Origin of the sequence: Erythrobacter litoralis, from assembly GCF_001719165.1 — a bacterium.
In the GTDB taxonomy this organism is placed as follows: domain Bacteria; phylum Pseudomonadota; class Alphaproteobacteria; order Sphingomonadales; family Sphingomonadaceae; genus Erythrobacter; species Erythrobacter litoralis.
In genome coordinates this window covers 507,887-561,703 of the sequence record NZ_CP017057.1, presented here as the reverse complement: position 1 = coordinate 561,703, position 53,817 = coordinate 507,887, and the positions used below count along the sequence as shown (strand labels likewise).

Genomic DNA, 53,817 nt, shown 5'->3' with positions numbered 1-53,817 from the left:
CAGGCCTCGGCGCGTTCGACTATCTCATCCGCAATGAGCCGGTCGAGGAGATCGCGCAGGCGGCGTAGGTCCTTGGGGGCTCCCCCGTCCGGGGGGCTTCCTCGGCGCCGTTCCTCCACTTCGCTGCGGGCGTGCAGACAGTTTTGCTTTGCACGTCTGCGGCCTTCGGCTTCGACTCCACGCCTCTGCGGGCTCCCATGCGGGAGCCCGTTTGCGTTTGTGTCCTTCCCTTTCTGTCATCCCCGCGAACGCGGGGACCAAGACCGCAAAGGCGCAGACAGAGACCGATCGATCACAACAATCGATCAATGGGCGCGAATTAATCGATTGGACAGATCACCCCTCGGTGCATCATCCTCCTGCCATCAAGCTCGGATAAACCGAGTCCCCCGGGGCGAAACCGGGGGAAGTTGAGAGAGGAGAGCATCATGGACGCGAAGACTGGTGAAATGGGCGGATGCCCGGTGCACGGCAATGCGATGCGTTCGCTGCTCGGCCGGACCAACCGCGATTGGTGGCCCGAAGCCCTGCAGCTCGACATCCTGACCGAAGGCGGGCGCAGCGCGAACCCGGCGGGCGAGGATTTCGATTACGCCGAAGCCTTCAACGCGCTCGATTACAAGGCGCTGAAGGAAGACCTCCACGCCCTGATGACCGACAGCCAGGACTGGTGGCCGGCCGATTACGGGCATTACGGCCCCTTCTTCATTCGCATGGCGTGGCATTCGGCGGGCACGTACCGCACCGGCGACGGGCGCGGCGGCGCGGGCTCGGGGCAGCAGCGCTTCGCCCCGCTCAACAGCTGGCCCGACAACGGCAATCTCGACAAGGCGCGCCGCCTGCTCTGGCCGGTGAAGCGCAAATACGGCAAGCATATCAGCTGGGCCGACCTCATGATCCTCGCCGGCAATGTCGCGATCGAGAGCATGGGCGGCCCGGTCTTCGGCTTCGGCGGCGGGCGCAAGGACGTGTTCGAACCCGAAAGCACCTATTGGGGCACCGAAGAGCAATGGGTGAACGAAGGCGTCGCCACCCGCATCCAGCCCAAGGAGGGCATGGCGCTCGAAAACCCGCTGGCGGCGATCCAGATGGGCCTCATCTACGTCAATCCCGAAGGTCCGGGCGGCGATCCGCACGATCCCGAAGGCATGGCGCGCGACATGCGCGAAACCTTCGCCCGGATGGCGATGAACGATGAAGAGACCGTCGCGCTCACCGCAGGCGGCCACGCTTTCGGCAAGTGCCACGGGGCGGAACCCACCGACACGTTCGGCCGCGCGCCCGAGGGCGAGGACCTGCACCTGATGGGCTTCGGCTGGCTCAACGACGAGGACGAGATCGGGAAGGGCCATATCACGACCTCCGGCATCGAAGGGCCGTGGACACCCAATCCGACTCAGTGGGGGGGCGACTATTTCCGGCTGCTGTTCAAATACGAGTACGAGCTGGTGAAATCGCCCGCGGGCGCGTTCCAGTGGACCCCGATCGATCCGGAAGAGGCGGACATGGCGCCCGATGCGCGCGATCCGTCGAAGAAGGTCCCGACGATCATGACCACCGCCGACATGGCGCTGAAGCGCGATCCCGAATACCGCAAGATCTCCGAGCGGTTCCGCGACGATCAGGCGGCACTGGACGATGCCTTCGCCCGCGCCTGGTTCAAGCTGTGCCACCGCGACATGGGGCCGAAGGTCCGCTATCTCGGCCCGGAAGTGCCGGAAGAGGACCTGATCTGGCAGGACCCGGTGCCGGCCGGAAAGGCCCCGTCCGACGGCGACGTGGCCGCCTTCAAGGCCAAGGTGCTCGACAGTGGGCTGTCAGTGAGTGAACTGGTCAAGGCGGCGTGGGCCTCGGCCTCGACCTATCGCCATTCGGACCATCGCGGCGGCGCCAATGGCGCGCGCGTGCGGCTCGCCCCGCAAAAGGACTGGGCCGCGAACGATCCCGATGAACTGGCGAAAGTGCTCGGCAAGCTCGACGAACTGCGCGGGAACATGAGCATGGCCGATGCGATCGTGCTCGCCGGATCGGCGGCGGTCGAGAAGGCGGCGAAGGATGCAGGCGTCGAAATCACCGTCCCCTTCATGGGCGGACGCGGCGATGCTGGAGAGGAACACACCGATGCGGAGAGCTTCGAACCGATGGAGCCGTTCGCCGACGGCTTCCGCAATTACCTCCGCAGCAAGGCCGACGTGAAAACCGAGGACATGATGATCGACAAGGCGCACCTTCTCGGCCTGTCGATCCCCGAAATGACCGTGCTGGTCGGCGGGATGCGGGCGTTGGGCGCAGTAAGCGGCAACGGCAAAGCCGGCGTGCTGACCGACAGGCCCGGCGCGCTGACGCCCGATTTCTTCGTCAACCTGCTCGACATGGGGACCAAGTGGGCGCCCGTGGAGGACAGCGGCGACGAGGAATATGTCGGGACCGACCGCAAGAGCGGCAAGGAACGCTGGCGCGCGACGCGGGCGGACCTCGTCTTCGGTTCGAATTCGCAGCTGCGCGCGCAGGCCGAACATTATGCCGAAATGGGCAACGAAGCCGCTTTCGTGTGCGATTTCGTCTCGGCCTGGACCAAGGTGATGAATGCCGACCGCTTCGACGTGAGCTACGCCAAGAACCACGCCTGATCCGGTCAAGACAGGTGAGAAAGGCCCTCGGGGGATGTCCCCGGGGGCCTTTTTGCAATTCTCAGAACCAGCCCGCGCCGCGCAGTTCGGCGACCTGGGCGCGCGCAACAGGCGCCTCGATCCCGCGCGGCAGGACCAGGCGGACATTGCGGCCCTCGCGCTTCACGTCCTCGACCGCGCCGCGCGCCACCCACCAGCTGCGATGGACCTGCCTGCCGTCGGTTTCGCCCAGATAGGCGACCGCATCGCGCATCCGCATCAGGACGAGATCGGAGCCGAGCGCGGTGTGCACGCGCACGTAATGGTCCTCCATCTCGAGCGCGATCACATCGCTGCCCAGTTCCGCCGGAAGCTGATCGAGCAGCGGATTGTCGCCGGCAGGCGGCGCGGCGATCGCATGGTCGGGATCCTGATCGGCGATCGCCGTATCGAGCCGCTTGCCGGGCGCCGTGCCGGGATCATCGGCAGCGTCCCCGCGAGCGCGAATCACATGGAACAGCGCCACGACGCCGCCGCCGATGACGAAGACGTAGAAATAGTGGAGCAGCCCCTCCTCAAGCCCAGGCAGCGGGATCGGCGGGGGGAGATGACCCGTGATCCACACCAGCGCCGCCATCGGCACGGTCGCGACCAGCGTCGCCGCGAACCACAAGGCCGCGCGCGGCAGCTCGAGCATCGCCTCGGCCCGGTCGACCACGAAACCCATCGGCCGATAGATTGCATAGCCCGCATAGGCGAAGCCGAGCCAACTAACGAGACGCCAAGCGAGCGGCATCTGGATGCTGCCGAACGGTCCGATGATCGCGAGGAACAGCCCCACCGCCGTCATGATCGCAAGGTCGATCGCCACGCGCCGGACAACCGGGGCGCGCAGCGCGCGTTCATGATCGCCGGACGAGACGGAAAATTCCACCATGGCAGTAAAATACGCTGCCCATTCGCGCTTCGTAAAGTGGCGACTCGCGCCTTACCGCGGTTTGCGCGGCACCGCTCACGCATGTCACGAGCCATTCGCGCAGGCGCGATTGCCCGCGAGCGGGCAGCGGGCATCTCCCATGGTCATCGACAACGCCCATTCGACAGGGAGACACGTGATGACCGAGCTTGTTCGCCGCTTCGCCTTTCCGCTGGCCACTTCGGACCGGCCTGCCCCCTCGGGACACGATTTTCCGCCACGCCTGCGCGCATTGGTGGCGCTTGTCGCCGCGGGGATGAGCGTGGCTGCCCTTGTCGCTATCGTGCGGGGCCTTTCCGGGACAGCGCCCTATCATTCCAATATCCGCGAACTTGCGATCCTGATCCATGTCGCGACCGTCCTTCCGGCAATTCCGCTCGGCGGCTGGCTCATCCTCGCGCGCAAGGGCGGCGCGCTGCACAAGGCGATGGGGCGGATATGGGTCGGTCTGATGGTGACGACCGCACTCGCGGCGATGTTCATCGGGCAGGGCGGCGAGGCCCTGCATGTCAGCCCGATCCAGATATTCGTACCGCTGACGCTGATCGCCGCCTGGAAGCTGGTCGCCGCCGCGCGCCGAGGCGACATGAAGACACACCGAAAGGAAGTGCTGATGCTGTTCCTCGGCGCGCTCACCATTCCCGGCCTCGTCGCCTTCCTGATGCCGGGCCGGATGATGCATGTCTGGTTGTTCGGATAAGGAGGTCAGGCGGCGCGCTTACCGACGCGCCGCCCGCCCGTATGCGTCAGCTGAAAAGCTTGCGACACACGCCTCGCGCCTCGGCCTCGTTCTTGTAGGCGAGCAGGACCTCCTGGAACTTGCAACCGAGCCCGTCGCCCCTGGCGCACAGATTCGCCGAAACAATCTGCGCTTCGCCGTAGGAACCCTTGCGGGCAAGGCGGTAGACCCTGTGCTGGTCGGTGCGTGCGTCGCAGTAGTCGCCTGCCGCTGCCTTGAAGCACAATTGCGCATTGAGCCATTCGCGCTCGCCGGCATAGCTGGGGGTGATCTGGCGATCGCCGAATATGTCCGACAGCGTGCGGCACGAATCGATCAGCGCTCCCAAGTAGCATGCCTGTTCGTAATAGGTGCGCGCGGCGTCGTAATCGGGCGTATTCATGCCCGTGCCGCGATAGGCGGCGGTCCCGGCATTGTTGCAGGCCTGGATGTCGGGGTCCTTATCCCGCAGGCAGAGCGGGCCGAGCAGCTCGATCGCCCGCCGCCCGTCGGTGCGACCGGCGCGACCATCGATGAACCACGAACCGAGATTGTAGCAGGCCGCGCCCACCCGCCGCTCGCAGCCGGTTTGGTAGAACCTGCTCACCTCGGGATAGATCGAGGGGTCACTTTTCGAACGGGTCTCCACGAGAGTGGCCGCGGCGTAGAAACAGGAGACGTCATCGCCGCCGTCGCAGCCGAGCCTGTAGAACGGGGGCGCGCCTTCATAACTTTTTGGCACGCCTTCACCGCGCCGCAGCCCGTCGCCGGCATAGCGGCAGGCGATCGGATAATTTCCGACGCATCCCTCGACCCGGAACCGCTGCGCCATTGAAGGCGATTTGCGGATGCCGTTGGTGCCCTGGGCATGGAAATTCGCAACCCTGATACAGATGAAGGCAATGCCCTCGCAGCAGGCCCCCTCGAACATCTGCATCGCACGCGGCACGTCGGCGGCCACGCCTTTGCCGTTGAACAGGTAGAAAGCGAGCGAGACGCAGCCGCGCCGGTCGCCCGTCTCGCACGATTGCCGGGTCAGCCCGTATCCTTTCGCCTTGTCGACTTCGAGTCCGCCGAGCCCGTTCTTGTGGGCATAGGCCAGGAAAACGGCTGCGCACGCATCTCCGCGCTCGGTCGCCTTGCGCAGGTCTTCGACCGTGGCCTGTTCGAGAATGCATGTCGTGAGCCGCTTGGTCGATACCTGCGTGATGTCATCGATCGACAGCGCATTCCACGGCTCCGCCCTGCCCTGCGCCGCGGCCGGACTGCCTGGAACGAATGCGCCGAGGGCGCATAGCAAGGCGGCCGCAAAGGCGGCGATTGGCATGGATTTCGTGGACTTCCCCCATTTTCGTGCCCCCGGATAATGCCAAGCGTGCATTCGCCTGTCCAGAACGGGCAGGCCTGCGCAAGGCTTCTCAGGCGATCTTAACGCACGCGTTTGAGCACGAGATAGAGCGCGCCTTCGCCGCCGTGCCTCACATGCGCGCGGCGCACGGCGGCGACGCAATCGGCATGGCGGCTGGCGGCGAGCCAGTCGAGCAGCTTCGCCCGGATCGCGCCGCGCCGCTCCATCCGGTCGGCGGGATCGACCGGCCGCTCGCGCCCGGCGACGACAAGCACCACTCGCGCCCCCATCGCCCTTGCCTGGTCGAGCCCGTTCATGATTCGCCCATGCGCCGTGTCGAGAGTGTGACCATGCAGGTCCAGCGTCAGGTCCGGCGTCACCCGCCCCGCCTTCAGCCGCCGATTCCAGTGCGAATCGAGCTCGGACGAGAAACGCGGGCGCGGCGCGGGCGGCGGTGCGGGCCGCGGCGGGCTCGCCGCGCCGGGCCGGGTCCGCACAGGAGTAGGTCCGGGCGGAGCAGCCCTGGCCCCCTCCTTTTTCGGCGACACGACGCGGGCCGCTGTTTCGCCCACGCCCGGCACCTTGCGGCCCGCCAGAGGGGTGACGCTTTCGGCAAGGCGCTCCCAGGCGGCACGCTCCTCGCTCGTCAGGCCGCGCGGCGCGCTCATCGGCCTTGCCCAAGGCGTTCGAGCGCAGGTTTGGGCAGCAGGACCAGCGCCTCGCCGCGCCCGCTCATCGTGCCGGCCGTGGCGCGCGCCTCGGGCCCGGCGCCCCAGAACGTGTCGAAGCGGTTCGCGCCCTTGATCGCTCCGCCCGTATCCTGCGCGATCCACAGCCCGTCCGCCTCGTCCCGGTCGAGGTCGAGCCAGACAGGCGCGCCCAGCGGCACGAAGCGCGGATCGGCAGCGAGCGACGCGCGCGGGCGCACCGGCACGCCGAGTGCGCCCAGCGGCCCATCCCCGTTAAGCTCGCGGAAGAAGACCCAGCTTTCGTTCATGCGCATCAGCGCCTGACCCTCCGCCGGGTTTTCGCGCAGATAGGTCATGATGCCCTGCATCGATCCGGGATATTGGCCCGGCCCCTCACCCAGCAGGCCGCGTTCGCGCATGACCGCACCGATGCTGGTGTAACCGCGCCCGTTCTGCCCGGCATAGCCGATGCGGATGACCTCCCCTTCCGGCGTGCGCAGGCGCCCGGAGCCCTGGATCTGGAGGAAGAAGAATTCGATCGGGTCGGCCGCCCAGGCGATGACCGGCGCGCGGCCCATGAGCGCCCCGCCCTCGATCTCGGCCCGGCTGTAATAGGGGATGAAAGCGCCGCTCGCAGTGCGGCGGCCCAGCGGCGGACGGCCCTCACGATCGGCGGGCGGCGCGCTGTCCGGCCAGCCGCGCTCGAGATCGGGCGGCATGCCGTAAACCGGGACTTCGAAGCCCGGACGGCGGGTGCGGCTGCCGAGGATTTCAGGTTCGTAATAGCCGGTGGCGAAGGCGGTGCCCTCTCCGACGCGGACAGTGGCGAAATGGGATGCGAAGAACCGGGACGCGCGCGCGGCCGGCCAGTCTCGCGCCGCTTCGCAGGGGATGCGCCAGTCGGCAGGAGCGGCGAGGCCGCTGGAATCCTCGCGCGCCAGAAGACGGGGGCAGGATTCGCGGAACGAAGCGAGCGCGATGGCGGCATTGGCCTGCGACAGGCCAAGCGCGGCGATCGCGGGTCCGGGCACGATCCCGGCGGCAGCGGCGCTGTTGACGACCGGAGCGGAGGAGACCGTGACAGGCGGGGACACGGGCGCGCCGGCGTCAGGAATTGCCGTGCATCCGGCCAGCACCACCATGAATGCCAGTGCGGCCGAACTGCGCATCAGACGATTGTCCCGTATGCTCGTCCCGGGCCGGCCCGGACGCGTGACCTAGCCCTCGTCGGTTTCGTCGAGCAGCCAGTTCGGATCCTTCGAGCCGACATTGCGGCTGAAGGTCCAGACATCCCGGCTTTCGATCGCATCGTCGAGCGAGCCGGCAACCACATTGCCGTCCCTGTCGCGGGTCACCGCCGCGATATCGGCCACGAACAGCACCGCGATACGCGCCGTGCGGCCCGAACGGCCTCCGTCGAGCGAGGCGGAATGAATGCGCGTTTCCTCGATCCGGATGAGCTTGTTGTCGAGCGTCTCACCCGCTTCCTCGCGCGCTTCGATCGCGGCGACGAAACCTTCGTAGACATCGTCGTCGCACAATTCGCGCAGCGTTTCGCGGTCGCCGTTCCAGAACGCTTCGAGCACCATTTCATAGGCGCCCTTCGCCCCGGCGAGGAATTGCGGGAGGTCGAAGCGGCTGTCCGCCTGCGCGATCTCGCGGATGCCGCGTTCGACCGCGGGCATGACGCCTTCCATCTCGATCACGCGCTGGGGCGCTGCGGGCGCGTATTGCGGCGACTGGGCGGGACGCTGATCGTCGTCCTTGCCCGAATCGAAGCGCTGCGGGACCGACTCCTCTTCATGTTCGGCTCGGCGTCCGAGCACGGAATAGAGCCGCAGGCCGAGAAAAGCGGCGATCATGGCGAGGATGACGATTTCTACGATCACAATGGATACCCGATCTCAATTGGTGGTTGCCCCGCTCCTCCCGCGTTGCAACGCATGAACCCCTGTCGTGCCTGAAATAGGCATCAATTACAATTCGCCAACGCCGAAACGGTTGCAAATTGCCGCATTTTCGCTGCGTCTGGTGCCAGATTCCTCCTTCGGGGCACCGGTCGCGGCGACGCACCATCTCACGTTCATCATGCGCGCGTCAGGTTGCGGCCTTGCTGCGCGGGTGCTACGCGCGCGCCGCAGCCTGCTGGCCGCCCGCGCAGTCAAAACGGGCGATCCGGTTCAATCATATCCTATTCGAAAGACTTTTCCCATGGCCGAAGAAGGCGACGTTCTCACCAATCTCGACAACCAGCAGGGCGCCAATGGCGCGGACAATCAGCCTGCCGCCGCGATCCTGACGCAATACATCAAGGACCTCTCGGTCGAGAACCCGAACGCGCCCGACGTCTATCAGTGGCAGGGTCAGCCCAAGATCGACGTCCAGTTCAACATCGGCGCCGAGCCGGTGGGCCAGGAAGTCCATGAGGTCACGCTCAAGATCAACATCACCGCCTCGGGCGACAAGGGCAATTTCTACCTCGTCGAACTGGACTATTGCGGCCTTGTCGGCATGCGCAACATTCCCGAGGACCAGGGCCATGCCTTTCTCTACGCCGAAGCGCCGCGCCTGCTCTTCCCCTTTGCCCGCCGGGTCGTGGCCGATGCGGTGCGCGATGCGGGCTTTCCGCCGCTGGTGGTCGATCCGATCGATTTCAACGGGCTTTATGTCCAGCAGCTCAATGCGCGCCGCCAGCAGCAGGGCGCGGACGACGCGCCGGCGCCGGGCGGCGACGCCTGACACCCGCCGACCGGGGGGCCTGAGGGCGTGAGCCTGCTCAGGAATGTCGGCACGATCGGCTCGCTCACCTTGCTGAGCCGCATCGCCGGGATGGCGCGCGAGATGATCTTCTCGCGCGTCCTCGGCGCGAATGCGGTGACCGATGCCTGGTTCCAGGCCTTCATCATACCCAACGTCTTTCGCCGCCTGTTCGCCGAGGGCGCGTTCTCGGCCGCCTTCGTGCCGATGTTTTCCAAGCGGCTGCACGGCAAGGACGACGCGCAGGAGGGTCTGGAGGACGCGCGCAGCTTCTCGAACGACGTGCTGAGCGTGTTCCTGCCGGTCCTGATCCTGCTCGTGGCGGTCTTCGAGCTCGCCATGCCGGGGGTGATCTGGATCCTGTCGGAAAAGCCGGTCGATCCCGAGACCTACCCTCTCGCGGTCGATTTCGCGCGGATCATGTTCCCCTACATCATCCTCGTCAGCCTCGTGACGCTGTTCACGGGGATGCTGAACAGCGTCTCCCGATTCGCTCCGGGGGCGAGCTTCCCGATAATCCTCAATCTCGTCCTCATCGCCTCCTTGCTGGGAGGCGAGCGATTCATGAACGCGACCGGCGCGAGCGTTGCCGAGACCGCTTATGGCATCGCCTGGGCGGTAACGGGGGCAGGCGTGATGCAGCTTGCCTGGCTCTATTACTGGGTCCGGGTCGAGGGTTTCCGGCCGAAACTGATGTGGCCGCGGATCACGCCCGAGGTGAAGCGCCTGTCGATCATCGCCCTGCCTGCCGCGATCGGCGGCGGGGCCTACCAGATCAACACGCTGGTCCAGCTCTATTTCCTCAACCAGCTTGAAGACGGTTCGGTGAGCTACATGAATTATGCCGACCGGCTGAACCAGCTCCCACTCGGCATCATCGGCATCGCGCTCTCGACCGCAATCCTGCCGACGCTGTCCAGATTCGTCGGCAGCGAAAACCGGGAAGGCGCAGACCGCATCCAGTCGGACGCGATCGAGCTTGCCATGCTGCTGACCATCCCTGCCGCCGTGGCGCTGGCGATCTGCGCGACACCCTTCGTCACGATGATCTTCCAGGGCGGGCGGTTCGATATCGCCGATGCGGCGGTGACGGGCGAGGTGCTGGCCATGCTGGTTCTCGGCCTGCCTGCCTATGTGCTGGTCAAGGTGCTGGTGCCCAATTTCTACGCCCGGGCCGATACGAAGACCCCGGTAATCGCGGCGTTCATCTCGCTCGGCGTGTTCATCGCCTTCACCTTCACCGTCCTCGATACCCTGGGCGTGGTCGGCGTGGCGCTGGCGAGCGTGTTGGGCGCTTGGATCAATGTCGCCTTCCTGCTCGTCGTGCTCGCGCGGCGCGGACATTATCGCATTCCCGGCGTCCTGTTCTTGCGCATCGGCAAGCAGGTGCTGGCCGCCGCTGCCATGGGGGCCGCCTTGTTCTATGCCCGCGACCTGCTAACCGACTGGTTCGCCGCCGGGATCCTCGCTCGTCTCGCGGCTCTGCTGGCGCTCGTCGGAGCGGCGGCGGTCGTCTATTTCGGCATCGCCTTTGCGGTCGGAGCGATCGACCGGCGGCGCATCGCCACCCTAACCAAGAAAGCGAAATGACAATGCGAGTCGTCTCCGGCATCCAGCCCACCGGAAAGCCCCATCTCGGCAATTATCTCGGCGCGATAGTCAATTACGTGAAGCTGCAGGACGAGGCCGTGGCGGCGGGAGGGGAATGCTTCATCTTCCTCGCCGATCTTCACGCCCTGTCCATGCCGCACGATCCGGCCGAGCTGTCCGAGGCGACCCGCGAGATGGTCGCCACGCTGGTCGCGTGCGGGGTCGATCCGGGCAAGACCGTGCTGTTCAACCAGGCCCAGGTCCCCGCCCATGCCGAACTGCAATGGCTTTTGAACGGCACGGCGCGGATGGGCTGGCTCAACCGGATGACCCAGTGGAAGGACAAGGCCGGCAAGAACCGCGAGGGCCAGTCGGTCGCGCTGTTCACCTATCCCGTCCTCCAGGCCGCCGACGTGCTGTTGTACCAGGCGACGCATGTGCCCGTGGGCGAGGATCAGAAGCAGCATCTCGAACTCGCCCGCGACATCGCGCAGAAGTTCAACAACGATTTCTGTCCCGAGGACGCACCGCTCTTCACCTTGCCCGATCCCTATATCCCGCCCGCTGCGGCGCGGATCATGAGCCTGCGCGACGGGACCGCGAAGATGTCGAAGTCCGACATGTCCGACATGAGCCGGATCAATCTCGTCGACGATGCCGACACGATCATGAAAAAGGTCAAGAAGGCCAAGACCGATCCCGAACCGCTGCCCTCGGAAGAGAAGGGCCTCGAAGACCGCCCCGAGGCGAGGAACCTCGTCGGGATCTACGGCGCGCTGACCGGCCGGAGCACCGCCGAGGTGCTGGCCGAGCTTGGAGGAGAGGGTTTCGGCGCGTTCAAGCCGAAGCTCGGCGAAGCGCTGGTCGAAACGCTCGCGCCCATCAATACCAGGTTCCGCGAACTGAAAGCCGATCAGGAGGCATTAGACGCGATCCTCGCACGCGGCGCGGCGCAGGCGCGCGAGCGCGGCGTGCCCACGCTCGACGCGGCCTATCGCGCGCTCGGCCTGGTGCGCGGATAGGCCGATACGGCGCCGACGAACCCCCTGATGACGCTCGCTTTTTGGACGAAGCGAGGCACATGCGCGTTCAATGCTGGTTCAGACCCGCACTGTATAAGGCCGTCATGACGGTGCTGCATCCGCGCGCCGGCAAGGTCGTATGATCGTCTCGAGGCTGACGGACGAGCCGCCGAAAACGGGCGGGCCGCCACTTCTCGACAAGGCGAGGCGCTCCCCGGCTGGGAGCGAGAGGGCATGGCGGTCTGCCGGGCATGGCACAAGGCACTGGTGAACTCGCAGAAGGTATGCCATGAAACATCCTAACATGAACCCAAGACGTTCCTACACGGCCACGGTCCGCATCGGTCTCGCGCTTGCCCTCGCCGGCAGCCTTGCGGCCTGCGCGACGCCGTTCAAGGCCGATGTCTCGCGCTTTGCCGCGCAGCTCCCCGCACCGCAGGGCGAAAGCTTTGCCGTGGTGGCGGAGGATCCGAAACTCGCCGGCGGGCTCGAATTCGCCATGTATGCCGATCTTGTCGCGGAAGAGCTGACCGAACTCGGCTACACACGCGCCGCTTCGCCTTCCGAGGCGAGCCTGCTCGTGCGCTTCGACTACGATGTCGACAACGGGCGAGAGCGCGTGCGCACATCCAATGTCGGTGTCGGCCCGGCCTTCGGCCCCTGGGGTGCCTGGGGCGGCTGGGGCGGCGGCTTCGGCTTCAATCGCGGCTGGGGCGTGGGCTTCTACGATCCGTGGCTCGCAGGCCCGCAGGTGCGCAGCTACACCGTCTATACGAGCGGGATCGACATCAAGATCGATTCGACCACGACCGGCGAACGCCTGTTCGAAGGTCAGGCGCAGGCGGTTTCGCGCTCGAACCGGCTGCAGACGCTGGTACCCAATCTGGTCGAGGCGATCTTCACCGATTTCCCCGGCAATTCGGGCGAGACGCTGCGGATCACGATCCGCGACGACGAAAGCAAGAAGGTCAAGGAAGTCGACTGAGCCGGACGCGTTCCGGTCACATTGGATGGGAGGGAAAGGCGGCGCCATGGGATCGGCGCCGCCTTTTTTGTTCTAGACCCCGGTGGACCCGAAACCGCCCGCGCCGCGCGCGGTCGCATCGAGCTCTTCGACCTCGCGCCATGACGCCTGCACCACGGGCGCGAGCACCAGCTGCGCGACCCTGTCCCCGCGAGCGATCGCGAAGGGTTCGCTCCCGTGATTTATCAGCAGGACCTTCAATTCCCCGCGATAATCCGAATCTATCGTTCCGGGGGTGTTGGGCACTGTGATGCCGTGCCTTAAGGCGAGCCCCGAACGCGGGCGGACCTGGATCTCGTAACCGGCCGGTATGGCAAGCGCGAGGCCGGTCGCGACCGGATGGCGCGCGCCGGGCTGGATCGTCACGTCCTCTGCGGAAACCACGTCCATCCCGGCCGCACCTTCGGTGGCATAGGCGGGGAGATCGAGGCCTTCCCCATGGGGCAGGCGCTTCACTTCTACGGGTACGGCCGTCATTCGGCGGCTTCGGCCTTGAGCGTCGCGGCGATCCGTTCGGCCAGCGCCATCGCGACGTCGCGCTTGGGCATCTGGTCGAGCGTCTCGACCCCGCTTTCGCTCACGATATGGACGAGATTGTCGTCGCCGCCCATCACGTCTCCTGACACGTCATTGGCGACGATCCAGTCGGCGGCCTTGCGCTTGCGCTTCTGCTTGGCATTGGCGAGGACATCGTCGGTTTCGGCAGCGAAGCCGATGACCAGTTCCGGGCGATCCTTGCCGGCGGCGAGATTGGTCAGGATGTCGGGATTTTCAGTCAGCATCAGCGCGGGCGGTGCCGAGCCGCGCTTCTTGATCTTCTCGCCCCGATATTCCTTCGGCCGCCAGTCGGCGACCGCTGCGACCATGACAGCGGCATCGGCGGGAAGCGCCCTTTTCACGGCTTTCGCCATGTCCTCGGCGGATTCGACATCGACGCGTGTCACACCCTCGGGCGTGCGGAGCGAGACTGGGCCCGCCACCAGCGTCACTTTCGCGCCGAGAGCCGCAGCGGCCGCGGCGATGGCAAAGCCCTGCTTCCCGCTCGACCGGTTGGCGATGTAGCGCACCGGGTCGATCGCTTCCCATGTCGGCCCTGCTGTGACGAGCACGTGGCGGCCCTTGAGGGGACGGTAGGATGCGTCGACTTCGAAACTGGCCGCATCGCCGTCGGCGCTTTCGAACGGCCCGGGTTCAAGGCGTTCGGGCGGCTGCCTGCGCGGGTCGAATTCGTGGTTCAGCGCATCGGGATCGATCGGCGGCGCGGAAGATGCCCCGCCCTTCTTCGCGAGCAGCGGCCCGCCGAAATCAGGCTTGAATTCGGGAATTTCCTCCTCGGGCGGCAATCCGTCGCCACCGGAGCCTTCATCCTCGCCGATATCCTGCTCGAAATCGTCCTCGAACTCGGAATATTCGGTCTCGATATCCTCGTGCGTGCGCTTGGGCGTGGAGCGCGGAATGAGCCGCGACAGGAGCCCGCCGAGCCCGCGCCCGACATCGCCGTCCTCGTCCTCGTCGTCGTCGTCGGCTTCGACCAGATCGTTGGCGGCGGCGGGAGCGGCAGCCGGAGCGGGCGTAGGATCCTCGACCTCGATCCCGAAATGCGCCGCAATCTCGCGCCAGATGACTTCGGGTTCGGGCAGGCGCCCATAGCCGAATTCGCCGCAGGCCATCGCACCTTCATCGGGATGGAGCACGCTGACGCCCGCCTGCCTCAGCCATTCGATGTTGCGCTGGGTCGCTTCGTGTTCCCACATCCGAACGTTCATCGCAGGGACGGCCATCACCGGCTTGTCCGTGGCGAGGATCAGCGTGGTGGCAAGATCGTCGGCGATGCCGCTCGCCATCTTGGCGACGAGATCGGCGGTGGCGGGACAGACGACGACGAGATCGGCCTCGCGCGACAACTGGATATGGCCCATCTCGACCTCGTTCTTGAGATCGAACAGGCTGGTATAGACCTGGTTTTCCGACAGGGCTGCAAGCGACATGGGCGTCACGAATTGCTGCCCGCCCTTGGTGACGACGCAGGTGACATCGCCGCCGCCCTTGCGGATCAGGCGGACGAGCTCCAACGACTTGTAGGCCGCGATACCGCCGCCCACGACCAGCAGGATTTTCGGCCCAGCGCCGCACATCGCGTCATGCATCTCCTAGTCGCGGCGGAAGCGTTCCCGCCGCATCTCGCGCGTTCCACCTAGCCTTCGGGCCCCGTTCCGCCAAGAGGCGAGCAGGTCCCTTGCGCCGGGCATGGTTAAGGTTTCGCTTATACAGGCGGGGATCGCCCGCGCCAAACGGCTTGAGACAGGATGCGCCGACGAGGCATAAGCGGCAGGATCAATCGAAAGGAAGTCCGATGACCGTCACTTTGCTGCGCGCCGCCCTGTTCCTAGCGGGGCTGGTATTTATCATCATCGGCGGTTCGTTTCTCGTCGATCCGGCAGCCATGGGCGGCAGTTTCGGGCTGGTGCCGCGCGGCGCGCAGGGCCTCTCCAGTCTGCGCGGCGATTTCTTCGCCTATTTCGTGGTCGCCGGCGCATGCCTGCTGATCGGCGCGTGGAAACGGCGCGGCGAATTCCTGCTGGTGGCGGGCGCGATCTTCGGGCTCACCTTTCTCGCGCGCGCCTACAGTCTCGTCGTGGACGGGTTCTATCTCGGCTGGGTGGCGCCGATGGGGGTCGAGGCGGTGACGGTGATCCTGATCGTGGTAGCGAGCCGGATACTGCCCAGCGGGGCCTTCGTCGAGCGCGAGGAGTGAAGCGTCAGCCGAGCAGGCCGGAAGCGACAAGCCCCCACATCGCGCCCGCGCCCACCGCGCCGGCGAAAAGATAGCCCAGCAGCGAGCCGCCCTGCCCTTCGCGCGGGCGCCGTTCGGTGAGGAGCGGAATCTCCGGCAGCGGTGGCGGTTCGGGCGCGCCGCCCTTGGGCGGGAACTTCTCCTCCAGCCGCCGGATCAGACCCGGCAGGCGCAGCAGCGTCTCGGTGTCTTCCTTGAGCCGGTCGGCCAGCGCGGCCTCGGGGCCGAGCTCATCGCGGATCCACGACCGGACATAGGGCGCGGCAGTGTCCCACATGTTGATGTCGGGATTGAGCTGGGTCGCGATGCCTTCGACCATCACCATCGTCTTCTGCAGCAGTAAAAGGTGAGGCTGGGTCTGCATGTCGAAATCGCGGGTGATCGCGAACAGCCCGTCGAGCATCTGGCCGACCGAGAGTTCCTTGACCGGCTTGCCGCGCATGGGCTCTCCCACTGCGCGCAGCGCGGTCGCGAATTCGCCGACCGAATGGTAACTCGGCACATATTGCGCCTCGAAATGGATTTCGGCGACGCGCTGATAATTGCCCGTCGTCAGCCCGTAGAGGATTTCAGCCAGCCATTGCCGCGCGCGCCGGTCGATCCGGCCCATGATGCCGAAATCGATCGCGACGATCGTTCCGTCGTCCTCCACGAACAGATTGCCCTGGTGCATGTCGGCATGAAAGAAGCCCGCGCTGATCGCCTGCGTGAGAAAGCTGATGACGAGCTTTTCGGCGATCGCTGGCAGATCGTGCCCGCGCTCGATCAACGCCTCGGTATTCGAGATCTTGACCCCGTCGATCCATTCGATCGTCAGCACGCGGCCATTGGTGCGATCCCAGTCGATCTCGGGAATGCGGTATCCCGTCACCCCCGCCATCTGCTCGGCGAGCTCGCTGGCCGAGGCGGCTTCGCGGCGGAGATCGAGTTCAGAATTCGACCAGCGCTTGAAATTGGCGATCGTCAGGCGCGGGCGCAGGCGGCTCGCCTCTCCGCCCATCGCCTCGACATGGGCGGCGGCCCATTCATAGGTCTGGATGTCGCGCGCGAATTTCTGGCGGATGCCGGGGCGCAGGACCTTGATCGCGACCTTGCGGCCGTCTTTCGTTACGCCCTTGTGCACCTGCGCGATCGAGGCGGCGCCGACGGGAACAGGGTCGATCTCGGCGAACAGGGTCTCGAGCGGCTGTTCGAAACTCGCCTCGATCTGTTCGCGGATCTTGTCGAACGGGACGGGCGGAAGATTGTCCTGCAGGCTGAGAAGATTGTGCGCCGCTTCCTCGCCGACGAGATCGGGCCGCGTCGCAAGCGACTGGCCGAGCTTGATCGCCGCCGGACCGATCGCACGAAAGGCGCCCGCATAGTCGCGCGGTCCCTTTGCCCCGGTAAAGGTCGCGAGCCGGGCAAGCTTGACCAGCCGGCGCAGTGCCGAAGGCGCGTTCGGGTCCTCCTCGATCCCCACCAGCGCGCGGCGGCGAGCGAGCGTCGTCCCCCAATTGGCGAGGCGCAGGAGATGGATGGCAGGCGCTGTCATGTCAGGTCAGTGCGCTCGAACCGGCAAAGTGTTCCCCATGCGGCCGCGATCAGACCTTCCAGCCCGAATGGATCGCGACAAGCCCGCCCATGATCGGTTCGACCTTGGTGTTCACGAAGCCTGCGCGCGCGATCATCCGTTCGAATTCGGCCATGCGCGGAAACTTGCGGATCGATTCGACGAGATAGCGATAGGAATCGGCATCCCCAGCGATCACCTGGCCCATGCGCGGAAGAAGCCGGTCGGAATAAAGGTCGTAGGCCTCCTTGAGGCCCGACCATTCGACGGTCGAGAATTCGAGGCAGAAGAACCGCCCGCCCGGACGCAGCACCCGGTGCGCCTCGGCCAGCGCGCGGTCTATGTGGGTCACGTTCCTTATGCCGAAGGCGATGGTGTAGGCATCGAAGGTGTTGGAGGCGAATTCGACCTGCTCGGCATTCTGGCAGGTGAAGACGAGGCTGCCCTCGTCCTCGCTGCTGCCGCGTTCGACGGCGCGCTCTGCGCCGACGTCGAGCATTTCCTGGTTGATGTCGGCGACCGTCACATGCGCACCCTTCGCCACCATGCGAAAGGCAATGTCGCCTGTCCCGCCCGCCATGTCGAGCACCTGCTCGCCCGGCTGCGGCTTCACGCGCTTGACGAAACGGTCCTTCCAAAGCCGGTGCATGCCTGCCGACATCGCATCGTTCATGATGTCGTATTTCTGCGCGACGCTCGTGAAGACCGCGCCCACGCGGCGGGTCTTTTCCTCTGGGGTGACGTCTTCGTAGCCGAAGGAGACGGTTTCGGGGCTGTCGGTGGCAGTGCGCGCTGTGTCGTTCATGGCGGCATGCCTTAGGGTGAATCGCGCGCGGGGCAAAGGCCTTGTATTCACGCTTCGTCGGGGCGAAAGCGAGTGCCCCTTTCGCTGGCCCCGCGCCGCCCTTACGACAAGCCTTTCCGCCATGCCCGAATTGCCCGAAGTCGAAACCACCGTTCGCGGCCTCGCCCGCTATCTCGAAGGCGAGCGGATCACGCGTGTCGCGGTGAACCGCCCCGATCTGCGCCGCCCCTTCCCCGCCGATCTGGTACAGGCGATGACGGGCGCGCGGGTCACCGGCCTCGCGCGGCGCGCGAAATACGGCCTCATCCACACCGACCGGGCGCGCACGCTGGTGTTTCACCTCGGCATGAGCGGGCGCTGGCGGATCGATCCCGCACAGGCCGACATTCACGACCATCTCCTGCTCGAAACCGCGGACCATCGTTTTGCCTTGTGCGACCCGCGCCGCTTCGGCTCGGTCGATCTCGTCGAGACGGAGGCGCTCGGGGAATGGCCGCAATTCGCCGCCATGGGGCCGGAACCGCTGGGCGAGGACCTGACGCCGGCGCATCTCAGGGCCGCTCTTGCCGGGCGCACCCAATCGATCAAGCTGTGCCTGCTCGACCAGCGGACCGTCGCGGGGCTTGGCAACATCTATGTCTGCGAAGCGTTGTGGCGCGCGCGAATCCATCCGAGGAAAGCCGGCGGCAAGGTGACGAAGCCGCAGCTTGCCCGGTTGGTGCCGGCGATCCGCGATGTGCTCGAGGCGTCGATCCGCGACGGCGGCTCGACCCTGCGCGATTATGCCGCGCCCGACGGGGAACTGGGCTATTTCGCGACGCGCTTCGACGTCTACGGACGCACGGGCGAACCCTGCCGCCGCGCAGATGGCGGGACCGTGCGACGCATCGCGCAGGGCGGGCGCAGTACCTGGTTCTGCCCCAAATGCCAGCGCTGACGGGCTGCGCGAGGTGCAGGTGCGAGGGAATCGTTGACCTTTCGGCCCTCCCGCCCTATGTGGCGCGCTTCCCGGCGGCCGGGTCCGTAATGTCCGGATGCTGCCGAGCGACCTTTTGACAGAGCATCGAACCTTCACGCTGGCCCGATAGGCCACGCCGACAAAACGCGAGACAGACGAGAAGACATGGCCAACACGCCGCAAGCCCGTAAGCGCATCCGCCGCAACAACCGCCGCGCGGACATCAACACCGCCCGCATGAGCCGTATCCGCAGCTTCATCAAGAAGGTCGAAACGGCCATCGAGGAAGGCGACAAGGACGCGGCGGCCAATGCCCTGAGGGCGGCCCAGCCCGAAATGCAGCGCGGCGTCGCCCGCGGCGTGCTTCACAAGAACACCGTCGCGCGCAAGATCTCGCGTCTCTCGAAGCGCGTCTCCGCGCTCTGAGGGCCGCCGGGCGGACGCTCCGATGGGGCGAATCATCCGCGGGTTTTTATAGGTGATTCTACGGGGCTCGCACGCTGTCGAGCCCGCCGCTCCCGAATAGGGCCGCGCCGATCAGGTGCGGCCTTTTTTCATGCGACAATTGTGACTGCGAACCCTGCGCGAAACGTAAGGATTCCTCACGATTCGCGAGTGCTAGAATACGCTTCGCAAAGCAAAACAGGGACTTGAACGAACGGCTGCGGGCTTGCGCCGAGTCAACAGGATTATTTCACTTTTTTTAAACGCGCCTGCTTGCCTTGGAGGGCGATCGGTTCTTTATTCGCGTCTCACTCGGAGCGGGACAGTCCGGGTTCTTAAAAGCTGATGACAGGGGGCATCCCGAGGGACCACGTTTCCCGGGGAAAGACGAATATTGCCTGTCGTACACGAGGTATGCCGCCCGGGGCCAAACGTCCCGGGTGCGAGGACGAATTGGGGAAGTAATGGTGCATAAAATCGACAAGGCGCGGACCACGCGTCGTTCCACCGACGACGATCTGATGGAAGATGCAGAAGCCGTGAACCTCGCCGCCGATTGGGCCGATATCAGCCAGGGCCTGCGCAAGGATCTCGGTCACCAACTGCACAGCCAGTGGATCCGCCCGATCCAGCTTGGCGGGATCGACAAGGACACCGGCACGCTCGATCTCTATCTGCCGACCGAATTCGCCGCGAACTGGGTCAACGACCGTTTCCGCGACCGGCTCCAGCTCGCGTGGAAGATCGCCCGCAGCGAAGTTCGCCAGGTCCGTGTCCAGGTCCATCCGGGTCGCCGCCAGCTGCCCGAACTTCATCTCGAGGATTCGCGCCGCGCGGCCAATGACGGAGCCAGTGCGATCGCGGTCGCCGCGGGGACGATCGGCGATTCGGGTTTCACCGGTTCGGTCGGGCTCGATCCATCGCTCACCTTCGCCGCATTCGTCACGGGTGAGGCGAACGTGCTCGCCTGCAACGCGGCGCAGCGCATGGCCGCGACAGAAAAGCCGCAATTCTCGCCGCTCTATCTCAAGGCCGCGACCGGACAGGGCAAGACGCACCTTCTCCATGCGATCGGCCATGCCTACCTGCAGGCCCATCCGCGCGCGCGGATCTTCTATTGTTCGGCAGAGCGCTTCATGGTCGAGTTCGTCCAGGCGCTGAAGGCGAACCAGATGATCGAGTTCAAGGGCCGCCTCAGGAGCTTCGACCTGCTGCTGGTGGACGACATCCAGTTCATCATCGGCAAGGCATCGGCGCAGGAGGAGTTGCTCTACACGATCGACGCGCTTCTCGCCGAGGGCAAGCGGCTGGTCTTCGCCGCCGACCGCGCCCCGCAGGCATTGGACGGGGTCGAACCGCGGCTCCTCTCGCGCCTGTCGATGGGCCTCGTCGCCGACATTCAGGCCGCCGATATCGAGCTCAGGAAGAAGATCCTCGAATCCAAGCTTTCGCGTTTCGCGCCGCTTTCGGTGCCCGAGGACGTCATCGACTTCCTCGCCCGGACGATCACGCGCAATATCCGCGAGCTGGTGGGCGGGCTCAACAAGCTGATCGCCTATGCCCAGCTGACCGGGCAGGAAGTCTCGCTCCAGCTGGCCGAGGAACAGCTCACCGACATCCTTTCGGCCAATCGCCGCCGGATCACGATCGACGAAATCCAGCGCACCGTTTGCCAGTTCTACCGCATCGACCGCTCGGAAATGAGCTCGAAGCGGCGCGCGCGCGCCGTGGTCCGCCCGCGGCAGGTGGCGATGTACCTGTCGAAGGTGCTCACGCCGCGTTCCTATCCCGAAATCGGGCGCAAGTTCGGCGGGCGCGACCATTCGACGGTCATCCACGCCGTGCGCCTGATCGAGGACCTGCGCCAGCGCGATGCCGACATGGACGGCGATGTGCGCAGCCTCTTGCGCCAGCTGGAAAGTTAATTCTCACGCAATTCGCGCAAGTTCTGGACAGTTTAGTCCACAACCGCGCTCCACGATGTCTCCACGCCTGATCGACAGGGTTGTGCCCCGCCCATGCACAGCCCTGTCGACAGGTCATGCCCAAGATGCCAACAGGCTTTCCCATGAGCCTTTCACCGGCCCGCCTCGACCGCTTTGCGCGCCATATCGTCCTGCCCGAGATCGGTGGCGCGGGCCAGGTCGCACTTTCCCGCAGGCATGTCGTCGTCATGGGCCTTGGCGGGATCGGCTCACCGGCATTGCAATATCTCGCCGCGAGCGGGATCGGGCGCTTCACGCTGGTCGACGACGATACGGTCGACGTCTCGAACCTCCAGCGCCAGACGATCTTCACCCAGCGCGATACCGGCCACGGCAAGGCGACGAGCGCGCGCCGCTGGCTCGCCAATTTCGACGATACGCTAAGCGTGGAGATATCGGATGCGCGGGTGACGAAGGACAATGCCGGAGGCATCGTTGCAGGCGCCGACCTCGTGCTTGACGGGACCGACAATTTCGCCACCCGCCTCGCCGTTTCCGATGCCTGCGTCGCCGCGAGCGTGCCGCTCCTGAGCGCGGCGGTGGGGCAATTTCAGGGGCAGGTCGGAGCATTTGCCGGACACCTAGCCGACCAGCCTTGCTATCGCTGCTTCGTCGGCGACGCCTTCGATGCAGAGGATTGCGACACCTGTGCGGAGGACGGGATGCTCGGCGCGATGGCGGGCTGGACCGGGAGCTTTGCCGCGATGCAGGCGGTCCGCGTCCTGCTCGAAGGGGTCAGCGCGTTCGGCAGGCCGCAATGGGGCAGGCTCCACCTGCTCGACGGCATGGCGCCGGGAATGCGGACGCTCAATATTGCCAAGGACCCGGCCTGCAAGGGCTGCGCCTCGACCTGACGCGGCTCACGCTCGCCCTGTCGCAGGCAACGGGGCGCGTGGAACCGGCAAGTAATCCTTTCGTTGGTCTAGGTGAACGAAAGGATGAATTCATGACACTTCTCAATATCTTGATCCTCAGTGCCGGCGCAGTCTTCGGATTTTCGCAATGGCAGAAGATGAAGAGGAAAACACCGGACGACCATCGCCCGAAGCCCGAAGAGAAATTCAAGGGTGGTGGGGAGCCGACGCAGGCGCGTCCGTGATCCGATCGAATTCCCGCAGCGAGAGAGGCCGGCCCATGCGCCGGCCTTTTTCATGCGCGTGTGCTATAACGAATGCGCAATGAACGACGCACAGGACAGGAACGAGCTCGCCGAGGACCGGACCGACTGGGCCGAGGATCGCACGCTGATGGCGAACGAGCGGACCTTCGCCGGGTGGATGCGCACGGGGCTGGCCGCGGTCGGGATCGGGCTCGGTTTCAACGCCCTGTTCGGCAAGCTCGATCCCGTCTGGGTGGCAAAGGGCATCGCGACGATTTTCATTGCGATCGGCGTGTTCGTATTCTGGAGCGCGCAGCGCAATGCGAGCGCCGTTCAGAGCCGGATGGATTCGCACGATGCGGCGCCGATCCGGACTTCGAACATGAAACTGATCGCTGCCGCGATGGCCTTTGCAAGCGCCTGCCTCGCCGTCGGCATCTGGGCGATCGATCTGCGCAGTTGATCAGCCGCCCAGGACCTCGTCGACCCATTGCGCAACGAGCACGCTTGCCGGGCCGTGCCGCGATTCGGTGAAAAACCGGCTACCTTCCGAAGGCTCGAGATTGAGCTCGAGCGTGTGCGCGCCGTTCATCAACGCCTCCTGCACGAAACCCGCCGCTGGATAGACCGCGCCGCTCGTGCCGATGCTCACGAACAGGTCGCAGGCCGAAAGCGCCTCGTAGATCCGCCCCATGCGATACGGCATTTCGCCGAACCACACGACATCGGGGCGCAGGCTCGGAGCCTGGCATACCGGGCATTTCGGGCGATCGGATAGCGTCGCATCCCATGGCGAGCGCATCTCGCATGCCGTGCACAGCGCGCTCGAAAGTTCGCCATGCATGTGCAGCACGTCCCGCGAACCGCCGCGCTCGTGGAGATTGTCGACATTCTGCGTGACCAGCAAAAGGTCGCCGGGAAATTCGGCCTCCAGCCGGGCCAGCGCCTTGTGCGCTGCATTGGGTTCGACCCCTTTGAGCGCCTCGCGGCGCTGATCGTAGAAGCCGAGCACGAGATCGGGATCGCGCGCGAAGCCTTCGGGCGTCGCCACATCCTCGATCCGGTGCTTTTCCCACAGCCCGCCCGCATCGCGGAACGTGTCGATCCCGCTCTCGGCGGAAATGCCTGCACCTGTAAGGATGACGATGCGCTCGAACTTTGCCATGAAGCCTTTGACCACATCAGGCGGAGCGAAAGCAATGAGCGAGGGGGCAGGCACTGGCGGAACACGGCGCTTCGCCGTGATCGGGCACAAGGGCCGCATGGGTCACGCGATCGCGACGGCGATCGAGGAGGCGGGGCACGAATTCTGCGTGGGCGTCGATCTCGGAGGTGACCCGGAGCCGCTGCTGGGACAGTGCGAGGTGGCAGTGGACTTTTCCGCGCCGGACGGCCTTGCCGCGAATCTCAAGGCGGCGAAGGCAGCGGGCATTCCCATCCTGATCGGCACGACGGGGCTGGAGCAAGAGCACTTCGCGATGATCGCCGAGGCGGGGAAGGCGATTCCCGTGCTTCAGACCGGCAACACCTCGCTCGGCGTCACGCTGCTCGCCCATCTCGTGCGCGAGGCGGCGGCGCGGCTGGGGCCGGAATGGGATATCGAGGTGCTCGAAATGCATCACCGGATGAAGGTCGATGCGCCTTCGGGCACGGCCAAGCTGCTCGGCGAAGCGGCGGCCGAGGCGCGCGGAATAGAGCTGGCCGACAACATGGAAAGCGGTCGCCACGGCTTCACCGGCGAACGGCGCGAGGGGAGCATCGGTTTCGCCACCCTGCGCGGCGGAACGGTCGCGGGCGAACACAGCGTGATCTTTGCCGGACCTCAGGAACGCATCACCCTTTCCCATAACGCGGAAGACCGAGCCATCTTCGCACGCGGTGCGGTCAAGGGGGCGCTGTGGCTGCTCGAACAGGAGCCAGGGCGCTACCGGATGGAGGACGTGCTCGGCCTGTGACGGTATCCGGCACCCCGCAACAAAGCCCGGCGATGACCCTGCGCGCGAAGACCTATCATCAGCTCTTCGCCTCTTCCCGGCGCGACGGCCGCCTCACTCTCACCGATCGGGTGGTCCTCGTCGCGATCCTCGCGTCGGTCGTGGTAGCGATCATCGGCACCGAACGGGCCTTCGCGACGGAGAACCGCAGCGCGATCCTGTGGGCCGAATTCGGCTTCGGCCTCTTTTTCCTGGCTGAATACTGCACGCGGCTATGGGCTGTCGCCGAACGCGCCGGGCCGGAAGGAGACTGGACGAAACGGTTCGCATGGATGCGCTCCTTCTTCGCGCTGATCGACCTGTTCGTGGTGATCGTCACGCTCGTCCCGTTCGTGCTGACAGGCGCTCCGATCCTGCGCCTGCTGCGGCTGTTCCGGCTTGCAGCGCTGCTCAAGTTCGGGCGGTTTTCCATGGCGCTGAAGGCGCTCGGGTCGGCGGTGATCGAGCGGCGCTATGACCTGTACGTGACGGGCGCGCTCGCCATGGTGCTCTTGCTGGGCGGTGCGACCGCGCTCTATTGGGCGGAGGGCAAGGTGCAGCCCGAGGCCTTCGGCTCGATCCCGCGTGCGATGTGGTGGTCCGTCATCACGCTGACCACGGTCGGCTATGGCGATGTCTCGCCCCTGACCCCGCTCGGCAAGGTGCTGGCAGCCTTCGTCGCGATCGGCGGGATCGGGCTCGTCGCCATGCCCACGGGCATCATCGCTGCGGCCTTCTCGGACGCGATGCAGGCCTATCGCGACAAGATCGACCCCGCGGACGAGGAAAATCCGATGCCATGACCAAAGACCAGATCTTCGAGTTCTTCCGCCGCCTCGCGGAGGACAATCCAGAGCCCGAGACCGAGCTCGAATACGGCAATGCCTACCAGCTCGTCGTCGCGGTCGCCTTGAGCGCGCAGGCGACCGATGTCGGCGTCAACAAGGCGACGCGCGCTTTGTTCGAGCGGGTGAAGACCCCTCAGCGGATGCTTGATCTCGGGCTCGATGGGCTGACGCAGCACATCAGGACGATCGGCCTGTTCAATTCCAAGGCGAAGAACGTCATCGCGCTCTCGCAATTGCTGGTCGACGAATATGGCGGCGAGGTGCCCGACACGCGCGAGGATCTCGTCAGGCTTCCCGGGGTCGGGCGCAAGACCGCCAATGTCGTGCTCAATTGCTGGTTCCGGCAGGAAACCTTCGCGGTCGACACCCATATCCTGCGCGTCGGCAATCGCACCGGGCTGGCCAAGGGCAAGACACCCGAGCAGGTCGAGGCGAAGCTGGAGAAGCGGGTGCCGCAACCCTTTCGCCTCCACGCCCATCATTGGCTGATCCTGCACGGGCGCTATGTCTGCAAGGCGCGCACGCCGGAATGCTGGCGGTGCCCGGTCGCGGACCTGTGCAGCTATCGCAAGAAGGTGCTAGAAGACCCGAAACAGGGGAAGAACAAGACCGTGCGCGCCTGATCAGGGGCGATCGAGGCAGCGCCGACAAGGAGAGGACAATGCCAAGACCCCTGACCTTCACCATCCTTTCGCTCACTGCGCTTGCCGCGGCCTGCGCTCCAGTGGAGGAGGGCGAACGCTCGAGCGAGCCCACTGCCTACGATCCGCCCGTGCGCGTGGTGGGAGAGGCGCGAAACTGCATCCCGCTCGCCCAGATCCGACAGACCCCGGTGAGGAGCGACGACGTGATCGATTTCGAGATGCGCGGCGGCCGCGTCTACCGCAACGTGCTGCCCAATTCCTGCCCGCAGCTCGGCCTGTGGGAAGCCTTCACCTACGACACCGAGATCAGCCAGCTGTGCAGCGCGGAGATCATCTACACGCTCCAGCAGATCGGCGGCGGCGTGCAGCGCGGCGCGGGCTGCGGGCTGGGCCGGTTCGTGCCGGTCGAATATGTCGACGAGGACGAGGGCGAATAGGCCGTGCGCCTACCCCGGAATTCAGCCGCCATTCACGCGTTTCTGGCGAAATTCCTCCGGCAGAATCAGGCAGGAGAAGGGAGTATGGCGACTTTCCGCAAGGCTTCGGCAAAAGGCGGGGCGCTCGCCTTCGGCCTTCTCCTGATAGGCTGCGCGGGCGCCTCGCCCGGCCCCGGGTCGCTCGAAGGCAAGGTCGCCAATGCCCGCATCTGGCCCGCCGAGGCGAGCATGTTCGTGCGCAACACGGCCGGGCCGCGCCGCTGCCTCCAGACCGCCAACACCTTCTTCGTCGTCAATGACGATCAGAGCATCATCTTCATGAATGATGGACGGTTCTATCTCAATCGCCTCCAATCGCGCTGCGAGGGCGTGCTGATCGACGGCTTCACTCGAGGCGCGGGCTTCGGGAGGCAGCAGATCTGTTCGGGCATGGCCATCACGCTCGACGACCAGTTCGGCGGCAACCCGAATGCGCAATGTCATCTCGGCAGTTTCGAGCCGCTCGAAGTGGTGGGCCCGGACGAGGCGGGCGAGAAGATCGTGCTCAATGAAGGCGAGACGCTACGCCGCCCGCGCTGATCAGGGCCGTGCGGCGGCGGGAGACGTGCCCTCGTAAAGGTCGCCGGGCGGAGGGCCGGAATGATGGATGCGCCGCACCTTCCATTCTTTGTCGAGCGTCAGGAGATAGGACATGACGCCTTCGGTTTGCGCGGTGCTGCCGTCCTCGTAGACGGTGTCATCCTCGACCGCGACCGTGACATGGACCTCGGAAGGGGAGAGCACGAGGGGGCGGAATTCGCTTTCGTCGATCGAATAGCGCGCCACGCCCTGCATCCACTGCTCGGAAAGAATGGCCGGGAAGGCATCCGCCTCGAGCACCTGGTCGAAGAAGACATATTCGAAATCGGGCGAATGGTGCGCGGCGATGGCGTCGAAATCGAGCGCTTCCCATTGCGCGTGATAGGCCCTGATCGCCTCGATCGCCGCTTCGGATAGTCGCTCTTCGTCGAAGGCCGCCGGTTCGCTCGCGGCATCGGCGCACCCCGCGAGCGCCAGCATGAGCGCACCTGCTGTCAGAGCGGCGCGCCGCTCAGACATCGTCCGCGCTGATCATCTCGGCCCGGTCGAGTTCGCCGGTCAGGCTCGCCACCGTGGTCGCCACCGCGGCATCGCCCGAGACATTGGTGGTGGTCCGCATCATGTCCATGATCCTGTCGACGCCGGCGACCAGCGCAATCGTCTCGAGTGGGACGCCCACTGCACCGAACACCAGAACCATCATGATGAGACCCGCCCCCGGAATCCCCGCCGCGCCGATCGCGCCCAGCGTGCCGAGGATCGAGATCGTGAAGTAATCCGCCCATGACAGGTCGACGCCGAAGGCCTGCGCCCCGAACAAGGTCGCAAGACCGAGATACATCGCGGTCCCGTTCATGTTGATCGTCGCGCCCAGCGCGATGATGAAGCTCGCGACCGAATTGGAAACCCCAAGGTTCCGCTCGGCACAGCGCAGGGTGACGGGCAGCGTCGCATTGGAACTTGCGGTCGAATAGCTGACCGCGATGGCGTCCGCGATACCGCGAAAGAAGTCGATCACGGGCAGGCGCGCGATCAGCTTGATCATCCCGCCATAGACGATTCCGATGATCAGGAAGCATCCCAGATAGTTGAGCGCAACGAGGAAGCCGAGCGCCTGCAACGCCTCCAGCCCAAGCGTCCCTGCAACCCACGCCATCAGCGCGAAGACTCCGAACGGGGTCAGCTCCATCACGATCATCGTCACCTTCTGCATGACGACGCTGCCGCTCTCGAAGATCTTCAGGACCGGTTCGCCCTCTTCCTTCGCCATCAGGATGCCGATCCCGATAAGCAGCGAGAACACGATCAGCGGCAGGACATTGACATCGGCCATGACCTGGACCGGGCTGGAGGGGACGACCTCGAGGATCATGTCCTGAAAGCTCTGCGCGTTTTCGCGCCGGTCATTGGCCTTCTCGAGCGCGGCCGGATCAAGCGCCATGCTGCGCCCGTCGATCCCCGATCCGGGCGCCAGCAGCGTCCCGATCGCAAGGCCGAGCCACACCGCGATCTGCCCCGTCACCACGAACAGCACGAGCGCGCGCCAGCCGACGCTGCCGAGTTTTCTGAGATCGCCGATGCTCGCGACGCCGGCGACGAGGCTGAAGAAGATCAGCGGCACGACCAGCATCTTGATGAAGGCGATGAAGATGTCGCCGATGATCTTGATGCTCTCAGCGCCCGGCCCCCAAAGGAAACCGACCACGATGCCGAGGATCAGCGCGCCGATCACGCGCTGCCACAGCGGTATTGCGAACCACGTTTTCATCGCGGTGCTACGCCCCCTGCTTCATGTCGAGCGCCAGAGCCCCCTTGGCAACGCGCGCATAGATACGAGCTAGCGCATCGAGGTCGGGTATGGCCACAGCTTCGTCGCGCTTGTGCATCGTCGCGTTGCACAGGCCGAATTCGATCACCGGGCACACGGCGCGCAGGAACCGCGCATCGGACGTGCCCCCGGTGGTCGACTGTTCGGGCGCACTGCCGGTTTCGGCCTCGATCGCCCCGGCGACCAGCGCCGAAAACGCCCCCGGTTCGGTCAGGAACGGCTCGCCGGAAATGATCGGGAGCGCGGTGCCGCCATGCTTCTCGGCAATGGCGACGACGCGTTCGGACAGGCTCGCGCCCGAATGAAGGTCGTTGAAACGGATCGAGATGCGCGCCTTGGCCTGCGCGGGGATCACGTTGTGCGCACGGTTGCCGACTTCGATGTCCGTGATCTCGAGATTGGAAGGCTGAAACCAGTCGGTCCCGGTGTCGAGCATCAGCGCATCGAGTTCGGCCAGCATCGCGACGAGTTTCGGGATCGGATTGTCGGCGAGATGCGGATAGGCGACATGACCCTGCGTGCCCTCGACCGTCAGCCAGATATTGACCGAGCCGCGCCGCCCGATCTTCATCATGTCGCCCAGCCGGTGAAAGCTGGTAGGCTCTCCCACGAGGCACAGGTCGGGAATCGCGCCTTCGGCCGTCATGTAATCGATCAGCGCGCGCGTGCCGTGGAGCGCGGGGCCTTCCTCGTCGCCGGTGATGATGAAGCTTATCGTGCCAGCCTCGCGCGGGACGTCCTCGACCGCCGTCACCATGGCGGCGATCGCGCTCTTCATGTCGACCGCACCGCGTCCATGAAGGAGTTCGCCGCGCACGGTCGGCTCGAACGGGTCGCTCGCCCAGCCCTCACCCGGCGGAACCACGTCGAGATGCCCCGCAAAGGCGAAATGGGAGGAGCCCTCAGGCCCCATCCGGATCGCGAAGAGGTTCTCTACCGGAGCCTCGTCGCTGCCTTCCTCGCCCTCTCCGCGCCTGAAGCGGTGGACCGCGAAGCCCAGCGGAATCAGCATCGCTTCGAGTTCGTCGAAAACGGCGCCCGTGGCGGGCGTCACGCTGGGCGCGGCGATCAGCCGCTTGGCAAGTTCGAGGGTTTTGCTCATGCTTACCCCGCTAGCAGGAGAATGCGCCCATGCCCAAGCTCGATCTGGAGGCGATCGAACGGACCAATGCGACGGGCTATCCCGCGCCGTTCGATGAAAAGGTGCGCGGTCGCCGGTATCGCAGGCTCGCAGGGCCAGCGGGCCTGACCCGGATGGGAGCGAGCCATGTCGTGCTCGAACCGGGCGCATGGTCCTCGCAGCGGCACTGGCACAGCGAACTCGATGAGCTCGTGGTGGTCATTGCGGGCGAGGGGGTGCTGGTCGAAGATGCGGGCGAGAGAGTGGTCCGGCCGGGCGACGTCCTCGCTTGGCCTGCGGGCCATGCGAACGGGCATCACCTGCAGAACCGTTCCGAAGAGCCCTTCGTCTATGTCGCCATCAGCGCCGGCGACGCCGCGAATGACACAGGGGTCTATTCCGACATCGACATGACCTTCGGCCCCGACGGCTATTTCCGCAGGGACGGAAGCCGCTACGATACCGAGCGCCTTCCCTGACCTTGCCCGGCGGCCTCGATATCGCGGGGTTCGCGCTCGCCGTGCTGCTGGTCGAACTTACGCCGGGGCCGAACATGGGCTGGCTGGTCGCGCTTACCCTTTCGCAAGGACGGCGCGCCGGGCTCGGGGCGATCGGCGGGATCGCGCTTGGTCTCGCGGCCAATGCGGGGGCAAGCGTGATCGCGGCGAGCTGGCTGCTGCGGCGGAGCGAGGGGCTTGCGCAGGCCATGGCGGTGCTCGGCGCGGCGATGATGGCTTGGCTCGCATGGCAGGCGTGGCGCGAGGCGGGCGAAAGCTCGACCGCGAGCACACCGCAAAGCCCATCGCAGCGGCATTTCCTCGCCGGGTTCCTGATCAACCTTCTGAACCCGAAAGCGACGCTGTTCTTCGTGACGGTGATGCCGCAATTCGTGTCCGGCGCGCGGCCGACCTATGGCGAAGGCCTCGTGCTTGCCGGGGTCAGCGTCGCCATTGCGACCGCGATCCATCTCGCCCTGATCCTGGGCGCGGAACGGCTGCGCGGGCTGCTCGCCTCCAGCGCGCGCGAAGCGGCGGTCAGGCGCGTGCTCGCTCTCGCCATGCTGGCGGTCGGCGCGTGGTTCCTGGCGAAAGCCTTTGCCTAGCGCGCGGGCGGCGGCAGGGGGCCCGGGGCGAAAGCGCTTTCGAGCAGTTCGGCGATGCGGATGCCCGCCTGCTGCACGCGGCGCTTCGCGATGGGCACGCCGCGCACGATGTCTTCCTGGGTTAGCTTGGTTTCCGCGGGCAGTTCGGCCTCGCAGACATTCTCGGTGTCGAAGGCAGTCGGATAAACGAAGCTGCGGCTGATCTGCCAGCTCTCGCGGCCCCAGTCGGCGGGCGTGCCGCCGCCCAGTTCCGCCCGTTCGGCGGCGGAATAGCGGCGGACCACCGGGTCGGCCGGATCGCTGATCGCGCGCTCGGCGAGCGGGCCGTCCCATATGCTGTGCAGGTTTAGCCCCGGCTTGATCCCGTAATAGGCCCTGCGATCGTTTCCGCCGCGATCGTCCCTGTCGCCCGAATGGAGCGGCATGTGCACGTCGCCTGCGAAATGGACCATGAAAGCGAGTGCCTCCAGCCGGACATTGTCGGGCAGGCTTTCATCGGCAAGCACGCGGTGGGCGCGCTCGATCTGGCCGGTGACGCAGGATCCGCCCGGGCAGTTCCGACGCGCGTCATATGCCTCGCAGATCGGAGCGGTGCGATAATGCCATGCCGCGGTGTAGCCCCAGCGCCAGTAATCGCGCCGGATGCAATCGGGCCACACGCTCGCATCCTCGATCGTCGCGAGCGCGCAGCCTGGCGTGCCGAGCAGCTTTTCGGCAGCCATCAGCCGGCGGATCTTGGCACGGGTCTCGGGGGAGACATTGGCCTCGGCGATCTCGGCGGTCTTCCGGTGGGCATAAAAGCCCCATGCCAGCGCCTGCGACGGCACGAGCACCGTAGCCAGCAGCGCCAGCGCCGCGATCAGCGCGGGCATGCTCACATGACGGTTTCGTATTGCTCGATCACCCATTGTTCGTTCTCTGCCGCCTCGATCCAGTTTCGCATCCAGTCGTGTTCCCAGACCGCCTGCATATAGCTCTGCGCGAATCCCGGAACCCCGATCCCATAGGTGATGAAGCGCGATACCACGGGCGCGTAGAAGATGTCCGCCGCGCCGAAGGTCCCGAACAGGAACGGCCCGCCCTTGCCATGCCGCGCGCGGGCCTCCGCCCACAGGCCGAGGATGCGCACGATATCGTGGCGGGTTTCGTCGGTCACGTCCCCCAGCTGGGCGCGGCGCCGGATGTTCATCGGCATTTCCCTGCGCAGCGATAGATAGGAGGAATGCATTTCCGCCACCATAGCGCGGGCCATGCCGCGCGCGGTGTCCTCCTTGGGCCAGAAGCGGTCGCGCCCGACCTTGTCGGCGAGATATTCCATGATCGCAAGGCTGTCCCAGATCACCGTCTCGCCGTCCCACAGGATCGGGACCTTGCCGCTCGATGGCTGCATTTCGTCGTGCTTGGCCCGCTCCCATTCCTCGCCCTTCATGGGCACTGTGATTTCCTCGAAATGGAGGCCCGATTGTTTCGCCGCGAGCCAGCCGCGCAGCGACCAGCTCGAATAGTTCTTGTTGCCGATGATGAGCTTCATGGCTTTCCTGCTCCACCTTGCGGGCGCCACGTCTGCAAAGGCCGCGCGGCTACCAGTCCCGCAGGTAGGCATACAGGCTTGGGCTGTCGAGGCTGATCGGGCTAGACGGGCGCGCAGCAAACGGAGATTCGATCACCCATGAGCCTGCCCCCGTTCCACCTCGCCTTCCCGGTCGACGACCTCGCCGCCGCGCGCGCCTTCTATGGCGGGGTGATGGGCTGTGCGGAGGGACGGTCCTGCGACGAATGGATCGATTTCGATTTCCATGGCCACCAGATCGTCGCCCATCTTGCTCCCGGCGGGGCCGGCGACCGCGCAAGCAACCATGTCGACGGCCACGGCGTCCCGGTTCCCCATTTCGGACTGGTGCTGGGCATGGCCGACTGGGAAGCGCTCGCCGAACGCCTCCGCGGGGCCGGATGCGATTTCGTGATCGAGCCGACCGTGCGCTTCAGGGGGCAGCCCGGCGAACAGGCGACGATGTTCCTGCGCGATCCGGCGGGCAACGCTCTCGAATTCAAGGCTTTCGCGGATCCGGGCCAGCTCTTCGCGACCGAATAGCTCCGGATCAGGCGGTGCGTCCGCCGTCGACCGGCAGGACCGCGCCGGTCATGAAACCCGGAGCCTCGCGCAGCAGCCAGCACACGAGATCGGCAATCTCGCCCATGTCGCCGAAGCGCTGAACGGGGGTCGCCAGCCGCAGGGTCTCGAACAGGTCGGGCATGTTCGCCTCGAAGGCGCGGAATTTCTCGGTCGCGATGATCCCGGGCGCGATCGCGTTGATGACCATGCCCTGGTCGGCATAGTCGAGCGCGGCCGAACGGGTGAGGCCGATGAGGCCCCATTTAGCGGCGGAATAATCGCTCATCGCCTTCGTTCCGCGCAGCCCCCCGGTCGAGGCGGTGTTGACGATCCTTCCCCCGCCGCCGCGCAGCATCAGCGGAATTTCGTGCCGCATGAGGTGAAAGACCGAAGTGAGATTGACCGCGAGCGTCGCATCCCAGCGTTCGGGCGGGGTTTCGTCGAGCGGCGAATCGCCGAGCGTGTCGCCGAGATTGTTGAACGCGCCGTCAAGCCGCCCGTGCGCGCTCTCGATCCGTCCGATCAATGCCGCAACGCTGGCGGGATCGGTGCCGTCGAAGGCCATCGCCTCGCCGCTTCCCCCGACAGCCTCGATCTCGCCCGCCAGTTCCTCCAGCGCGTCGAGCCTGCGTGCGGCGACGACGACATGGCTTCCGCTCGCGCCCAGTTTCAGCGCGGTCTGGCGTCCCATGCCCGAACTTGCACCGGCGACGAGATGGATGGATCTATCCGGCATTGATGTCCTCCAGAAAGGCTTCGATCGCGGCGGCCTTTGCCGCTTCGCCATCGCAGCCGCGCACCAGCCGCGCGCCTTTGACGAGCCCCGCGATCTCCTCGCTCGCCGGATCGAGCGCGCCGGTCCCATCCGACAGCACCAGCACCGGCAGGTCGAGCCGCGCCAGCGCAGCGCGCACCTCGTGGCGAAAGACCGCCTCGTACGGGCGGTGATATATCTCGAGATTGCTCAGCACTTCGAGGGTGAGATCGTGCAGCAAACGCGGGTCGAGATCGCCGCCCGCGCGCAGATGCGCAGCGTCTTTCTCGAAATGGGGGAAGAAGATCATCTGGTCGCGAATGAAATGCCACGCCCAGTGGAACTGGCTGCCGGTGTCGTCGGGCGCCTTGCGCGGTGCATAGCGCGCGAGGAATTCGGCACGCATGGCATCGTCCAGCAGCGCAACGCCGTCCAGGATCAGCGCAGCGACCTGGCGAGGCTCGGCGAGCGCCCATTCCACCGCGACATGCGCCCCGGTATGCGTCCCGTAAAGCGCGAGCCTTTCCATCCCGAGAGCGGCCGATGCGCGCGCCAGCATGTCGGCGAAATCGGCCATTGCGGGCTCGGATGCGACAGGTGCGCAGGACAGCCCGTTGCAGGGCGTGTCGAAGGCGACGAGGTCGCGTCCCGCGCCCATCGCATCCATCAGGCCGGCGAGCGAGCGCGAGGAAGATGGTGAGGCATGGAGCATGGCAAGCGGCAGGGCTTCGCACGCACCTGCCCGGCGGCGCAGATGGATCTGGCCTTCCTCGATCGCGGCATAGGCCTTTTCGATCCGCATTGCCGAACCCGCTCCCTTTCGCCTCCCCGCGATAGCTAGGGAAAGGGCGATGAGAGAGACGAATGCCGCGCGCCTATGTCCGCACAGCGAGAAAGTCCTTCGCGCTCAGGCGAACCATTCCTCGCCCAGCGCATCGGCCACCACCGCCGCTCTCAGCGCGGCGATGCCCATGCCCTTTTCCGCACTGGTGAGGTGAAGTTCGGGAAAAGCTGCCGGGTGCTTGCGCGCTTCGTCGGCGACGCTGTTCGCTACGCGTTCGAGATCGCTCGCCTTGATCTTGTCGGCCTTGGTCAGGACGATGCGATAGCCCACTGCCGCCTCATCAAGCATTCGCATCATCTCGCGATCGACCTCCTTGAGGCCATGGCGGCTGTCGACCAGCACGAGGTTGCGCGCGAGCACCTGCCGCCCGCGCAGATAGCTCTTCACCAGGTTCTTCCAGCGTTCGACCACCTTCACCGGCGCCTTGGCGAAACCATAGCCTGGCATGTCGACCAATCGGAACAAGGTCGGCTCGCCCACTTCAAAGAAGTTGAGCTCCTGCGTGCGGCCCGGCGTGACCGACGCGCGGGCGATCGCCTTGCGGCCAGTGAGCGCGTTGAGAAGCGAGGATTTGCCGACATTGCTTCGCCCGCAGAAGGCGATCTCGGGCACGGTCGGATCGGGCAGGAATTTCAGCTGCGGAGCGGACAGAAGGAACTCGACCCGGCCTGAAAACAGGCGCGATGCGGCGTCTTCCCGGGCCTGCCGTTCGCGCTCCTGCGCCGCATCGGGGGTGCCGGTCACGCCTTGCCCTTCTTCGTATCCTTGTCCTCGCCCGCCTTCTTTCTAGCCATCTCCTGCTTGTCCTTCTCCGCCTGCGCGCGAAGCTGGGGATGGCGCGAATAGAGATAGCTTTGCTGGGCGAGCGTGAGGAGGTTCGAGGTCACCCAGTAAAGCAGCAGGCCGGCGGCAAACGGCGCCATGACGAACATCAGGATCCACGGCATGATGTTGAAGATCTGCTGCTGCATCGGGTCCATCGCGGATGGATTGAGCCGGAATGTCAGCCACATCGTGACGCCGAGCAGGATCGCCAACGGCCCGATCGCGAGGAAGCCTACGACCTCGTACGGCAACAGGCCGAACAGGTTGAGGATATGCGCAGGGTCGGGCGCGGAAAGGTCCACGATCCACAGCGCAAAGGGTTCGTGGCGCATGTCGATCGCGAGGATGAGCACCTTGTAGAGCGCGAAGAAGATCGGAATCTGGACGAGCAGCGGCAGGCACCCGGCAAGCGGGTTCACCTTCTCGTCCTTGTAGAGCTTCATGATCTCCTGCTGCTGCTTCTGCTTGTCGTCCTTGTAGCGCTCCTGGATCGCCTTCATCTTGGGCTGCACGGCCTTCATCTGGGCCATGCTTGAGAATTGCTTCTGCGCAATCGGGAAGAGCAGGCCGCGGATGACGACCGTCATCAGGATGATCGCGACACCGAAATTGCCGACCAGCGCATTGAGATTGCGCAGCAGCCAGAGCAGCGGTTTCTCGAGGATCTGGAACCAACCCCACGAAATCGCGAGCCCGAAATTCTCGATGCCGAGATTGTCGGCATAGGCATCGAGCAGTTCGCTCTCCTTCGCGCCGACGAACAGGCGGCTCTGCTGGGAAATCGTCTGCCCCGCCGGAACGGGCTGCGCGTCATAGCGAAGCTCGGTGCTGAAAAGATTGTTGCCGAGCGAATAGAAGCCCGCCCGATTGACGTCGCCCGCACCTTCCGAGGGGATCAGAGCGGACAGCCAGTAGCGATCGGTGAAGCCCAGCCAGGCGGGATTGCCAGCGGGCGTATCGCGGCCGAGCTCGGTCAGTTCCTCGTAATTGTTGCCGTCGAACAGCGTCCCCCCGAAAACCCCGACGGGGCCGGAATGGACGAGGAATTCGTCCGCGGTGGCGGTACGATCGGTGCGCTTGAGCAGCGCGAAGGGCTGCACGATCGCCCCGTCCGACCCGGTATTGGCGACGCTCTGGCGCGCGGTGATCATGTAATTGTCGTCGATCGAAAGTTCGATCCGGTAGGTCAGATCGCCGGCCTGGTGTGTCAGGGTTACCGGCGTTTCGGGCGTGAGGCGTTCGCCGCTCGCCTGCCAGAGAGTGTTCGCGGGAAGCTTGCCGTTGCCGGTGACGAAACCGAATTCGGCGAAATGCTGCGCCTCGGTGCGGTCGGGCGCGAACAGGCGGACGGGACCCGAATTGTTGTCGACCGTCTCGCGGTGGTCCTTGAGCACGATGTCGTCGATCCGCGCCCCGACGAGGTTGATCGAGCCCGCAATGCGCGGGGCGTCGATCGCAACCCGCGTCTCGCTGGCAAGCGCGGCGGACAGGTCGACCGGGCCGCTCATCGCATCCGTCCCGGGCGCCGCTGCGTCCACGGCCCCGCCCGGGCTGGCGCTGGCGAGGTCGCCCGCTGCCGCACCTTCGACAGCGGAGGCGGCGGGCGCATCGCCTTCTGGCGAAACCGCTGCGCTGATCGATGCCTCGGGATAGAAATAGCGCATGCCGTAATCCCAACCCACGATCAGCAGGAAGGAAAGCGCCGCAGCGATAACGAGATTGCGAGTGTCCAAGATGGCTTTTTTCCGAAAAGGCGTCGTTGCGTGTTCTGGTCGTGATACCGGGCGCGTATCCGTCCGGCAGGCCCCTCAGGGAACCGGGTCGTAGCCGTGGCCGCCCCAAGGGTGGCAGCGCATTAGCCGCTTAATCGCCATCCATCCACCCTTGAGCGCACCATGGCGCGACAGCGCCTCAATCGCGTACTGGCTGCAGGACGGGGCATAGCGACAGGTCGGCGGCAGGATTCGCGAGGGGCCGAGCTGCCAGGCGCGCGCGAAGACGATAAGGACATGTTTCATGATTGCTGGGCTCCGCTGGGAGATCGCGTGCGAGCCTAGAGCGGGTTGACCGCGCGGTCCATCTCGGGCGGACTCATTGCTTCGCGCCCGCGCGGCTCCCGCGGCGCGGGCGACGGCCCCTTCCGGGATCGGACCGGCCGGCGCGGGCGCGTTCAAGCGCCTGGACCAGTTCGGCTTTCATGAGATGGAAATCGCGCTCGATCCCCCCGCTGCGCCCGATCAGGACGTGATCATGATCGGGAAGTCCGTGTTCCGACAGCACAGCGCGCAGCAGCTCGCGAAAGCGGCGCTTCATCCGGTTGCGCACGACCGCATTGCCGATCTTCTTGGTGACGGTGATCCCGTAACGCATCCCCTCTGCCCCGTTGGGCCGGGTGAGGAGCACGAAACCGGCCCGCGCGTTGCGCAGGCCGCGGTTCGCGGCGAGGAAATCGGCGCGGCGGGTGAGGACGTCAGTCACGCGTCCGGTCTCAAACGCAAAAAGCCCCCGGAAGGGGGCTCGGCAAGAATGCGGGCCGGACCGGTCATGCCGCCTGCCCTCAGGCTACCGGGCACGCGGGACATCCCCCGCGCGCAGCCGGAATCACGCGGAAAGCTTCTTACGGCCGCGACGGCGACGCAGGCGCAGGACCTTGCGGCCACCGGGGGTTGCCTTGCGCGCGAAAAAGCCGTGGCGGCGCTTGCGCACGAGATTGCTTGGCTGGAAAGTCCGCTTCATGTCGTCCTCGATATACTGGCAGGCCGGGTTCGCCTAACAAGCGCTTTCCGGTCCGTCTCGTTCCGATTGCAGCGATAAGGCATGGCCCGGCCGCAACATCAACAGGCGCGCGCCACTATGGGATGGCGGCTCGCGAGTCAAGCCTGCAAGGGTGTCGAGGGCACATCGCCCCTTCAGATTTCGAGCCTGCCAAACGCGCCCCAGGCCAGCGTCGCCGCAGTGACGTCGGCATAGTCGATGCCCGGCTGGGCCAGCGCTCCGGGGAACCGCGCAAGCGCGCCCGGCTCGGGTAGGTCGATCGCCGGCAAGGCGATCGCGCCCTCGACGAAGGAGAAGGCCGGCGCAGGGGCGGCGATCCTCTGCGCCAGGGTCCGCTGCGGACCGCCGTGATGCCATTCCGAGGCGATCCAGTGGCGCATCTCGTCGGCTCGCAGCCACAGGGCGCTGGCATGCGGGACCGAATTGGTCATCGCATAAAAGGCGCGCGCGCGCTGTTCGCTCAGCCCCATCTCGACGTAATAGTCGATATACATGCGATGGGCGGGCGCGTCGGGTGCGAAGTCTTCCGCCTCGCGGCCATGGCTGTCGAGCCAGCTGTGCACCGCGAACAGCGCGCCCGGGGCGATCGTACGAGCCTGCCCTGCAAGGAACAGCTCGACCGCGCCGGAGCGCACCGATCCGCCCGCAGGAACGTGCGTCGCGATCCCGGCGGCGCGGATCCGCCGGCCGAGCGCGAGGTTCGCTATGTCATTGCTGGTTCCCGGCGCCTCGACCAGTTCGATCATCGCAAGATCCGGAAAATCGCGCAGCATGGCGTCGAACTGGCTGGGCGTCGCCGCGTCGGTCGCGCCGAGCAGGGCGGCGCGGTGTTCGTCGATCACCCGGAAAGGCCCGTATCGCAGCGCCGACGCAGCCCCCGGAACACCGCGCGGGACGGGCAGCGCATGGCGCGAGGCGGCAAGCCCCTGCCGGGTAATGGCGACGGCGGGGACAATATCGCTCGTTCGAGAAACGGGGCGCACCACCGGTTCGCTCACCCGGACCCACCGCCCGAGGGCCGGGTCCCATTCCTCGACCCACCGCTCGACCATCACCGTTCGGGTTCCGGCCGGCGACATGGCACCCCCGCTCTGGCCGACATGATGCTGCGCCGAGGCGGCACCGGGCAGGAGCGCGAGATGGATCAAGGCAAGAAGCAGAGCGGCAAGCTTTTGCATGGCCGCAGAAATGGACTTGCCGTGGCTTCGATTTTGCCAAGGATTATGCTTTCAAAGGTATTGCGCACGGGTACGTAGCCGCTCGACAAGTCTCTCTTTACCCTGCACTCTCGCCCCTACGGCTGGGCTTTGCGGGGAGGGCGCCGTGGTCGCTCTGGTGAGAACGGTGGCCTCTCTCGGGCTCGAGGCACGCAAGGTCGAGGTGCAGTGCCAGGTCGCGTCCGGCCTTCCGCGCTTCGCGATCGTCGGGCTTGCCGACAAGGCGGTGAGCGAGAGCCGCGAGCGGGTTCAGGCGGCGCTTTCGGCGATGGGCCTGTCGCTCCCGCCCAAGCGGATCACGATCAACCTATCGCCGGCCGACCTGCCCAAGGACGGATCGCATTACGACCTGCCGATCGCGCTCGCCCTGCTAGCGGCGATGGGCGTCACCGATGCCGAGCAATTGGGCGACTGGATCGCGGTCGGCGAACTCGCATTGGACGGGCGCATCGTCGCGAGCCCCGGCGTGCTCGTCGCCGCGCTCCATGCGAGCGAGGCGGAGGCGGGCCTCATCTGCCCCGCAGAGCAAGGCCCCGAAGCGCGCTGGGCGAGCGGGATACCGGTGCTCGCGCCGAAGGACCTGTCGAGCCTGCTCTCCCATCTCAAGGGTTCGACCGTCCTGCCCGAACCGGAACGCGGCGGCATCGCCGAGGCGGCGCCCGCGCCCGACCTTGCGCGGGTCAAGGGGCAGGAGACCGCCAAGCGCGCGCTCGAGATCGCAGCGGCGGGCGGGCACAACCTGCTGATGGTCGGCCCGCCCGGATCGGGCAAGAGCCTGCTTGCAAGCTGCCTTCCCGGCATCCTTCCCGAGCTGACCCCTACCGAAGCGCTCGAAGTGTCGATGGTGCAATCTGTCGCAGGCGCGCTCGAAGCCGGGCGGATCAGCCGCGCGCGACCCTTCCGCGCGCCGCACCATTCGGCGAGCATGGCGGCGCTCACCGGCGGCGGGCTGAAAGTACGCCCGGGAGAGGTCAGCCTCGCCCATCTCGGCGTCCTGTTCCTCGACGAACTGCCCGAATTCCAGCGAGCCGTGCTCGATTCGCTGCGCCAGCCGTTCGAAACGGGCCAGGTCGATGTCGCGCGCGCCAATGCCCATGTCACCTTTCCGGCTCGGGTCCAGCTGATCGCGGCGATGAATCCGTGCCGCTGCGGCCATGCGGGCGAGCCGGGCCATGTCTGCGCACGGGGTCCCCGCTGCTCGAGCGAATATCAGGCGCGGCTTTCGGGCCCGCTGCTCGACCGGATCGACCTCCATGTCCATGTCGCTGCGGTCTCGGCGATGGACCTCGCTTTGCCGCCGCCAAGCGAGGTCAGCGCGGCGGTCGCCGCACGGGTCGCGGCGGCGCGCGAAGTCCAGAAGGCGCGCGGCGTACGTTCCAATGCCGAGCTCGAAGGCGAGAAGCTCGAGACGTTCGGCGCGCCCGACGAAGCGGGCCGGGTGCTGCTGATGCAGGCGGCGGAAAAGCTGCGCCTGTCCGCGCGCGCCTATACCAGGATGCTGAGGGTTGCGCGCACGATCGCGGACCTGACAGGAAGCGACGGCGTGGGAAGGGTCCACATAGCCGAGGCTTTGAGCTATCGCCAGTTCATCGGCACCAGATAGCAATCGGACCCACTCATCGACTTCGACCCCGCCTGGCTGATCCAGATCGCCGCCGCGCTGATGCTGTTCGCGTTCTTCATCCGCGACGAGCTGCCGCTGCGTTCGCTCATCATCGTCTCGACGATCATCTACATAGCCTATTACTACTTCGCGCTCGACCCGCCCTTGTGGGACGCGATCGTCACGAGCGTGCTGATGATCTTCGCGAATCTCTACGTGCTCGGACAGGTCCTGCTCGAACGCACGACCTTCCGCCTATCGCCCGACGAGAAGCGCCTGTTCGATGCATTCGAAACGCTCACGCCGGGCCAGTTCAGGCGCGTTCTGAAAATCGCCCGGTGGCAGGTCGCCGACGACCCGGAGGGCACCGTCCTCACCCGCGAAGCCGAACCTTCGGGCGCACTCTTCTATGTGTTCGACGGGATCATATCGGTCCAGAAAGGCGAGCGCATTTTCCGCCTGCCCGAGGGCAATTTCGTGGGCGAAATCGCCTTCGTCCTGAAACGCAAGACGACCGCGACCACGGTCGCTCCGCAGGGCGTGCGATATGTCGAGTGGGATGCGGACGCTCTGCGGAAAGTCGGGCGTCGTTATCCCAATCTCGGCAATGCTCTCAATGCCCTGCTAACCCGCGACCTCGCCAGGAAACTGGGCGCGAGTTACCGCCCCGACGACGCGCTGCCACCGACACGGGAAAGCGTCGAACTGCTCGAAGCGGCGGAGTGACAAGGCGGCCGGATCGCCTCGCCGACAGATGGATTCTGCCATGAGCGACGAATCCTGCTAGCGAGGAGCGCCCCTCTCTCCGCACGAGCCGAGCTTGCCCCGACTTTCCTTGCCCCCCGCCCATCAGCCTCCAGCCGATCATTCCGCGCCGTTTCCTGCAGCCGGCGGCGCGGATGATGGCGCGCTCCGCCGCCGGGTCGCCGGTATCGCGGCGACGATCCTCGCCGAACTGGCGATCATCGCCCTGCTGCTGACGCTCGGGTGGAATGTCACCCAGGGTGATCCCGATTCGCCCGCACCGGTGACGTTCGAGGCGCGCAACGTGGCGCAGGAGGAGACCGCTCCAGCGGTCGAGGAAGCAGTGCCTGAGGCCGCCGAAAGCGAGGTCGAGCCGGTGCCGCGGCCTCCCGAACCGGAGCGGGCGGAGCAGCCACCGCTCGAACCGCCCGAAGTGCCGCTTCCCTCTGCCCTGGAGCCGCCGGTGCCGCTGCGCCCGTCCCCCCAGCCCTCCCCGCCGCCCGCCCCGCCCGCGGCCCAGCCGGAAAAGCGGCCTTCCCCCCCGAAGGCGGTGATCCGGCCCGGCCGTAACTACGGTCCGGCCGATACCGGCCCGCCAGGCGCTGCGAATGACAGCGAACGCGTCGGGACCGCGCCCAATGGCGAGCCGATGTATGCCGCGCGCTGGTATCGCGAACCCACGCGGCAGGAACTCGCCGGCTATCTCTCGACCGCCTCGGGCCCGGGCAGCGCCTTGATCGTGTGCAGGACCGTTCCCGATTTTCGGGTCGAGGATTGCGAACTGCTCGGCGAAAACCCGTCCGGATCGCAGATCGGGCGCGCCGTGCTGGCGGCCACCTGGCAATTCCGCGTGCGTCCCGCGGTCGTCGGTGGCCGTTCCCAGGTCGGGTCGTGGGTGCGGATAAGGATCGACTACCGGCAGGTCGTCAGGCGCTGAAGGATTCGCGGATGACGGCGATGAATTCGGCCCCGTAGGTCTCCAGTTTCTTGGCGCCCACGCCCTGCAATTCGCCCAGTTCGCGCAGCGTTTCGGGCCGGTGCGTCGCCATGTCGCGCAGCACGCTGTCGTGGAAGATGACATAGGCGGGCACGCCCCGCTCGCTCGCCAGCTCCTTGCGCTTGGCGCGCAGCGCGTCGAACAGCGGATCGCCGATCGGGTTCGCCGCCTGCGTGCGGGCTTTGCGGCGCTTCTTCGCCGGGGGTTCGGCAATGGCGACCGGCCGCTCGCCCTTGAGCACCGCGCGCGCCGACGGTCCCAGCGCGAGGCCGCCATGTTCGGTCGTCACCAGCATGCCGTGCGCCGTGAGGCTGCGCATCAGCGGGCGCAGCAGCGGCGCCTCGTCTTCGCCGACGATGCCGTAGACGGACAGACTGTCATGCCCGCGCTGGCGCACGCGATCATCCTCGCGGCCGAGCAGGACCTTCTCGACATGGCCCATGCCGAAGCTCTGCCCGGTGCGGTACACCGCAGAAAGCAGCTTGCGCGCGAGCTCGGTCGTATCGACGACCTTGGGCGGGTTGTCGCAATTGTCGCAATTGCCGCAGGCTAGGGGCGGATCCTCGCCGAAATGCTTCAGGAGGATCGCGCGGCGGCAGCCCGGTGTCTCGACCAGCCCGGCAAGGGCGTCGAGCCGGGCGCGCTCGCTGGCGAGGCGATGCTCCTCAACCTCGGACAGGCGCTGGCGGGCGCGGGCGAAATCGTTGGGGCTCCACAGCAGCGCGGCTTCCGCCGGGTCCCCGTCGCGCCCGGCGCGGCCGGTTTCCTGGTAATAGGCTTCGATCGATTTGGGGAGGCCCGCATGGACGACGAAGCGCACGTCGGGCTTGTCGATCCCCATGCCGAAGGCGATGGTCGCGACCATCACCATGTCCTCCGAGCCGACGAATTGGGCCTGCACCGCGCTGCGCCGCTCAGGGGGCAGGCCGGCATGGTAGAAGCTGGTCGGGCGACCCGTCTTCGCGATATGCTGCGCGATCTGCTCGGTCGCGGCGCGGCTGGTGGCGTAGACGATCCCCGCCCCGCTCGTGCGTTTCACGAAATCGGCGACCTGCTGGCCCGCATTGCCGCGCGGATGGATGGCATAGCGGATGTTGGGCCGATCGAAGCCGGCGACGATCAGGCCGTCTTCGGGTATGCCGAGCTGGCGCAGCACGTCGCTGCGCGTCACTTCGTCCGCAGTCGCGGTGAGCGCGAGACGCGGGATATCGGGAAATCGGTCGAGCACGGGGCGCAGCATCCGGTAATCGGGCCGGAAATCGTGCCCCCATTCGGACACGCAATGCGCCTCGTCGATCGCGAAGAGCGACAGCCGCGCCTGCGCCAGAAGCGCTTCGAAACCGGGCGTGGTGGCACGTTCAGGCGCGACATAGAGGAGGTCGAGTTCGCCGGCCCGCAGCGCCTCGGCGGTCGCGGCGTTGTCGGCATCGGCCGAGGTCATAGAGGCGGCGCGGATGCCGAGCGCATCGGCGGCGCGGATCTGGTCGTGCATCAGCGCGATCAGGGGCGAAATGACGATGGCCGTGCCGTCGAGCGCGAGCGCGGGGAGCTGATAGCAGAGCGACTTGCCCGCCCCCGTCGGCATCAGGGCGAGCGTCGGCAGCCCCGCGAGTACGCGGGTGACGACCGCCTCCTGCTGCCCGCGAAAGCCGGAAAAGCCGAAAGTGCGGCGCAGGATGTCGTGGACGTCCGCCGCGGCGACCCGGCTCATGTCTCACCTGTTTCTGAAAGCGGGTTCGGCGGGCGAAAAATCACCCTGCGGCGGATTTCCGGTCCGGAGCTTTCCGGGCGGCGTCGAGATCGGCGACGTCGCCGCGCGCGAGGCCGGCTCCCGGCTCGGCCACGGTGCCGTCGGCGCGCCTGCCGAGATCGATGCGGCGCGTCAGCCAGAGATCCTCATGGCTGAGGATCCGGCCGTCATGGGCCAGGATGGAGACCGGACCGATCGGCAGCCGATCGCGCGCATCGACAAGCACGGGGTCCTCCTTGACCGGCTCGCTGCCGTATTTCTGACCCCACTGACGCAGCGCGATCATCGCGGGGAGCAGGTCGAAGCCCTTGGCCGTGAGGCGGTATTCGATCTTGCGCCGGTCGTCCTCGCACGGTTCGCGCCGCAGGATGCCGTGCTCGACCAGCTTGGCGAGGCGATTGGAGAGGATGTTGCGGGCAATCCCGAGCTCGCTCAGGAATTCCTCGAAATGCTTGAGGCCGTTGAAGCTCGCGCGCAGGATCATGAAGGACCAGCGTTCACCCATGACCTCGAGAGCCTGCGGCAGGCCGCATTCGATGAGATCGCGCAGCGGCTCCCTTACATCGCCCATGTCCATTCCTCTCGCATCTGTTTTTTCGAAAGCCGTCGCACTCTAGCCGCATTCGCGGCGCTGGCAAATTGTCGTGCTGCAGCCGAGACGGAAATAAATTTAGGTTTCGAGTTGCAACTTACAACATGGTGAGCTAGTGGGGCTCGTGCAATGAGTTTCGAATCGAAACGTTGCACTGCAAAAAACAATTCGAAGACCCGCCTGCGAAAGGACCAAGCCAATGACCCTCTCCCGCACCAATCGCCTCTCGATCTTCGTCGCCGCGCTCGCCTACACGGCTGCGGTCTTCGGCGTCGCCACCGCACCCGCCCCGCTCGAAGCCAAGGACGGGCCCTATTACATCGCCAAGCTCGCCCAGCCGGCGAGCGACGAGCGCGCGGTCGCCGGCGGCGTCGCCTGGGCCTGCAAGAACGACATCTGCGTCGCCAACAAGGGCACGTCGCGCCCAATCAACGTCTGCCGCGACCTCAACCGCGAATTCGGCGAAATCACGGCCTTCACCGCGCGCGGCAAGGAACTCGAAGCCGACAAGCTGGCAAAGTGCAACGGCAACTGAGCCGCAACTCGCCTTTCCTGATCCCCCCCGCCCGCACACCTCTCCACAGCGGGCGACTTCCCGCCCCCGGCGCGCGCCCCTCCCCCAACCGGGCGCGCTTCCGGGGGCATTTTCGTCTCAGAGCAGGCCTGATGCGGCCAGCTGCGCCTCGAGCGTGGCGGCATCGGTGAAGAGGTGCGCGTCCCATCCGCGGGCGCGCGCTGCCTCGACATTGGCGGGATTGTCGTCGGTGAAGAACAGCGCGCGGCCGGGGCGACCGCTGCGCCGTTCGAGAATTTCGTAGATGCGCGGATCGGGCTTTGCGATTCGCTCCGTCCCCGAAACGACGATGTCCTCGAACAGATCGAAGATCGGCTGTGCGGGCCGGAACCGGGCGAACAGCTCGTCCCCGAAATTGGTCAGGCAGTAAAGCGGCACGCCGCGCTCCGCGAGACGGCGGACGATGTCGTGCACCCCCTCGACCTCGCCCGGCACGGTCTCGTTGAAGCGCGCGGCATAGGCGGCGATGAGCAGGGCATGCTCGGGAAACTCGGCCATGCGCGCGGGCAGCATTTCGGCAAGCGGGGTGCCGCGATCGTGCTGGAAGTGCCATTCCTCGCTGACAACATGGGTGCAGAACCAGTCGAGCCGTTCGGGATCGTCGATCAGCTTTTCGAACAGGGCGCGCAGCTGCCACTGGAACAGCACCCGGCCCACGTCGAACACGGCTGCGCGATTGTCGTCAGTCATGATAGCCCCCAAACGGCGAGCGGCCCGCGCTCCGGGGGGAGGCGGGCCGCTTGAACCAATCCAGCCGTCCGCTGTCGCGGAGCCGGACGCTCAGGCCGAATCAGCCCTGGCGGGCCTTGAAACGGCGGTTGGTCTTGTTGATGACGTAGGTGCGACCGCGGCGCCGAATGACGCGGCAATCGCGATGACGCTTCTTCAGCGACTTCAGGCTGTTGCGGATCTTCATCGTCGTGTCTTTCCAAACAAAAAGCGCCGAGACGCATCCCGGCTCGGTCAACTCTTGCACGCCCGTTAGCGCCAGCAGCCCCGCGCGTCAACCATTCACCGCCTGCCTTTCGCTTATCTCGCCGAGCCTGCGCTCCCATGCGAGCGCGTGGGAAATGATCGTCTCGAGATCGTCAAATCGCGGGGTCCAGGGCAGGGTCGCGCGGATCCGCGAAGGGTCGGAGACGAGCGAATCGGGGTCGCCCGCGCGCCGCGTCTCGAAGCGCCGCTCCACGGCCTCGCCCGTCAGCCGGTCGAGCGCGTCGAGCACTTCGAGAACCGAAAAGCCGCGCCCGTAGCCGCAATTCATCGTCATCGAGCGTTCCGGCGCATCGATCAGCGCCTCCAGCGCGAGGACATGGGCCGCGGCAAGGTCGCTCACATGGATGTAGTCGCGCACCCCCGTCCCGTCGGGCGTCGCATAATCGGTGCCGAAGACGCTGACATGGTCGCGCTTGCCCAGCGCCGCCTCGACCGCGACCTTGATGAGATGCGTCGCGCCTGCGGTCGATTGTCCGCTGCGCGCGTCAGGATCGGCCCCGGCGACATTGAAATAGCGCAGCACGCAGTAATTGATCGCGTGCGCGCAGGCGGTGTCGGCCAGCATCCGTTCGGTCATCAGCTTCGACCAACCATAAGGATTGATCGGCGATTGCGGCGCGTCCTCGCTCACGGGCGAGACCTCGGGGATGCCATAGGTCGCCGCGGTCGAGGAGAAGATGAAATGCGGCACGCTCGCGCGCACCGCCGATTCGATCAGCGCGCGGCTCTTTGCCGTGTTGTTGCGGTAGTATTTGAGCGGGTCGGCGACGCTTTCGGGCACCACGATCGACCCTGCGAAATGCATGATCGCGCCGCGCCCATCGCCCATGCCCTGTTCGGCAAAGATCCGCTCAAGCAGCGCGCCGTCCTCGATATCGCCCTGATAAAGCGGCACGCCTTCGGGCACGGCGAAGCGGAAACCGGTCGAAAGATTGTCGATGACGCTGACCGGCCAGCCTGCATCCTTTAGCGAAAGCACGGCGTGGCTGCCGATATAGCCGGCACCGCCTGTCACGAGTACGGGGGAGTTCGTCCTGTCCATCTGCGCGTTCTTAGCACGGCGATCTTCATAAACCATGAATCTCCGCACTTGCTAAAGCGATCATGGCGCGAGCATGCGAGGTGGCTATAGTCGGACCCGAGAAAGGAAGTCCCATGCGCATCATCCCCCCGTCCCGCACGCTGCTTGCAGCGACTCTTTCCACCCTCGCCCTCGCTGGCTGCACCAATGTCTACACCGGACCGGTCGAGGTCACCCGCTTCGTGGCCGAACAGCGCAGCGCCGAGCTTGGCGAAGGAGCGATCGCGATCGTCTTTCCAGAGGAGATGTCGAACAAGAATGCCCGCGCGACGTTCGAGGCCGCGGTCGCCGCGCAGCTGAGAGAACTCGGTTACACGATCGCGAACCAGCCCGGCACGGCGGGACAGACCGCGACAGTCCGAACCGGCCGCGAACCGATCCAGGGCGCGGGCACAAGGCGCTCGCCGGTCAATGTCGGGGTCGGGGGGCAGACCGGCGGCTTCGGGTCGGGCGTGGGTGTCGGCGTCGGGATCAATCTCGGCGGCGGCAGTGACGGCCCGCGTGTCGTTACCGATCTTGCGGTGCGCATTCTCGGCCCGGCGGGCGAGAGCCTGTGGGAAGGGCGCGCCCAGCTCGAGACCTCGATGAAATCCCCTTACACGGATACCGGCGCTTCGGCGCGGACGCTGGCTGCGGCCTTGTTCCGTGACTTTCCTGGTGGCAATGGCGAGACCGTCACCATCGACGTGAGCGACCTTGAAGGAACCGAATGACCCATATCGCCATCGATTCCGCCTTCGACAGCGGGAACATCGAGGTATTGTCCATCGAAGGCCGGACCGCACGCCTTGCGCTCCGCAAGGATGAGAATTCCGAATTCGCACAGTGGTTTCATTTTCGCGTCGCCGGCGCTGCGGGCGAGGAAATCGAACTGAAGCTCACCGGCCTCAACGGCAGCGCCTATCCGGGTGGATGGCCCGATTATGACGCATGCGTGTCGGAAGACCGCGAATACTGGGCGCGCGCCGCGAGCAGCTTCGACAAGGACGAGGCGAACGGAACGCTCACGATCCGCTACACGCCCGCCTCGAACGTCGCCTGGTTCGCCTATTTCGCACCCTATTCGATGGAGCGGCATCACGATCTCGTCGCCGAGGCGTCGGCGAGCGAGGGGGTGGAGCTGGTCCGGCTCGGCGAGACGCTCGACGGCCAACCGCTCGACATGCTCGAAATGGGCGAAGGGGCGATGCAAGTGTGGCTCTATGCCCGCCAGCATCCGGGGGAGACGCAGGCAGAATGGTGGATGGAAGGCGCGCTCGAATGCCTTACCGACCCGGTCGATCCGGTGGCGCGCGCGCTGCGCAGGCACTGCCGGCTCCACATAGTGCCGAACTGCAATCCGGACGGATCGCGCCGGGGGCACCTGCGGACCAATGCGGCAGGCACGAACCTCAACCGCGAATGGGCTTCACCCAGCGCCGAAAAGTCGCCCGAAGTGGCCGCGATCCTCGCGAAGATGGACGAGACCGGGGTCGATTTCGCGATGGACGTGCACGGGGACGAGGCGATTCCGGCGGTCTTTCTCGCAGGGTTCGAAGGCATTCCGTCCTGGACCGACGACCAGGGCGAAGGCTTCTACCGCTACCAGCGCATCCTCGACCGCCGCACGCCCGATTTCCAGACGAAGCTCGGCTATCCCAAGGCCCCGCCCGGCAAGGGCAACCTTTCCATGAGCACGAACCAGGTGGCCGAACGCTTCGGTGCCTGCGCGATGACGCTGGAGATGCCTTACAAGGACCTGGCCGATTTCCCCGAGCCCGAGCAGGGCTGGTCGCCCGAACGCTGCAAGATGCTGGCGCGCGATTGCCTCGCGGCGCTGGTCGAGTGGATCGAGACGCGCTGACGCTTTCCTCTCGCGGCCCGTGTGATAGGCTCACCACGGGGGCAACGAGGGGAGTTTGCCGGAATGAAGGACCGACGTCTCACAATGCGCCGCGGCTTCAGCGCTGATCGCCGCCTGGTCGTTGCCGGGCTGGCCGCCTGCACCATCGCGGGCATCGTCGCCCCGGGCGCAGCCCGCGCACAGGGCCTCGGCCTGTCCTCGATCCTCGGTCGGGCGACCGACAGCGCGCTCGACAAGCTCGCGCGGCCCGGTGCGTTCTACGATGACGAGAACATCCGCATCGCCCTTCCCATTGTCGGCGGTGCGTCCTCCGGGCTGCTCGGCAGGCTCATGCAGGCGGGCGACCGGCTCGGAGTGCTCGGCGGGATCACCCGCAGCATCAACGATGCCGCGGGAACGGCAGCAGGAGAAGCCAAACCGATCTTCCGCGAGGCGATCGACGACCTGTCATGGCAGGACGCGCCCGCCATCGTCTCCGAAAGCGACGGCGGCACGCAATATCTGCGCCGCTCCTCGAACGACGCGCTATCCGGCAAGCTCGAGCCGCTGATAGACGATGCGCTGGGCGAGGCCGGCGTTTATGACCAGTTCGACGGGCTTGCCGAAAAGTACGGTTTCATCCGCGATGCCGGGCTCAGCCGCGAAAGCATCAACCGCTCGGTGAGCGAGCAGGCGCTGGACGGCATTTTCGCCTATATCGGCAGGGAGGAACGCGCGTTCCGCAGGGACCCTATCGGCAATCTCGGCGGCGCGCTGGGAGACCTGCTCGGCAGGGAGTGATCTCAGGCGAGATTGGCCGGCCCGAAGGCGCGCGGCAGCAGATCCGACAGCCGGACGCCATCGGTCCGATCGTTGCCGACGCACAGCACCAGCGGATCGGTTGCGCCAAGCTGCGCGATCTCGTTCAGAACCTGACGGCAGCGCCCGCAGGGCGTGATCGGCGCGCCGTCTCCCTTGTCCATCGGCCCCGTCACCGCGACCGCGACCAGTCCGCCGCGACGCCCCTCGCCCAGCGCTTTCGCTACCGCGACCGTCTCGGCGCAAAGCGCAAGACCATAGCTCGCATTCTCGACATTGCAGCCGGTCACGACCGCGCCGTCCTCGAACAGGAGCGCGGCCCCGACACTGTAGTCGGAATAGGGCGCATAGGCGTTGCGCGCTGCCTCGCGCGCTGCCCTGACCAGCGCGTCGGCCTGCGCCTCCTCTAGCGTCATTTCTGCACCACCACCCATTCGACCGGATCCTCCGAAGCCTCGGTCATGAGGCCGCCATTCGCGCTCCATAGCAGCCATGGCCGCCCGGCATAGTCCGGCTCGGCGCGGTCGCGGATAAGCCACAGATTGCGCTCGATCCGGCCCGCAATGCGGTATTTCTGCTCGAATGCGGGCCCCACCTTCAGGATGACGGGCCGCCCGGCATGCATTTCGACCTGGTTGATGAGCGTCATGAGCTCGCTCTCGACCGCGGCATCGCTCATCGGCGGGGTGCAGGGAATGCGCCCGATCCGCAGGCTCAGGGCCGGCGGCAGAAAGTCGGCATCGCGCGGCACCATCCGGGTGAAACGCGCGCTCTGCGGGTCCGCCCGGGTGCACAGGTCAAAGGGAAACACGAGCCCGACTTTCAGCCCCGCCTCGCGCGCTGCCGCCAGCCGCGCGGGGAATCCGGGATCGGGCTCGGCGCCGCTCGGCGCGAGTTCGAGGTAGACGAACTGCGCTCCAAGCGCCCGCAGCGTCTCGAACCGCGTGGCCGCAACCCCGCTGCGGATCGCAGCGCCCTGTTCGGGATAGGCCTCCTCGGCAGGTTGCCAGCTGCGCATGTCGACCCACAGCCAGGCGGAATAGAGGATCGTCACCAGCACCACCAGCGCGAAGCCCTGCCACAGCAGGCGGATGATCCGTCCGCCCGCTCCGACCTTGCGGCGGCGCGCATTCCTGAGCCTCGGCTTGGTCATGGAGCGCCCTAGCCCTTGATGTGGAGGACGCAGATCAGCGTGAAGAGCCTGCGCGCTGTCGGGAAATCGGTCTCGACCTTGCCTTCGAGCCGTTCGAGCAGCAATTCGGCAGCGTTGTTGTGGATGCCGCGCCGGGCCATGTCGATCGTCTCGATCTCAGTCGGGGTCGCCTTGCGTATCGCCTGGTAATAGCTGTCGCAGATCGCGAAGTATTCGCGGATCGGACGGCGGAACCGGGCGAGTCCGATCAGCAGCGTCTCCAGCGGGGCTTCGGCCTCGTCGCTGATATCCATGGCGAGCCGCCCGTCGCGCACCGACAGATGCAGGCGGTAGGGACCCTTCGCCCCGCGCTCGGCGGCGCGAACCGGTTTGAAGGTGTTCTCCTCGATCAGGTCGTAGATCGCCACGCGCCGTTCCTGTTCGACATCCGCATTGCGCCACAGGATCGTCTCCTCATCGAGCGAGATATGGACGATCCGGTGCGCGCCTGCGGACGAGCCGGGTGCGGGCGGAAGGTCAGAATCGGGCGGCGGAGTGGACATGAAGGGATGCCTTCGCAGATCGCGGGGAGGTTATTCAAGCACTTCGATTCCCAATCCCCGCTATCCACAGTGGCAAGCGGCCACGCGAAAAATATATTCGGCCCCAGAGGTCTTGCCACGGCGCGGTGGCAGGGCGCATGGGGTGGGCATGCCCGAACCCGAAAAGCTCTCCCTCGTCAGCTCCGACGAATCGCCCGAAACGCGCAAGCTGCCTTCCAATCTCGAGGCCGAAGCCGCCTTTCTCGGCGCAGTCCTGATCGACAATCGGGTGATCGAGGAACTGCAGGTTCCCATCCGTCCCGAGCATTTCTTCGAGCCGGTCCACCAGCGCATCTACGAACGCGTGCTGACGCTGATCGACCGCAACGCCACCGCCTCGCCGGTGACCCTGCGCCCTTATTTCGAGGCGGACGAGGCGCTCAAGGACCTAGGCGGAACGAGCTATCTCGCGCAGCTGACCGCAAGCGGGGCGGGCCTGCTCGCCCCGCGCGAACTGGCTCAGCAGATCTACGATCTTGCCTTGCTGCGCGAACTGGTGACGGTCGGGCGCTGGCTGGTCGAGGGCGCGCTCGACACGTCGCAGGACGTGAACCCGATGGACCGCATCGCACAGGCCGAGGCGGACCTGTTCAAGGTCGCCGAGGGCGCCGAGACCGGGAGCGAGGCCTCGACCTTCCGCGAAGCCTCGATGACCGCGCTCAAGATGGCCGAGGCCGCGCTCAATTCGGGCGGCGGACTGTCGGGCAAGACGACGGGCATCTCGACGATCGATACGAAGACCGCCGGTCTTCACAATTCCGACCTCATCATCCTCGCGGGGCGTCCGGGCATGGGCAAGACGTCGCTTGCCACCAACATCGCCTTCAACTGCGCCGAGGAACACCTCAATTGGCTCTCGGAAGGGGGCGAATTCAATTATGGCGCGCCCGTCGCCTTCTTCAGTCTCGAAATGAGCGCCGACCAGCTCGCCACCCGCATTCTCGCCGAACAGGCCGAGATCTCCTCGGAATCGCTGCGCAGCGGCAAGCTCACGCGGGAGGAATTCCAGCAGCTCTCCTTCGCCAGCCAGCGCCTCTCCGAGCTGCCGCTCTATATCGACGACACGCCCGCGCTCACCATCGCCGCCCTGCGCAACCGCGCGCGGCGGATGAAGCGGCGGCACGATATCGGGCTGATCGTGGTCGACTATCTCCAGCTGCTCCAGGGTTCGGGCCGGGCGAACGACAACCGCGTGAACGAGATTTCCGAAATCAGCCGGGGGCTGAAGACGCTGGCCAAGGAACTGTCGGTTCCGGTGATCGCGCTCTCGCAGCTTTCGCGCGCGGTCGAACAGCGCGACGACAAGCGCCCGATGCTTTCCGACCTGCGCGAATCGGGCTCGATCGAACAGGACGCCGACATGGTCTGGTTCATCTACCGCTCGGACTATTACCACCTGCTGGTAAAGCCCGACACGCCGGACGGCTCCTCCTCGGAAGAGGTCAGGGAAAAATACCGCGCCTGGGAGGAAAAGCACGAGGAACTGGTCGGCAAGGCGACGCTGATCGTCGCCAAGCAGCGCCACGGTTCGACCGGCAACATCCCGCTCCATTTCCAGAGCGAGATCACCAAGTTCACGGCGCCCAACACGCGCGACTATTCGGATTACGGCTATGAATAGGCCTGCGGGGAAAGGCTCGAATCCTTGACATCGCCCCCCCTCGCGCCTAGCTGAC

Annotated in this window: 61 protein-coding genes (1 of these 61 running past the window's edge); 30 read left to right on the top strand and 31 right to left on the bottom strand. The window is 66.0% G+C overall.

What is annotated here, in order from left to right; genetic code table 11:
- Together ahpF and katG are read left to right on the top strand one after the other, a co-directional pair.
- Positions 1-68, top strand: partial view of an alkyl hydroperoxide reductase subunit F gene (gene ahpF, locus Ga0102493_RS02650; protein ID WP_034905415.1) — the final stretch only. Its footprint begins 1,522 nt before the window's first position; the window shows 68 of its 1,590 coding nt (coding positions 1,523-1,590); the start codon falls outside the window, past its left edge; its stop codon occupies positions 66-68.
- Positions 69-428: 360 nt separating this feature from the next.
- Entirely contained in the window at positions 429-2,630 is a 2,202-nt protein-coding gene (katG, locus tag Ga0102493_RS02645) for a catalase/peroxidase HPI (protein ID WP_034905413.1), read from the top strand.
- Between the two features lie 61 nt (positions 2,631-2,691).
- On the opposite strand, the gene Ga0102493_RS02640 is transcribed toward katG, so the two are convergent.
- Complete coding sequence (locus Ga0102493_RS02640; RefSeq protein WP_034905411.1) at positions 2,692-3,546, bottom strand: LytTR family DNA-binding domain-containing protein; 855 nt, start codon at positions 3,544-3,546, stop codon at positions 2,692-2,694.
- A 178-nt stretch (positions 3,547-3,724) separates the two neighbouring features.
- Between Ga0102493_RS02640 and Ga0102493_RS02635 the strand changes: the two genes are divergently transcribed.
- On the top strand, positions 3,725-4,285 hold the full coding sequence (locus Ga0102493_RS02635) for a DUF2306 domain-containing protein (protein WP_034905548.1): 561 nt from the start codon (positions 3,725-3,727) through the stop codon (positions 4,283-4,285).
- A 46-nt stretch (positions 4,286-4,331) separates the two neighbouring features.
- On the opposite strand, the gene Ga0102493_RS02630 is transcribed toward Ga0102493_RS02635, so the two are convergent.
- The 4 genes from Ga0102493_RS02630 to Ga0102493_RS02615 all read right to left on the bottom strand — a co-directional run bounded on the left by Ga0102493_RS02630 (position 4,332) and on the right by Ga0102493_RS02615 (position 8,229).
- A complete protein-coding gene (locus Ga0102493_RS02630) occupies positions 4,332-5,630 on the bottom strand; it encodes a tetratricopeptide repeat protein (RefSeq protein WP_034905409.1) in 1,299 nt (432 codons plus the stop codon).
- 101 nt (positions 5,631-5,731) lie between these two features.
- Positions 5,732-6,319, bottom strand: a complete 588-nt coding sequence (locus Ga0102493_RS02625; RefSeq protein ID WP_034905407.1) for a Smr/MutS family protein — start codon at positions 6,317-6,319, stop codon at positions 5,732-5,734.
- Positions 6,316-7,509, bottom strand: coding sequence for a murein transglycosylase A (mltA, locus tag Ga0102493_RS02620; RefSeq protein WP_034905406.1), 1,194 nt, complete (start codon positions 7,507-7,509; stop codon positions 6,316-6,318). The genes Ga0102493_RS02625 and mltA overlap by 4 nt, the downstream gene beginning before the upstream one ends.
- Before the next feature lie 48 nt (positions 7,510-7,557).
- Complete coding sequence (locus tag Ga0102493_RS02615) at positions 7,558-8,229, bottom strand: Tim44/TimA family putative adaptor protein (RefSeq protein ID WP_034905404.1); 672 nt, start codon at positions 8,227-8,229, stop codon at positions 7,558-7,560.
- Between the two features lie 322 nt (positions 8,230-8,551).
- Between Ga0102493_RS02615 and secB the strand changes: the two genes are divergently transcribed.
- The 4 genes from secB (at position 8,552) to Ga0102493_RS02595 (ending at position 12,694) form a co-directional block, all read left to right on the top strand.
- Entirely contained in the window at positions 8,552-9,079 is a 528-nt protein-coding gene (gene secB, locus Ga0102493_RS02610; protein WP_034905402.1) for a protein-export chaperone SecB, read from the top strand.
- A 27-nt stretch (positions 9,080-9,106) separates the two neighbouring features.
- Positions 9,107-10,687 carry a murein biosynthesis integral membrane protein MurJ gene (gene murJ, locus Ga0102493_RS02605; protein ID WP_034905401.1) on the top strand — a complete coding sequence of 527 codons (1,581 nt, stop codon included), beginning with the start codon at positions 9,107-9,109 and terminating at the stop codon, positions 10,685-10,687.
- A gap of 2 nt (positions 10,688-10,689) precedes the next feature.
- Entirely contained in the window at positions 10,690-11,709 is a 1,020-nt protein-coding gene (gene trpS / locus Ga0102493_RS02600; protein ID WP_034905400.1) for a tryptophan--tRNA ligase, read from the top strand.
- A 304-nt stretch (positions 11,710-12,013) separates the two neighbouring features.
- Entirely contained in the window at positions 12,014-12,694 is a 681-nt protein-coding gene (locus Ga0102493_RS02595) for a DUF4136 domain-containing protein (protein ID WP_150132402.1), read from the top strand.
- A 72-nt stretch (positions 12,695-12,766) separates the two neighbouring features.
- Here the strand turns inward: Ga0102493_RS02595 and dut are convergent, their stop codons facing one another.
- Both dut and Ga0102493_RS02585 read right to left on the bottom strand, forming a co-directional pair.
- Complete coding sequence (gene dut / locus Ga0102493_RS02590) at positions 12,767-13,210, bottom strand: dUTP diphosphatase (RefSeq protein WP_034905395.1); 444 nt, start codon at positions 13,208-13,210, stop codon at positions 12,767-12,769.
- A complete protein-coding gene (locus Ga0102493_RS02585; RefSeq protein WP_069297438.1) occupies positions 13,207-14,880 on the bottom strand; it encodes a bifunctional phosphopantothenoylcysteine decarboxylase/phosphopantothenate synthase in 1,674 nt (557 codons plus the stop codon). The genes dut and Ga0102493_RS02585 overlap by 4 nt, the downstream gene beginning before the upstream one ends.
- Positions 14,881-15,086: 206 nt before the next feature.
- Here Ga0102493_RS02585 and Ga0102493_RS02580 point away from each other — a divergent pair, with 206 nt between their 5' ends.
- Positions 15,087-15,488, top strand: coding sequence for a DUF4345 family protein (locus Ga0102493_RS02580; protein ID WP_034905393.1), 402 nt, complete (start codon positions 15,087-15,089; stop codon positions 15,486-15,488).
- 4 nt (positions 15,489-15,492) lie between these two features.
- Here Ga0102493_RS02580 and ubiB read toward each other — a convergent pair whose 3' ends face one another.
- Both ubiB and Ga0102493_RS02570 read right to left on the bottom strand, forming a co-directional pair.
- Positions 15,493-17,061: a 2-polyprenylphenol 6-hydroxylase gene (ubiB, locus tag Ga0102493_RS02575; RefSeq protein WP_034905391.1), complete on the bottom strand. Its 1,569-nt coding sequence runs from the start codon at positions 17,059-17,061 to the stop codon at positions 15,493-15,495.
- A gap of 49 nt (positions 17,062-17,110) precedes the next feature.
- Positions 17,111-17,884 carry a class I SAM-dependent methyltransferase gene (locus tag Ga0102493_RS02570; protein WP_034905389.1) on the bottom strand — a complete coding sequence of 258 codons (774 nt, stop codon included), beginning with the start codon at positions 17,882-17,884 and terminating at the stop codon, positions 17,111-17,113.
- Between the two features lie 121 nt (positions 17,885-18,005).
- On the opposite strand from Ga0102493_RS02570, the gene mutM reads away from it, so the two are divergent.
- The 6 genes from mutM (at position 18,006) to Ga0102493_RS02545 (ending at position 22,833) form a co-directional block, all read left to right on the top strand.
- Complete coding sequence (gene mutM, locus Ga0102493_RS02565) at positions 18,006-18,821, top strand: bifunctional DNA-formamidopyrimidine glycosylase/DNA-(apurinic or apyrimidinic site) lyase (protein WP_034905387.1); 816 nt, start codon at positions 18,006-18,008, stop codon at positions 18,819-18,821.
- A gap of 186 nt (positions 18,822-19,007) precedes the next feature.
- Positions 19,008-19,268 (top strand): 30S ribosomal protein S20, encoded by a 261-nt coding sequence (gene rpsT / locus Ga0102493_RS02560; RefSeq protein ID WP_034905385.1) that lies wholly within the window; start codon positions 19,008-19,010, stop codon positions 19,266-19,268.
- A gap of 482 nt (positions 19,269-19,750) precedes the next feature.
- Positions 19,751-21,211, top strand: coding sequence for a chromosomal replication initiator protein DnaA (dnaA, locus tag Ga0102493_RS02555; RefSeq protein ID WP_034905383.1), 1,461 nt, complete (start codon positions 19,751-19,753; stop codon positions 21,209-21,211).
- 143 nt (positions 21,212-21,354) lie between these two features.
- Positions 21,355-22,125, top strand: a complete 771-nt coding sequence (locus Ga0102493_RS02550) for a HesA/MoeB/ThiF family protein (protein ID WP_034905379.1) — start codon at positions 21,355-21,357, stop codon at positions 22,123-22,125.
- A gap of 92 nt (positions 22,126-22,217) precedes the next feature.
- Positions 22,218-22,370 (top strand): hypothetical protein, encoded by a 153-nt coding sequence (locus tag Ga0102493_RS16090; protein ID WP_161490033.1) that lies wholly within the window; start codon positions 22,218-22,220, stop codon positions 22,368-22,370.
- A 79-nt stretch (positions 22,371-22,449) separates the two neighbouring features.
- Complete coding sequence (locus tag Ga0102493_RS02545; protein WP_034905377.1) at positions 22,450-22,833, top strand: YidH family protein; 384 nt, start codon at positions 22,450-22,452, stop codon at positions 22,831-22,833.
- On the opposite strand, the gene Ga0102493_RS02540 is transcribed toward Ga0102493_RS02545, so the two are convergent.
- A complete protein-coding gene (locus tag Ga0102493_RS02540) occupies positions 22,834-23,535 on the bottom strand; it encodes an NAD-dependent deacylase (protein WP_034905544.1) in 702 nt (233 codons plus the stop codon). It abuts the gene before it with no gap.
- 34 nt (positions 23,536-23,569) lie between these two features.
- Here Ga0102493_RS02540 and dapB point away from each other — a divergent pair, with 34 nt between their 5' ends.
- From dapB to Ga0102493_RS02515, 5 genes are all read left to right on the top strand, one after another.
- On the top strand, positions 23,570-24,325 hold the full coding sequence (gene dapB / locus Ga0102493_RS02535) for a 4-hydroxy-tetrahydrodipicolinate reductase (protein ID WP_051698239.1): 756 nt from the start codon (positions 23,570-23,572) through the stop codon (positions 24,323-24,325).
- 32 nt (positions 24,326-24,357) lie between these two features.
- Positions 24,358-25,146: an ion transporter gene (locus tag Ga0102493_RS02530; RefSeq protein ID WP_034905376.1), complete on the top strand. Its 789-nt coding sequence runs from the start codon at positions 24,358-24,360 to the stop codon at positions 25,144-25,146.
- Positions 25,143-25,814, top strand: a complete 672-nt coding sequence (gene nth / locus Ga0102493_RS02525) for an endonuclease III (RefSeq protein WP_034905375.1) — start codon at positions 25,143-25,145, stop codon at positions 25,812-25,814. The genes Ga0102493_RS02530 and nth overlap by 4 nt, the downstream gene beginning before the upstream one ends.
- A 38-nt stretch (positions 25,815-25,852) precedes the next feature.
- Positions 25,853-26,272 carry a hypothetical protein gene (locus tag Ga0102493_RS02520; RefSeq protein WP_034905374.1) on the top strand — a complete coding sequence of 140 codons (420 nt, stop codon included), beginning with the start codon at positions 25,853-25,855 and terminating at the stop codon, positions 26,270-26,272.
- A gap of 84 nt (positions 26,273-26,356) precedes the next feature.
- Positions 26,357-26,851, top strand: coding sequence for a hypothetical protein (locus Ga0102493_RS02515; RefSeq protein WP_034905373.1), 495 nt, complete (start codon positions 26,357-26,359; stop codon positions 26,849-26,851).
- Here Ga0102493_RS02515 and Ga0102493_RS02510 read toward each other — a convergent pair whose 3' ends face one another.
- Genes Ga0102493_RS02510 through dapE form a run of 3 tightly spaced genes read right to left on the bottom strand, consistent with a single transcriptional unit; the run spans position 26,852 to position 29,781 of the window.
- Positions 26,852-27,370, bottom strand: a complete 519-nt coding sequence (locus Ga0102493_RS02510) for a Cif family virulence factor (RefSeq protein ID WP_150132401.1) — start codon at positions 27,368-27,370, stop codon at positions 26,852-26,854.
- Entirely contained in the window at positions 27,363-28,619 is a 1,257-nt protein-coding gene (locus Ga0102493_RS02505; RefSeq protein ID WP_034905369.1) for a dicarboxylate/amino acid:cation symporter, read from the bottom strand. The genes Ga0102493_RS02510 and Ga0102493_RS02505 overlap by 8 nt, the downstream gene beginning before the upstream one ends.
- Before the next feature lie 7 nt (positions 28,620-28,626).
- Positions 28,627-29,781 (bottom strand): succinyl-diaminopimelate desuccinylase, encoded by a 1,155-nt coding sequence (gene dapE / locus Ga0102493_RS02500; protein WP_034905367.1) that lies wholly within the window; start codon positions 29,779-29,781, stop codon positions 28,627-28,629.
- A 29-nt stretch (positions 29,782-29,810) separates the two neighbouring features.
- On the opposite strand from dapE, the gene Ga0102493_RS02495 reads away from it, so the two are divergent.
- A complete protein-coding gene (locus Ga0102493_RS02495; RefSeq protein WP_034905365.1) occupies positions 29,811-30,278 on the top strand; it encodes a cupin domain-containing protein in 468 nt (155 codons plus the stop codon).
- 2 nt (positions 30,279-30,280) lie between these two features.
- Entirely contained in the window at positions 30,281-30,901 is a 621-nt protein-coding gene (locus Ga0102493_RS02490; RefSeq protein WP_051698234.1) for a LysE family translocator, read from the top strand.
- Here Ga0102493_RS02490 and Ga0102493_RS02485 read toward each other — a convergent pair.
- Positions 30,898-31,773 (bottom strand): S1/P1 nuclease, encoded by an 876-nt coding sequence (locus Ga0102493_RS02485; RefSeq protein ID WP_034905362.1) that lies wholly within the window; start codon positions 31,771-31,773, stop codon positions 30,898-30,900. The genes Ga0102493_RS02490 and Ga0102493_RS02485 overlap by 4 nt on opposite strands.
- A 2-nt stretch (positions 31,774-31,775) precedes the next feature.
- Positions 31,776-32,432 carry a glutathione S-transferase family protein gene (locus Ga0102493_RS02480; RefSeq protein WP_034905360.1) on the bottom strand — a complete coding sequence of 219 codons (657 nt, stop codon included), beginning with the start codon at positions 32,430-32,432 and terminating at the stop codon, positions 31,776-31,778.
- A 138-nt stretch (positions 32,433-32,570) separates the two neighbouring features.
- On the opposite strand from Ga0102493_RS02480, the gene Ga0102493_RS02475 reads away from it, so the two are divergent.
- Positions 32,571-32,993, top strand: a complete 423-nt coding sequence (locus Ga0102493_RS02475; RefSeq protein WP_034905358.1) for a VOC family protein — start codon at positions 32,571-32,573, stop codon at positions 32,991-32,993.
- Between the two features lie 7 nt (positions 32,994-33,000).
- On the opposite strand, the gene Ga0102493_RS02470 is transcribed toward Ga0102493_RS02475, so the two are convergent.
- The 8 genes from Ga0102493_RS02470 to Ga0102493_RS02440 form a co-directional block, all read right to left on the bottom strand.
- On the bottom strand, positions 33,001-33,750 hold the full coding sequence (locus Ga0102493_RS02470) for an SDR family NAD(P)-dependent oxidoreductase (protein ID WP_034905356.1): 750 nt from the start codon (positions 33,748-33,750) through the stop codon (positions 33,001-33,003).
- Entirely contained in the window at positions 33,740-34,570 is an 831-nt protein-coding gene (locus tag Ga0102493_RS15885; protein WP_051698231.1) for an alpha/beta fold hydrolase, read from the bottom strand. The genes Ga0102493_RS02470 and Ga0102493_RS15885 overlap by 11 nt, the downstream gene beginning before the upstream one ends.
- Before the next feature lie 105 nt (positions 34,571-34,675).
- Positions 34,676-35,356, bottom strand: a complete 681-nt coding sequence (gene yihA, locus Ga0102493_RS02460) for a ribosome biogenesis GTP-binding protein YihA/YsxC (RefSeq protein WP_034905353.1) — start codon at positions 35,354-35,356, stop codon at positions 34,676-34,678.
- Positions 35,353-37,173: a membrane protein insertase YidC gene (yidC, locus tag Ga0102493_RS02455; RefSeq protein WP_034905351.1), complete on the bottom strand. Its 1,821-nt coding sequence runs from the start codon at positions 37,171-37,173 to the stop codon at positions 35,353-35,355. Before yidC ends, yihA begins: the two co-directional genes overlap by 4 nt.
- 72 nt (positions 37,174-37,245) lie before the next feature.
- Positions 37,246-37,455, bottom strand: coding sequence for a membrane protein insertion efficiency factor YidD (yidD, locus tag Ga0102493_RS15625; RefSeq protein ID WP_418251652.1), 210 nt, complete (start codon positions 37,453-37,455; stop codon positions 37,246-37,248).
- A 73-nt stretch (positions 37,456-37,528) separates the two neighbouring features.
- On the bottom strand, positions 37,529-37,915 hold the full coding sequence (gene rnpA / locus Ga0102493_RS02450; RefSeq protein ID WP_034905348.1) for a ribonuclease P protein component: 387 nt from the start codon (positions 37,913-37,915) through the stop codon (positions 37,529-37,531).
- Positions 37,916-38,038: 123 nt separating this feature from the next.
- Positions 38,039-38,173, bottom strand: a complete 135-nt coding sequence (gene rpmH / locus Ga0102493_RS02445; protein WP_034905346.1) for a 50S ribosomal protein L34 — start codon at positions 38,171-38,173, stop codon at positions 38,039-38,041.
- A gap of 173 nt (positions 38,174-38,346) precedes the next feature.
- The gene (locus tag Ga0102493_RS02440; protein ID WP_051698230.1) at positions 38,347-39,390 is read right to left on the bottom strand and encodes a hypothetical protein; all 1,044 of its coding nucleotides are present in this window, start codon (positions 39,388-39,390) and stop codon (positions 38,347-38,349) included.
- 145 nt (positions 39,391-39,535) lie between these two features.
- On the opposite strand from Ga0102493_RS02440, the gene Ga0102493_RS02435 reads away from it, so the two are divergent.
- From Ga0102493_RS02435 to Ga0102493_RS02425, 3 genes are all read left to right on the top strand, one after another.
- A complete protein-coding gene (locus Ga0102493_RS02435) occupies positions 39,536-41,032 on the top strand; it encodes a YifB family Mg chelatase-like AAA ATPase (RefSeq protein ID WP_034905344.1) in 1,497 nt (498 codons plus the stop codon).
- A 60-nt stretch (positions 41,033-41,092) separates the two neighbouring features.
- Positions 41,093-41,758 (top strand): cyclic nucleotide-binding domain-containing protein, encoded by a 666-nt coding sequence (locus Ga0102493_RS02430; protein ID WP_034905343.1) that lies wholly within the window; start codon positions 41,093-41,095, stop codon positions 41,756-41,758.
- Between the two features lie 94 nt (positions 41,759-41,852).
- A complete protein-coding gene (locus Ga0102493_RS02425) occupies positions 41,853-42,713 on the top strand; it encodes a hypothetical protein (RefSeq protein ID WP_150132400.1) in 861 nt (286 codons plus the stop codon).
- Here the strand turns inward: Ga0102493_RS02425 and recQ are convergent.
- Positions 42,703-44,484 carry a DNA helicase RecQ gene (gene recQ, locus Ga0102493_RS02420; protein ID WP_034905340.1) on the bottom strand — a complete coding sequence of 594 codons (1,782 nt, stop codon included), beginning with the start codon at positions 44,482-44,484 and terminating at the stop codon, positions 42,703-42,705. The genes Ga0102493_RS02425 and recQ overlap by 11 nt on opposite strands.
- 40 nt (positions 44,485-44,524) lie before the next feature.
- The gene (locus tag Ga0102493_RS02415) at positions 44,525-45,094 is read right to left on the bottom strand and encodes a winged helix-turn-helix transcriptional regulator (protein ID WP_034905536.1); all 570 of its coding nucleotides are present in this window, start codon (positions 45,092-45,094) and stop codon (positions 44,525-44,527) included.
- Between the two features lie 220 nt (positions 45,095-45,314).
- On the opposite strand from Ga0102493_RS02415, the gene Ga0102493_RS02410 reads away from it, so the two are divergent.
- The gene (locus Ga0102493_RS02410) at positions 45,315-45,650 is read left to right on the top strand and encodes a CC_3452 family protein (protein WP_034905338.1); all 336 of its coding nucleotides are present in this window, start codon (positions 45,315-45,317) and stop codon (positions 45,648-45,650) included.
- A gap of 117 nt (positions 45,651-45,767) precedes the next feature.
- Here the strand turns inward: Ga0102493_RS02410 and Ga0102493_RS02405 are convergent, their stop codons facing one another.
- The 3 genes from Ga0102493_RS02405 to galE form a co-directional block, all read right to left on the bottom strand.
- A complete protein-coding gene (locus tag Ga0102493_RS02405; RefSeq protein WP_034905336.1) occupies positions 45,768-46,379 on the bottom strand; it encodes an HAD family hydrolase in 612 nt (203 codons plus the stop codon).
- Positions 46,380-46,479: 100 nt separating this feature from the next.
- Positions 46,480-46,605 carry a type B 50S ribosomal protein L36 gene (ykgO, locus tag Ga0102493_RS02400; protein ID WP_034905333.1) on the bottom strand — a complete coding sequence of 42 codons (126 nt, stop codon included), beginning with the start codon at positions 46,603-46,605 and terminating at the stop codon, positions 46,480-46,482.
- An 87-nt stretch (positions 46,606-46,692) separates the two neighbouring features.
- Positions 46,693-47,727, bottom strand: coding sequence for a UDP-glucose 4-epimerase GalE (gene galE / locus Ga0102493_RS02395; RefSeq protein WP_034905331.1), 1,035 nt, complete (start codon positions 47,725-47,727; stop codon positions 46,693-46,695).
- Between the two features lie 113 nt (positions 47,728-47,840).
- On the opposite strand from galE, the gene Ga0102493_RS02390 reads away from it, so the two are divergent.
- From Ga0102493_RS02390 to Ga0102493_RS02380, 3 genes are all read left to right on the top strand, one after another.
- The gene (locus tag Ga0102493_RS02390) at positions 47,841-48,479 is read left to right on the top strand and encodes a hypothetical protein (protein ID WP_051698228.1); all 639 of its coding nucleotides are present in this window, start codon (positions 47,841-47,843) and stop codon (positions 48,477-48,479) included.
- Entirely contained in the window at positions 48,476-49,609 is a 1,134-nt protein-coding gene (locus tag Ga0102493_RS02385; protein WP_034905329.1) for a M14 family metallopeptidase, read from the top strand. The genes Ga0102493_RS02390 and Ga0102493_RS02385 overlap by 4 nt, the downstream gene beginning before the upstream one ends.
- Before the next feature lie 63 nt (positions 49,610-49,672).
- On the top strand, positions 49,673-50,389 hold the full coding sequence (locus tag Ga0102493_RS02380; protein ID WP_150132399.1) for a DUF4197 domain-containing protein: 717 nt from the start codon (positions 49,673-49,675) through the stop codon (positions 50,387-50,389).
- Positions 50,390-50,391: 2 nt separating this feature from the next.
- On the opposite strand, the gene Ga0102493_RS02375 is transcribed toward Ga0102493_RS02380, so the two are convergent.
- Genes Ga0102493_RS02375 through Ga0102493_RS02365 form a run of 3 tightly spaced genes read right to left on the bottom strand, consistent with a single transcriptional unit; the run spans position 50,392 to position 52,102 of the window.
- Entirely contained in the window at positions 50,392-50,841 is a 450-nt protein-coding gene (locus Ga0102493_RS02375) for a cytidine deaminase (protein ID WP_236922279.1), read from the bottom strand.
- Positions 50,820-51,560, bottom strand: a complete 741-nt coding sequence (locus Ga0102493_RS02370) for a glycoside hydrolase family 25 protein (protein WP_034905324.1) — start codon at positions 51,558-51,560, stop codon at positions 50,820-50,822. Before Ga0102493_RS02370 ends, Ga0102493_RS02375 begins: the two co-directional genes overlap by 22 nt.
- A gap of 8 nt (positions 51,561-51,568) precedes the next feature.
- Positions 51,569-52,102 carry a UPF0262 family protein gene (locus Ga0102493_RS02365; protein ID WP_174544529.1) on the bottom strand — a complete coding sequence of 178 codons (534 nt, stop codon included), beginning with the start codon at positions 52,100-52,102 and terminating at the stop codon, positions 51,569-51,571.
- A gap of 148 nt (positions 52,103-52,250) precedes the next feature.
- On the opposite strand from Ga0102493_RS02365, the gene Ga0102493_RS02360 reads away from it, so the two are divergent.
- The gene (locus Ga0102493_RS02360; protein ID WP_034905322.1) at positions 52,251-53,762 is read left to right on the top strand and encodes a replicative DNA helicase; all 1,512 of its coding nucleotides are present in this window, start codon (positions 52,251-52,253) and stop codon (positions 53,760-53,762) included.
- The last annotated feature ends 55 nt before the right edge of the window (positions 53,763-53,817 follow it).

Excerpts from the sequence above, each read along its gene's own strand:
- Ga0102493_RS02625 (WP_034905407.1), bottom strand. The coding sequence starts at position 6,319 with ATGAGCGCGCCGCGCGGCCTGACGAGCGAGGAGCGTGCCGCCTGGGAG.
- Ga0102493_RS02405 (WP_034905336.1), bottom strand. The coding sequence starts at position 46,379 with ATGACTGACGACAATCGCGCAGCCGTGTTCGACGTGGGCCGGGTGCTG.
- Ga0102493_RS02585 (WP_069297438.1), bottom strand. The coding sequence starts at position 14,880 with ATGCATGACGCGATGTGCGGCGCTGGGCCGAAAATCCTGCTGGTCGTG.
- Ga0102493_RS02430 (WP_034905343.1), top strand. The coding sequence starts at position 41,093 with ATGCTGTTCGCGTTCTTCATCCGCGACGAGCTGCCGCTGCGTTCGCTC.
- Ga0102493_RS16090 (WP_161490033.1), top strand. The coding sequence starts at position 22,218 with ATGACACTTCTCAATATCTTGATCCTCAGTGCCGGCGCAGTCTTCGGA.
- Ga0102493_RS02570 (WP_034905389.1), bottom strand. The coding sequence starts at position 17,884 with ATGAACGACACAGCGCGCACTGCCACCGACAGCCCCGAAACCGTCTCC.
- galE (WP_034905331.1), bottom strand. The coding sequence starts at position 47,727 with ATGGACAGGACGAACTCCCCCGTACTCGTGACAGGCGGTGCCGGCTAT.
- Ga0102493_RS02410 (WP_034905338.1), top strand. The coding sequence starts at position 45,315 with ATGACCCTCTCCCGCACCAATCGCCTCTCGATCTTCGTCGCCGCGCTC.
- yidD (WP_418251652.1), bottom strand. The coding sequence starts at position 37,455 with ATGAAACATGTCCTTATCGTCTTCGCGCGCGCCTGGCAGCTCGGCCCC.
- Ga0102493_RS02510 (WP_150132401.1), bottom strand. The coding sequence starts at position 27,370 with ATGTCTGAGCGGCGCGCCGCTCTGACAGCAGGTGCGCTCATGCTGGCG.
- dapB (WP_051698239.1), top strand. The coding sequence starts at position 23,570 with ATGAGCGAGGGGGCAGGCACTGGCGGAACACGGCGCTTCGCCGTGATC.
- Ga0102493_RS02390 (WP_051698228.1), top strand. The coding sequence starts at position 47,841 with ATGCGCATCATCCCCCCGTCCCGCACGCTGCTTGCAGCGACTCTTTCC.
- mutM (WP_034905387.1), top strand. The coding sequence starts at position 18,006 with ATGCCCGAATTGCCCGAAGTCGAAACCACCGTTCGCGGCCTCGCCCGC.
- Ga0102493_RS02530 (WP_034905376.1), top strand. The coding sequence starts at position 24,358 with ATGACCCTGCGCGCGAAGACCTATCATCAGCTCTTCGCCTCTTCCCGG.
- dapE (WP_034905367.1), bottom strand. The coding sequence starts at position 29,781 with ATGAGCAAAACCCTCGAACTTGCCAAGCGGCTGATCGCCGCGCCCAGC.
- Ga0102493_RS02480 (WP_034905360.1), bottom strand. The coding sequence starts at position 32,432 with ATGAAGCTCATCATCGGCAACAAGAACTATTCGAGCTGGTCGCTGCGC.
- secB (WP_034905402.1), top strand. The coding sequence starts at position 8,552 with ATGGCCGAAGAAGGCGACGTTCTCACCAATCTCGACAACCAGCAGGGC.
- Ga0102493_RS02365 (WP_174544529.1), bottom strand. The coding sequence starts at position 52,102 with ATGTCCACTCCGCCGCCCGATTCTGACCTTCCGCCCGCACCCGGCTCG.
- dut (WP_034905395.1), bottom strand. The coding sequence starts at position 13,210 with ATGACGGCCGTACCCGTAGAAGTGAAGCGCCTGCCCCATGGGGAAGGC.
- Ga0102493_RS02505 (WP_034905369.1), bottom strand. The coding sequence starts at position 28,619 with ATGAAAACGTGGTTCGCAATACCGCTGTGGCAGCGCGTGATCGGCGCG.
- Ga0102493_RS02550 (WP_034905379.1), top strand. The coding sequence starts at position 21,355 with ATGAGCCTTTCACCGGCCCGCCTCGACCGCTTTGCGCGCCATATCGTC.
- katG (WP_034905413.1), top strand. The coding sequence starts at position 429 with ATGGACGCGAAGACTGGTGAAATGGGCGGATGCCCGGTGCACGGCAAT.
- Ga0102493_RS02380 (WP_150132399.1), top strand. The coding sequence starts at position 49,673 with ATGAAGGACCGACGTCTCACAATGCGCCGCGGCTTCAGCGCTGATCGC.
- Ga0102493_RS02540 (WP_034905544.1), bottom strand. The coding sequence starts at position 23,535 with ATGGCAAAGTTCGAGCGCATCGTCATCCTTACAGGTGCAGGCATTTCC.
- Ga0102493_RS02580 (WP_034905393.1), top strand. The coding sequence starts at position 15,087 with ATGACCGTCACTTTGCTGCGCGCCGCCCTGTTCCTAGCGGGGCTGGTA.
- Ga0102493_RS02440 (WP_051698230.1), bottom strand. The coding sequence starts at position 39,390 with ATGCAAAAGCTTGCCGCTCTGCTTCTTGCCTTGATCCATCTCGCGCTC.
- Ga0102493_RS02520 (WP_034905374.1), top strand. The coding sequence starts at position 25,853 with ATGCCAAGACCCCTGACCTTCACCATCCTTTCGCTCACTGCGCTTGCC.
- Ga0102493_RS02545 (WP_034905377.1), top strand. The coding sequence starts at position 22,450 with ATGAACGACGCACAGGACAGGAACGAGCTCGCCGAGGACCGGACCGAC.
- Ga0102493_RS02630 (WP_034905409.1), bottom strand. The coding sequence starts at position 5,630 with ATGCCAATCGCCGCCTTTGCGGCCGCCTTGCTATGCGCCCTCGGCGCA.
- ubiB (WP_034905391.1), bottom strand. The coding sequence starts at position 17,061 with ATGACAGCGCCTGCCATCCATCTCCTGCGCCTCGCCAATTGGGGGACG.
- Ga0102493_RS02385 (WP_034905329.1), top strand. The coding sequence starts at position 48,476 with ATGACCCATATCGCCATCGATTCCGCCTTCGACAGCGGGAACATCGAG.
- Ga0102493_RS02415 (WP_034905536.1), bottom strand. The coding sequence starts at position 45,094 with ATGGGCGATGTAAGGGAGCCGCTGCGCGATCTCATCGAATGCGGCCTG.
- Ga0102493_RS02485 (WP_034905362.1), bottom strand. The coding sequence starts at position 31,773 with ATGCCCGCGCTGATCGCGGCGCTGGCGCTGCTGGCTACGGTGCTCGTG.
- rpmH (WP_034905346.1), bottom strand. The coding sequence starts at position 38,173 with ATGAAGCGGACTTTCCAGCCAAGCAATCTCGTGCGCAAGCGCCGCCAC.
- Ga0102493_RS02375 (WP_236922279.1), bottom strand. The coding sequence starts at position 50,841 with ATGGGTGGTGGTGCAGAAATGACGCTAGAGGAGGCGCAGGCCGACGCG.
- nth (WP_034905375.1), top strand. The coding sequence starts at position 25,143 with ATGACCAAAGACCAGATCTTCGAGTTCTTCCGCCGCCTCGCGGAGGAC.
- mltA (WP_034905406.1), bottom strand. The coding sequence starts at position 7,509 with ATGCGCAGTTCGGCCGCACTGGCATTCATGGTGGTGCTGGCCGGATGC.
- Ga0102493_RS02515 (WP_034905373.1), top strand. The coding sequence starts at position 26,357 with ATGGCGACTTTCCGCAAGGCTTCGGCAAAAGGCGGGGCGCTCGCCTTC.
- trpS (WP_034905400.1), top strand. The coding sequence starts at position 10,690 with ATGCGAGTCGTCTCCGGCATCCAGCCCACCGGAAAGCCCCATCTCGGC.
- rpsT (WP_034905385.1), top strand. The coding sequence starts at position 19,008 with ATGGCCAACACGCCGCAAGCCCGTAAGCGCATCCGCCGCAACAACCGC.
- recQ (WP_034905340.1), bottom strand. The coding sequence starts at position 44,484 with ATGAGCCGGGTCGCCGCGGCGGACGTCCACGACATCCTGCGCCGCACT.
- ykgO (WP_034905333.1), bottom strand. The coding sequence starts at position 46,605 with ATGAAGATCCGCAACAGCCTGAAGTCGCTGAAGAAGCGTCATCGCGAT.
- Ga0102493_RS02360 (WP_034905322.1), top strand. The coding sequence starts at position 52,251 with ATGCCCGAACCCGAAAAGCTCTCCCTCGTCAGCTCCGACGAATCGCCC.
- dnaA (WP_034905383.1), top strand. The coding sequence starts at position 19,751 with ATGGTGCATAAAATCGACAAGGCGCGGACCACGCGTCGTTCCACCGAC.
- Ga0102493_RS15885 (WP_051698231.1), bottom strand. The coding sequence starts at position 34,570 with ATGCGGATCGAAAAGGCCTATGCCGCGATCGAGGAAGGCCAGATCCAT.
- Ga0102493_RS02595 (WP_150132402.1), top strand. The coding sequence starts at position 12,014 with ATGAACCCAAGACGTTCCTACACGGCCACGGTCCGCATCGGTCTCGCG.
- Ga0102493_RS02495 (WP_034905365.1), top strand. The coding sequence starts at position 29,811 with ATGCCCAAGCTCGATCTGGAGGCGATCGAACGGACCAATGCGACGGGC.
- Ga0102493_RS02475 (WP_034905358.1), top strand. The coding sequence starts at position 32,571 with ATGAGCCTGCCCCCGTTCCACCTCGCCTTCCCGGTCGACGACCTCGCC.
- Ga0102493_RS02470 (WP_034905356.1), bottom strand. The coding sequence starts at position 33,750 with ATGCCGGATAGATCCATCCATCTCGTCGCCGGTGCAAGTTCGGGCATG.
- Ga0102493_RS02370 (WP_034905324.1), bottom strand. The coding sequence starts at position 51,560 with ATGACCAAGCCGAGGCTCAGGAATGCGCGCCGCCGCAAGGTCGGAGCG.
- Ga0102493_RS02640 (WP_034905411.1), bottom strand. The coding sequence starts at position 3,546 with ATGGTGGAATTTTCCGTCTCGTCCGGCGATCATGAACGCGCGCTGCGC.
- Ga0102493_RS02635 (WP_034905548.1), top strand. The coding sequence starts at position 3,725 with ATGACCGAGCTTGTTCGCCGCTTCGCCTTTCCGCTGGCCACTTCGGAC.